52 protein-coding genes and 1 tRNA gene (1 of these 53 running past the window's edge) are annotated in these 57,671 nt (G+C 36.0%); 37 read left to right on the top strand and 16 right to left on the bottom strand.

The window, feature by feature from the left end:
- The 5 genes from B8967_RS21825 to B8967_RS21805 form a co-directional block, all read left to right on the top strand.
- Positions 1 to 698 carry the 3' portion of a hypothetical protein gene (locus B8967_RS21825; protein WP_084087856.1) on the top strand. 349 nt of this gene lie to the left of the window's left edge, so 698 of the gene's 1,047 nt are visible here — the last part of the coding sequence; its start codon lies beyond the left edge, outside the window; its stop codon occupies positions 696 to 698.
- Between the two features lie 213 nt (positions 699 to 911).
- On the top strand, positions 912 to 3,608 hold the full coding sequence (locus B8967_RS21820) for a TonB-dependent receptor plug domain-containing protein (protein WP_228406281.1): 2,697 nt from the start codon (positions 912 to 914) through the stop codon (positions 3,606 to 3,608).
- A gap of 18 nt (positions 3,609 to 3,626) precedes the next feature.
- Entirely contained in the window at positions 3,627 to 4,970 is a 1,344-nt protein-coding gene (locus B8967_RS21815; protein ID WP_084087854.1) for a DUF4876 domain-containing protein, read from the top strand.
- A 34-nt stretch (positions 4,971 to 5,004) separates the two neighbouring features.
- Entirely contained in the window at positions 5,005 to 6,549 is a 1,545-nt protein-coding gene (locus B8967_RS21810) for a DUF6850 family outer membrane beta-barrel protein (protein ID WP_228406280.1), read from the top strand.
- 1 nt (position 6,550) lies between these two features.
- Complete coding sequence (locus B8967_RS21805) at positions 6,551 to 7,693, top strand: cytochrome-c peroxidase (protein ID WP_084087852.1); 1,143 nt, start codon at positions 6,551 to 6,553, stop codon at positions 7,691 to 7,693.
- A gap of 161 nt (positions 7,694 to 7,854) precedes the next feature.
- On the opposite strand, the gene B8967_RS21800 is transcribed toward B8967_RS21805, so the two are convergent.
- The 3 genes from B8967_RS21800 to B8967_RS21790 all read right to left on the bottom strand — a co-directional run bounded on the left by B8967_RS21800 (position 7,855) and on the right by B8967_RS21790 (position 11,129).
- Positions 7,855 to 9,333, bottom strand: a complete 1,479-nt coding sequence (locus B8967_RS21800; RefSeq protein WP_047494472.1) for a lipopolysaccharide biosynthesis protein — start codon at positions 9,331 to 9,333, stop codon at positions 7,855 to 7,857.
- Positions 9,334 to 9,342: 9 nt separating this feature from the next.
- On the bottom strand, positions 9,343 to 10,137 hold the full coding sequence (locus B8967_RS21795; protein ID WP_047494474.1) for an FkbM family methyltransferase: 795 nt from the start codon (positions 10,135 to 10,137) through the stop codon (positions 9,343 to 9,345).
- Between the two features lie 329 nt (positions 10,138 to 10,466).
- Positions 10,467 to 11,129, bottom strand: a complete 663-nt coding sequence (locus B8967_RS21790; protein WP_084087851.1) for a DUF2461 domain-containing protein — start codon at positions 11,127 to 11,129, stop codon at positions 10,467 to 10,469.
- A gap of 168 nt (positions 11,130 to 11,297) precedes the next feature.
- On the opposite strand from B8967_RS21790, the gene B8967_RS21785 reads away from it, so the two are divergent.
- On the top strand, positions 11,298 to 11,480 hold the full coding sequence (locus B8967_RS21785; protein WP_047494478.1) for a bacteriocin-like protein: 183 nt from the start codon (positions 11,298 to 11,300) through the stop codon (positions 11,478 to 11,480).
- Between the two features lie 100 nt (positions 11,481 to 11,580).
- Here the strand turns inward: B8967_RS21785 and B8967_RS21780 are convergent, their stop codons facing one another.
- From B8967_RS21780 to B8967_RS21765, 4 genes are all read right to left on the bottom strand, one after another.
- Positions 11,581 to 12,810: an ABC transporter permease gene (locus B8967_RS21780; protein WP_084087850.1), complete on the bottom strand. Its 1,230-nt coding sequence runs from the start codon at positions 12,808 to 12,810 to the stop codon at positions 11,581 to 11,583.
- Positions 12,811 to 12,833: 23 nt separating this feature from the next.
- Positions 12,834 to 13,583, bottom strand: a complete 750-nt coding sequence (locus tag B8967_RS21775; protein ID WP_084087849.1) for an ABC transporter ATP-binding protein — start codon at positions 13,581 to 13,583, stop codon at positions 12,834 to 12,836.
- Positions 13,584 to 13,720: 137 nt separating this feature from the next.
- Positions 13,721 to 14,986: an efflux RND transporter periplasmic adaptor subunit gene (locus B8967_RS21770; protein WP_084087848.1), complete on the bottom strand. Its 1,266-nt coding sequence runs from the start codon at positions 14,984 to 14,986 to the stop codon at positions 13,721 to 13,723.
- A gap of 3 nt (positions 14,987 to 14,989) precedes the next feature.
- Positions 14,990 to 16,300, bottom strand: coding sequence for a TolC family protein (locus B8967_RS21765; protein ID WP_084087847.1), 1,311 nt, complete (start codon positions 16,298 to 16,300; stop codon positions 14,990 to 14,992).
- A gap of 227 nt (positions 16,301 to 16,527) precedes the next feature.
- Here B8967_RS21765 and B8967_RS21760 point away from each other — a divergent pair, with 227 nt between their 5' ends.
- The 7 genes from B8967_RS21760 (at position 16,528) to B8967_RS21730 (ending at position 23,606) form a co-directional block, all read left to right on the top strand.
- Positions 16,528 to 18,243, top strand: a complete 1,716-nt coding sequence (locus tag B8967_RS21760) for a DEAD/DEAH box helicase (protein ID WP_047494481.1) — start codon at positions 16,528 to 16,530, stop codon at positions 18,241 to 18,243.
- A gap of 152 nt (positions 18,244 to 18,395) precedes the next feature.
- Positions 18,396 to 19,034 (top strand): DUF47 domain-containing protein, encoded by a 639-nt coding sequence (locus tag B8967_RS21755; RefSeq protein ID WP_042723220.1) that lies wholly within the window; start codon positions 18,396 to 18,398, stop codon positions 19,032 to 19,034.
- 22 nt (positions 19,035 to 19,056) lie between these two features.
- Positions 19,057 to 20,199, top strand: a complete 1,143-nt coding sequence (locus B8967_RS21750; protein ID WP_047494485.1) for an inorganic phosphate transporter — start codon at positions 19,057 to 19,059, stop codon at positions 20,197 to 20,199.
- Between the two features lie 102 nt (positions 20,200 to 20,301).
- Entirely contained in the window at positions 20,302 to 21,273 is a 972-nt protein-coding gene (locus B8967_RS21745; RefSeq protein ID WP_047494488.1) for a polyprenyl synthetase family protein, read from the top strand.
- An 87-nt stretch (positions 21,274 to 21,360) separates the two neighbouring features.
- Positions 21,361 to 22,320, top strand: a complete 960-nt coding sequence (locus tag B8967_RS21740; protein WP_084087846.1) for a GSCFA domain-containing protein — start codon at positions 21,361 to 21,363, stop codon at positions 22,318 to 22,320.
- Positions 22,313 to 22,837, top strand: coding sequence for a DUF4269 domain-containing protein (locus B8967_RS21735; protein WP_084087845.1), 525 nt, complete (start codon positions 22,313 to 22,315; stop codon positions 22,835 to 22,837). Before B8967_RS21740 ends, B8967_RS21735 begins: the two co-directional genes overlap by 8 nt.
- 7 nt (positions 22,838 to 22,844) lie before the next feature.
- Complete coding sequence (locus B8967_RS21730; protein ID WP_084087844.1) at positions 22,845 to 23,606, top strand: TatD family hydrolase; 762 nt, start codon at positions 22,845 to 22,847, stop codon at positions 23,604 to 23,606.
- A 67-nt stretch (positions 23,607 to 23,673) separates the two neighbouring features.
- Here the strand turns inward: B8967_RS21730 and B8967_RS21725 are convergent, their stop codons facing one another.
- Positions 23,674 to 24,960 carry a DEAD/DEAH box helicase gene (locus B8967_RS21725; protein WP_047487071.1) on the bottom strand — a complete coding sequence of 429 codons (1,287 nt, stop codon included), beginning with the start codon at positions 24,958 to 24,960 and terminating at the stop codon, positions 23,674 to 23,676.
- A gap of 648 nt (positions 24,961 to 25,608) precedes the next feature.
- On the opposite strand from B8967_RS21725, the gene B8967_RS21720 reads away from it, so the two are divergent.
- Genes B8967_RS21720 through B8967_RS21710 form a run of 3 tightly spaced genes read left to right on the top strand, consistent with a single transcriptional unit; the run spans position 25,609 to position 29,696 of the window.
- Positions 25,609 to 26,808, top strand: coding sequence for a hypothetical protein (locus B8967_RS21720; RefSeq protein WP_084087843.1), 1,200 nt, complete (start codon positions 25,609 to 25,611; stop codon positions 26,806 to 26,808).
- A gap of 2 nt (positions 26,809 to 26,810) precedes the next feature.
- Positions 26,811 to 27,983 carry a hypothetical protein gene (locus tag B8967_RS21715; RefSeq protein WP_084087842.1) on the top strand — a complete coding sequence of 391 codons (1,173 nt, stop codon included), beginning with the start codon at positions 26,811 to 26,813 and terminating at the stop codon, positions 27,981 to 27,983.
- 3 nt (positions 27,984 to 27,986) lie between these two features.
- The gene (locus tag B8967_RS21710; protein WP_084087841.1) at positions 27,987 to 29,696 is read left to right on the top strand and encodes a T9SS type A sorting domain-containing protein; all 1,710 of its coding nucleotides are present in this window, start codon (positions 27,987 to 27,989) and stop codon (positions 29,694 to 29,696) included.
- 72 nt (positions 29,697 to 29,768) lie between these two features.
- On the opposite strand, the gene B8967_RS21705 is transcribed toward B8967_RS21710, so the two are convergent.
- From B8967_RS21705 to B8967_RS21685, 5 genes are all read right to left on the bottom strand, one after another.
- Positions 29,769 to 30,392, bottom strand: a complete 624-nt coding sequence (locus tag B8967_RS21705; protein WP_084087840.1) for a porin family protein — start codon at positions 30,390 to 30,392, stop codon at positions 29,769 to 29,771.
- A gap of 99 nt (positions 30,393 to 30,491) precedes the next feature.
- Positions 30,492 to 30,980, bottom strand: a complete 489-nt coding sequence (locus B8967_RS21700) for a DUF6438 domain-containing protein (RefSeq protein ID WP_047487054.1) — start codon at positions 30,978 to 30,980, stop codon at positions 30,492 to 30,494.
- Positions 30,981 to 31,171: 191 nt separating this feature from the next.
- Positions 31,172 to 32,155, bottom strand: coding sequence for a GTPase ObgE (gene obgE, locus B8967_RS21695; RefSeq protein ID WP_047487047.1), 984 nt, complete (start codon positions 32,153 to 32,155; stop codon positions 31,172 to 31,174).
- Between the two features lie 79 nt (positions 32,156 to 32,234).
- A complete protein-coding gene (locus tag B8967_RS21690; RefSeq protein ID WP_047487043.1) occupies positions 32,235 to 32,813 on the bottom strand; it encodes an adenylate kinase in 579 nt (192 codons plus the stop codon).
- A gap of 136 nt (positions 32,814 to 32,949) precedes the next feature.
- Positions 32,950 to 33,504 carry a phosphoribosyltransferase gene (locus B8967_RS21685; RefSeq protein ID WP_047487041.1) on the bottom strand — a complete coding sequence of 185 codons (555 nt, stop codon included), beginning with the start codon at positions 33,502 to 33,504 and terminating at the stop codon, positions 32,950 to 32,952.
- Between the two features lie 472 nt (positions 33,505 to 33,976).
- On the opposite strand from B8967_RS21685, the gene B8967_RS21680 reads away from it, so the two are divergent.
- Positions 33,977 to 35,566: an ABC-F family ATP-binding cassette domain-containing protein gene (locus tag B8967_RS21680; protein WP_084087839.1), complete on the top strand. Its 1,590-nt coding sequence runs from the start codon at positions 33,977 to 33,979 to the stop codon at positions 35,564 to 35,566.
- Between the two features lie 199 nt (positions 35,567 to 35,765).
- Here the strand turns inward: B8967_RS21680 and B8967_RS21675 are convergent, their stop codons facing one another.
- The 3 genes from B8967_RS21675 to B8967_RS21665 form a co-directional block, all read right to left on the bottom strand.
- Positions 35,766 to 36,284: a hypothetical protein gene (locus B8967_RS21675; protein WP_084087838.1), complete on the bottom strand. Its 519-nt coding sequence runs from the start codon at positions 36,282 to 36,284 to the stop codon at positions 35,766 to 35,768.
- 73 nt (positions 36,285 to 36,357) lie between these two features.
- Complete coding sequence (locus tag B8967_RS21670; RefSeq protein ID WP_084087837.1) at positions 36,358 to 37,287, bottom strand: alpha/beta fold hydrolase; 930 nt, start codon at positions 37,285 to 37,287, stop codon at positions 36,358 to 36,360.
- 103 nt (positions 37,288 to 37,390) lie between these two features.
- Positions 37,391 to 39,985 (bottom strand): GmrSD restriction endonuclease domain-containing protein, encoded by a 2,595-nt coding sequence (locus B8967_RS21665; protein ID WP_084087836.1) that lies wholly within the window; start codon positions 39,983 to 39,985, stop codon positions 37,391 to 37,393.
- Between the two features lie 161 nt (positions 39,986 to 40,146).
- On the opposite strand from B8967_RS21665, the gene B8967_RS21660 reads away from it, so the two are divergent.
- The 20 genes from B8967_RS21660 (at position 40,147) to B8967_RS21565 (ending at position 57,669) form a co-directional block, all read left to right on the top strand.
- Entirely contained in the window at positions 40,147 to 41,433 is a 1,287-nt protein-coding gene (locus tag B8967_RS21660) for an adenylosuccinate synthase (protein WP_084087835.1), read from the top strand.
- 132 nt (positions 41,434 to 41,565) lie between these two features.
- Positions 41,566 to 41,850, top strand: coding sequence for a hypothetical protein (locus B8967_RS21655; RefSeq protein WP_084087834.1), 285 nt, complete (start codon positions 41,566 to 41,568; stop codon positions 41,848 to 41,850).
- A 188-nt stretch (positions 41,851 to 42,038) separates the two neighbouring features.
- Positions 42,039 to 42,878, top strand: coding sequence for a hypothetical protein (locus B8967_RS21650; RefSeq protein WP_084087833.1), 840 nt, complete (start codon positions 42,039 to 42,041; stop codon positions 42,876 to 42,878).
- Positions 42,879 to 43,045: 167 nt separating this feature from the next.
- Positions 43,046 to 43,819 carry a ParA family protein gene (locus B8967_RS21645; RefSeq protein ID WP_047487023.1) on the top strand — a complete coding sequence of 258 codons (774 nt, stop codon included), beginning with the start codon at positions 43,046 to 43,048 and terminating at the stop codon, positions 43,817 to 43,819.
- Between the two features lie 68 nt (positions 43,820 to 43,887).
- Positions 43,888 to 44,778, top strand: a complete 891-nt coding sequence (locus B8967_RS21640; RefSeq protein ID WP_047487021.1) for a ParB/RepB/Spo0J family partition protein — start codon at positions 43,888 to 43,890, stop codon at positions 44,776 to 44,778.
- Complete coding sequence (locus B8967_RS21635; RefSeq protein WP_047487017.1) at positions 44,778 to 45,419, top strand: DUF5683 domain-containing protein; 642 nt, start codon at positions 44,778 to 44,780, stop codon at positions 45,417 to 45,419. The genes B8967_RS21640 and B8967_RS21635 overlap by 1 nt, the downstream gene beginning before the upstream one ends.
- Positions 45,420 to 45,486: 67 nt before the next feature.
- Positions 45,487 to 46,188: a 4-hydroxy-tetrahydrodipicolinate reductase gene (dapB, locus tag B8967_RS21630; protein WP_047487008.1), complete on the top strand. Its 702-nt coding sequence runs from the start codon at positions 45,487 to 45,489 to the stop codon at positions 46,186 to 46,188.
- 132 nt (positions 46,189 to 46,320) lie between these two features.
- A complete protein-coding gene (lepB, locus tag B8967_RS21625) occupies positions 46,321 to 47,970 on the top strand; it encodes a signal peptidase I (protein ID WP_084087832.1) in 1,650 nt (549 codons plus the stop codon).
- Positions 47,971 to 48,027: 57 nt separating this feature from the next.
- Positions 48,028 to 48,651, top strand: a complete 624-nt coding sequence (locus B8967_RS21620) for a WbqC family protein (protein ID WP_373866362.1) — start codon at positions 48,028 to 48,030, stop codon at positions 48,649 to 48,651.
- 99 nt (positions 48,652 to 48,750) lie between these two features.
- A complete protein-coding gene (locus B8967_RS21615) occupies positions 48,751 to 50,433 on the top strand; it encodes a S8 family serine peptidase (protein ID WP_047487198.1) in 1,683 nt (560 codons plus the stop codon).
- Positions 50,434 to 50,558: 125 nt separating this feature from the next.
- Positions 50,559 to 51,050 (top strand): lipocalin family protein, encoded by a 492-nt coding sequence (locus B8967_RS21610; protein ID WP_047487004.1) that lies wholly within the window; start codon positions 50,559 to 50,561, stop codon positions 51,048 to 51,050.
- Positions 51,051 to 51,077: 27 nt separating this feature from the next.
- A complete protein-coding gene (locus tag B8967_RS21605) occupies positions 51,078 to 51,767 on the top strand; it encodes a YiaD family glycine zipper/OmpA-like lipoprotein (protein ID WP_047487000.1) in 690 nt (229 codons plus the stop codon).
- A gap of 107 nt (positions 51,768 to 51,874) precedes the next feature.
- Entirely contained in the window at positions 51,875 to 52,762 is an 888-nt protein-coding gene (locus B8967_RS21600; RefSeq protein ID WP_047486997.1) for a decaprenyl-phosphate phosphoribosyltransferase, read from the top strand.
- The gene (locus B8967_RS21595; RefSeq protein ID WP_047486994.1) at positions 52,759 to 54,078 is read left to right on the top strand and encodes an FAD-binding oxidoreductase; all 1,320 of its coding nucleotides are present in this window, start codon (positions 52,759 to 52,761) and stop codon (positions 54,076 to 54,078) included. The genes B8967_RS21600 and B8967_RS21595 overlap by 4 nt, the downstream gene beginning before the upstream one ends.
- Complete coding sequence (locus tag B8967_RS21590; RefSeq protein ID WP_047486989.1) at positions 54,078 to 54,803, top strand: SDR family NAD(P)-dependent oxidoreductase; 726 nt, start codon at positions 54,078 to 54,080, stop codon at positions 54,801 to 54,803. The genes B8967_RS21595 and B8967_RS21590 overlap by 1 nt, the downstream gene beginning before the upstream one ends.
- A gap of 4 nt (positions 54,804 to 54,807) precedes the next feature.
- A complete protein-coding gene (locus B8967_RS21585; RefSeq protein ID WP_047486987.1) occupies positions 54,808 to 55,395 on the top strand; it encodes an HAD-IB family hydrolase in 588 nt (195 codons plus the stop codon).
- A 24-nt stretch (positions 55,396 to 55,419) separates the two neighbouring features.
- The gene (locus B8967_RS21580; protein ID WP_047486983.1) at positions 55,420 to 55,887 is read left to right on the top strand and encodes a hypothetical protein; all 468 of its coding nucleotides are present in this window, start codon (positions 55,420 to 55,422) and stop codon (positions 55,885 to 55,887) included.
- A 2-nt stretch (positions 55,888 to 55,889) separates the two neighbouring features.
- On the top strand, positions 55,890 to 57,065 hold the full coding sequence (locus tag B8967_RS21575) for a cysteine desulfurase family protein (RefSeq protein ID WP_047486980.1): 1,176 nt from the start codon (positions 55,890 to 55,892) through the stop codon (positions 57,063 to 57,065).
- Positions 57,066 to 57,150: 85 nt separating this feature from the next.
- A complete protein-coding gene (gene trxA, locus B8967_RS21570; RefSeq protein ID WP_047099031.1) occupies positions 57,151 to 57,468 on the top strand; it encodes a thioredoxin in 318 nt (105 codons plus the stop codon).
- Between the two features lie 127 nt (positions 57,469 to 57,595).
- A tRNA-Asp gene (locus B8967_RS21565) sits at positions 57,596 to 57,669 on the top strand.
- Positions 57,670 to 57,671 lie beyond the last annotated feature (2 nt).

Here is a 57,671-nt window from a genome sequence, read left to right as displayed (position 1 = left end):
TGATTTACAGGCTCAAGTTATGGTTGAAAGAAGGATTGTTCTATTCTTCTAAAGTATATCAGACCTCAGGAGCGCTTTTGGTCTTGGATGAGGCTATGAGCTCCGAAAAATATCAGTTTTTACCCCTTTTTTATACAAAGGATTATCGTGCTGCTGAAAACCAGGATAGGGTTGTTGTTATTCCCGGCGGTGTATCGCAGAAAAGAAGAGACTACCATTATATTTTTAAAACAATTCAACATTCTGAAACCAACAAACCCTGCGAATTTGTATTCCTTGGAAAAGCAAAAGACAGTGAATTAAAAGAGTTGGAAAAACTGTCGCAAAAATTGCCGGAAAATATCCGCATTACTTATTTTTCAGAAAGAGTTTCTGCTGAAGATTTTGAAAAATGGATGCAGAAAGCAGATGTCCTTTGGTGTCCTATTCAGGAACATACTGAATTCTTCAGCCTAAAAGAAACCTATGGAGTCACAAAAATGACGGGTAATCTAGGTGATGCTGTAGCCTACGGAAAATGGGCTGTTTTTCCTTCCGGTTATCCCTCAAAACTCGATTTTATTATTCCTGAAAAAGAAAATATTCTGAATCAGCTGAATGAACTTACGCATCTTCATTTTGATTTTCAGAAATATTATAACAAAATAGAAATTCAGAAAAAAACAGAACAAATTTTATTCAGGCTTATTTCTAAATAACCCGATCTGGTAACAATATTTGTATACAAAAAGAAGCTCTCACTTACGGTAGAGCTTCTTTTTTAGTATATAATATGGTTTTTCACGGCGCAGTGTATTAATTGATTAAATCGAATTTTTTTATTATAATTATTGCAGAAATGATAAATTTCAATGTTTAATTATTTTTATTTAGAAAAATTATAAATAACTTCGCGCTCTAATTATAAAAAATTGAAACGAATTGTATTAAGCGCAGCCCTATTTATAGGGTCTGTTACGATTTTATATGGTCAGGAGAGGAAGATTGACCTGAATGCCGGGACTTTTGAAGTTAAGAAATGCGGAATGATCTACGCCAATAAAAATGATATTACCTACACCGGTGGATGTGAAATCATTGTAAAGCAACCTGGGCAAGCTCCTAAAACTATTTTTTTAAAGAAGAATGAAAAACTTGTTGTTAAAGACAAGAAAGCGGCTATAGTATACACAGATGTTGTTTCAGATATTAGAATAGATGGAATAGAACTTACCGCGAAAAAGAAAAACTTCTCTGAAATAGAAATCAAGCAGGAGGCTCTTCAGAATATACAGTCATTTTCTATTGGTGATGTCCTTCAGCAATTGCCGGGACAGTATATACAGCCTTTTGATAATGCAAAATTTAAAAATATTGTCTTTCGTACAGCAAGTGGAGCTTCGATAACATCGAGTTCTACTTCCTTAAGCGGAGATGAGGCCGGAAACAAAGCTTTTGGGGTACAGGTGATGGTGAATGACATTGCATTGTCTAATAATGAAAATATGCAAAGCTATAATTCTGCCTATGGCTCACCATTCGGAATCGGTTTTACCACGACAGCCGGAAAATCAGGTACTTTGACTCCGGCACAACCCAATTTTGGAGTTGACCTGCGTGAAATTCCCACAGAAAATATTGAAAGTATAGAAGTCATCCAGGGAATTCCTGATGCTAAATACGGAGATCTGACTTCCGGACTGATTAAGGTGACCACATTTGCCAAAAGATCTCCTCTGCGTCTGGATGCCTCCATCAGGGAAGGTACCTATCAGCTCGGGCTTACCCGTGGATTTTCTCTGAAAAATGATCAGGCCCTGAATGTGTCAGCAGACTATATGAATTCTATTGTTGATCCCAGGACAAGCCTGGTAGGCTATGATAGATTTAGCAGTAATATTCTTTGGGGAATTAATACATCCAACATAAAAAATAAACTTTCTTTTGCTTTCTCTCAAAATACGAGTAATGGGAAAAAAGATCCTGACGATCTTCAGGGCATTGTACTCAGCAGTAAGAATAAAAGCTTTTCATTAAGTAATAATTTTAAATATGTTTTTAAAGGCAATAAAAAAATATTTAGAAGTATTGGAGCCGATATGGGACTGAGCTATGCCACTCAGCTTACAGAAAGAAAGTATTTCCTGAATCAGGGAGCCCGCCCCTATGGTAATGCCATGGAAAATAGTGTCTACTACGCTCCTTATACTCCGCCAAGTTATGAAAACATGACCTACGTGGATGGAAAACCGATAAATGTTTACCTCAATGCAAGTGCTGATGGCGTATATGCTACGTCTAAAAAATGGGTTCATTCCTATTCTGCGGGATTTAATTTCAGATATGGAGACAACCTTGGAAAAGGAAAATATGGTACCGCCGGACAATTCTCTACGATTGCCTCTGCCGGAGGAACGGCAAACGGAGTAAGAGATTATAATTATCAGGATAATGTATTGGCTACTACTCAATATGCCTTTTATGTGCAGGATAATATTTTTAAAAGATTAAACAACAAACATGGAATAAGGGCTAACCTTGGGTTGCGTTATGATATTCAAAATGGAAAATCAACCCTGTCTCCAAGAGTAAATACCTCATATCAGATGGGGGATCTTACCCTTCGTGCGGGAGTAGGACTGACATCCAAAGCTCCTTCACTGAACCAGCTGTATACAGGACCAAGGTATTTTGATATGCTATTGGGAGATTACCGTATTCCGGGGTATTATACCGTTGGAATTATGCAGACAGTGGTAACTCCGGGAGATAATGTAGATCTTAAACCTTCAAAAAGCTGGAAAACAGAATTTGGAATAGATTACAGACTGCCTTTTGCTACCATAAACCTAACTGGATATTACAATAAACTTTTTGATGGCTTCAGCACTATATCCGTAGCAAAAATGATGGATAAAGCCAAAGTGGAAATAACTGCAGTGGGAACTGATGTCCCTACTTTTGAAATCGTGGGTAAGGATACATTCTATTATTTACAAAACAGGATTACCAACGGTTATGAATCTACTGATAAAGGATTAGAGCTTATGGTATCTTTTAAAAAGATAGAAGCACTGAACCTGATAACAGGCTTTAATGCCTCTTATGTAAAAACGAAGAGTAAAAAGAATGAAGGTATACCGACAATAGCAGCCCTGCCTATTCCGGATCCTGCCTTTCAGTACGGACTGTATAATGATGCATACTCCAACGCCAATATGGCAAGAGCCAGCTTTAGTTTTGATTACCACCTGCCATCTTCCGGATTGATTATAGGGCTCCGCACAGATCACTTTTTAATCGATGAAAGAATAACATCCGGCAGAAGTATTTACCCTATCGGATATATAGATTCGCAGCTTAACACCGTGATGATTCCAGAAGGAGAAAGAAGTGACCAGAAATATCAGACCCTTTTCAGAAAAGCCTCTGAAGAATCTTTATCCGGTTTGGGAAAGAAAACACTACACAATGTGCATCTTCGGGTTACAAAAGATTTCTTAAGCGGTTTCAGAATTTCCATATACGTCAACAATGTTTTCAACCTTAAGGCATACAATGAATACGGAACGCTTTATACCAACTTTAGTCCTGCATCTTTCGGAGCTAATATTTCATATAAATTTTAATAAAAGACTTTTTGTACTATGAAAAATATAATAACTTATTTGTTTTTACCTCTTCTTATACTTACAGGATGTAAAAGGGAAGATGATTTCGGTAGTGGAAGTGATCTTCAGCCAGTACCATTTACCATAGCAGCTAAATATGATGCAAAGCTGTCGGGTAAAGAAGCTGTGAATGCCAATATTATTCTGGAAAATACGTCTACGGGAGATAAAATTATTGGAAAAACCGATGTCAACGGGGAATTGAAATTTAATGCTATTCTTCCCGGAACCTATACCATTACTGCAGACATGACGATGTCTAAAGAGGATTATGAAGATACGTTTGAAATCCCTACGATCAATCCGGAAGTGTATTTCGGTGGTATGCAGGAAAAAGTTATTGTTAATGTCAATGTTTCTGCAGCAGTGATCACCCTTTCTTCAGGCAGGATAGAAGATCTTGTCATCAAGCAGGTGTATTATGCGGGTTCTTCCACCACGGAAGCGGCAAGTTTCAGAGACCATTTCCTGGAAATTTATAATAATTCTAACGAAATGATATATGCTGACGGTTTATATGTGGGACTTCTGGAGGGAAATACAAACAGTAATGTTACTTCGTATACTTTACCTAACGGGCAGTATGACTGGAGTAAATCCACAGGAAACACTATCGGAGGAAGTGCTAATACAGATTTTGTATATGCCAGTACCATCATCAGAGTTCCGGGAAGTGGAAAAGAGCATCCTATTCTTCCGGGAAAAAGCATTGTGATTGCCCAGACAGCACTTAATCATAAGGCTCCGTATGATGATATTAAAGGACAGTCTGTGAGCATAAAAAAACCGGAAGAGACTATAGATCTTAGTGGAGCGGATTTTGAAACCTATCTTGGAGATTATTTTACAGCTAATGGAGGAACTCCTTATTTGTATGACATCCAGAATATAATGGTTCCGGATATGGAAATTGTGCATTGGGCACTGAATTCCAAGGATATGCTGCTGGGAGTTACTTCAAGACCTGCATTTATTGTTTTTAAAGCAACACCGGGTGAGATTGCTTCTTTTACAAAAGTACCGAGTCCTAAAAATTTAAACGGAGCATTGTTCGTAAGAATTCCTAAAGAGATTATTATTGATGGGGTAGATACTACAGATAAAGAGCAGAAAGCTCCGAAAGATCTACCGGTAAGTATCGATGCTACGAGAGCTTTCATAAAAAATGATGCAGGATCACCTTATCCGGATTACAGTTCTTATTCCATCATTCGTAAAACAAAAGAAATTATCAAAGGCAGAGTGGTTCTGATGGACACCAATAACTCACAAAATGACTTTACAACTATAAAAGCGAACCCACGAGGAAATGCACAATAATTATAAAAATAGACTATCACTCAATACATGTCTAGTGGTACTCCTGTTGTTAATAGCGAATCAAAGCTTATTCTCCCAGGATACCAGGCTTGATAGTATCGATATCAGCACAGTAGAAAAAAATATCAGGCTGGAAAATCCATACCTGAGTTTCTTTCACCCATTGGATTTCTCTGCGACATCTTTTAATTATTCGGTTAATAAACAGGGATTTAAAAGAGTTCAGTCCCCTGAGAAATCCGAAGGTTTTAATTTCAATTCACAAGGTGTATTTCAGCTTTCTCCGAAGGTGGCGCTTTCCGGAAGACTTAATGCTGTTCGGGAAAAAGAACACGCCGTTCCTTTTATCTTAACGGAAGAAAGAACCACTAATCAGTCCTTTATCCATAATCCGTCCTATTTTTATGCTCCACGGGCAGCAGATTGGTTGAAACAGGATTATAATATTTATGGAGTATTGGCATACAGACCTGTTAATTTTCTGATTACCCAGTTGGGAGTGGAGGGTAACTTTACAAAAGCGTATAGAGATGCTGATCCCCGCCCGAAAACAGACCATTATGTGTATAATATATTTTCAAAAATTGGTCTGAACTGGAAACAGCATAGCCTTTTTGCAAAAGGAAAATATTTTAATGATTATAGGGCAAACGACATCATGTACGTCAATTTGAATACCAATGTTCCTTCCAGTGACAGTGTGTATATCCGTTATAATGAAGGGTATGGAAACCAGTACAAAGGAACCCTTTATTCTTCCACCGAGTATAAGTCTGACGGTTATATCTGGGGAGGGGAGTATGCATTCAATAACAGAAATATTCATTTCAGTGCCGGATATGATTATCAGTATTTTATTGAGCGGTTTTATAAAGTATATACTTATAAAGATACTGACAATCAGAATTACAGAGTTTATGATAAGTATTCAGGATTAAGAACTGATAAACACAGTGTGTATGCCAACTTTTTAGGGCGGTTTAATGGATATAACTGGGCTTCGAGATTTGATTTCTGGGATCAGCTGGATGATAATTTTAATTATGAACTTAAGTACAGAACTTACAGGCTACATCAATACCAGCTGGGATGGAATAATAGTGTGAGTTGGTTTAATTCAAAAAATGAATCTCAGAAAATTCGTCTGGATCTGTTGTATGGACGGAATGATGTGAAGGATATTTCAGTTGTCCTGAACAGGGAGATTAATTATTTCCAATATCGTGCAGGGTATGAAAAGGAATTCCGAATCAATTCTGATGATAAACTGGCATTAGGAGTGGATCAGTATCTCTACCTTCCTGTTCATAAAAACTTTGTATACACTCCCTATGAAAGTAATAAAGAAAATATATTTGTACAGAAAATTGCCATTCCGGATTATGCTTATGATGCTTCCGAAAAGGTGGGGCTCACCCTTAATCTGAAGTATAAAATGAACAGAGGGAAGATCCGATATGAAATGGAAGGAGTTTTAACACAAAACTGGCTTGCTGCCAATGAATATAAACAAGCGGTACCAGGCTATAATGGGAATGCGAACTTTATTGCTAGTTTTGCACTGAAAGTATTTTATTAAAATGAAGGAAAGATATCTGGCAATACTCGCTATTGCATCAGTGATGATAATGTCTGCCTACACTTCGAATGACCCCACAGGGTATACGGTTACAGAACTGCGCGAAATGTATGGAAGCGGAAATCAGGCTTTATGGCCTAAGCTCTCCCTTTTTGATGAGGCTAAAGAAGGATTTCAGGATATAGGAGCACTCCCTAAAATGGAGTTTCCTGCAGATAATCCCTATTCTGAAGATAAAGCAGAATTGGGGAAAATGCTTTTTTTTGATCCGCGTTTATCTGGATCCGGACAGATTTCCTGTGCCAACTGTCATAATCCGGATCTGGGCTGGGCAGATGGTAGCAGGGTCTCTTTTGGTCATAACAGGCAGATGGGAACCAGAAATGCTCCTACTTTGGTGAATATAGGGTATGCTAAAACCCTATTCTGGGATGGAAGAGCAATGACGCTGGAAGAACAGGTGAAATCTCCGATTGAAAACCCTGTAGAAATGAATCTTCACTATAAGCTGGCGACAAAAAATATACGTAAGATAAAAGGTTATAGAACCTATTTTGAAAAAGCATTCGGAACTAAGGACGTTACTGAAAACAGGATTTCCCAGGCGATTGCTACTTTTGAAAGAACGTTGGTGAGTCCTGCCTCCCGTTTTGATAAATTTATTGGAGGAAAGAAAAATGAACTTACCGATGCTGAGGTCAACGGACTTCATCTATTCCGTACTAAAGCGAATTGTATCAATTGCCACAATACCCCTTACTTTTCAGATCAGAAATTTCATAATCTCGGTCTTACGTATTATGGCAGAAAATATGAAGATCTGGGGAGATATACGGAAACTCTGAAAAATGAAGATGTAGGGAAGTTTAAAACACCTACCCTAAGAGAGGTTACAGACAATAAACCTTATATGCATAACGGTCTGTTTCCGGAACTAGCCAATGTTGTGATGATGTATAATGCTGGAATGGGAAGAGAAATACCTAAAGCCAATCAGGTAAACGATCCGAAATTCCCTCATAAATCAGGGATGATTGTCAAGCTGAACCTTACAGATGATGAGGTTTTTGATATTGTAGCTTTTTTGAAAACACTTAACAGCTATAAATATAAAATGAGGCCCCCTGAACTTCCCGCTCAATAATACGCAGAGATGCTACATTCAGAAATAAATAAAAACGCTCCGGACGGAGCGTTTTTGTTTTATATGATAGTATTGGATTTAATTGAAGCAGAAGATTGACATTCCTGGTACTGTAGCATTGTTTTAAGCTGTGCTGTATCTAAAATTATATCTTAGCCTTTCTATTTAAATTTGAAAACACTCTTAATGAACCTCATGTTCAGATAATCTTCAATAGGGAATATCTTGGTGAAATAGTTTCCTATATAAATCAATATCAATACAACGGTCGGTTTATAAATCAGATTGATAAGATTGCTATTGAAGTTAGGAAGGACAATAGCTACGGTAATTGCCAGAGTACAGATAATGGAAACGAAAATCATCTCAATAGTCAGAGGTGATACCTTAAACACGATATAATTAAAGATGATTTTAATGATATTGTAAACAGATAATGAAATAGCGGTTGATAGGGCAATTCCAATAAGTTTCAGATCTGTATTTTTTATGAAGTAATAATTTAGTCCAATGGTTAATCCTGCTAATAAAAGCATTACCAGAATATTGAATCGGTAATATTTTGAGAGAGAAATAATATTTCCATTGAAACCGGTTGCCAGATCTATTAAAACGGCAGATCCCCAAATCCAGACTACAGGCTCATATTCTCTTAGCATAGTCCCGTTTTTTGGCATAAACTGAGTCAGGTAAGGAAATCCCACCATAATGCATGAGAATAATACTGCACCTAGAAAATATAAAGAGAGCGAAGTTTTTTTGTGAAACCTGTCCAGCTCTTCCATATCTCCGTCAGCAAGTGTTTTGTTGATAATAGGGGCCGAAATATTAAATAATCCCAACTGGGGAATAGAAATCAGTGAAATAAGGGCGTACAGTACAGAATAAATTCCTACCTCTTCCATTCCCATAAATTCACCAATCATAAAACTGTTGATGGCCAGGTAATTTCCGAAAGTCCCCAGAAACCCAAAAAAGCTGTAGTTGAAAAACTTTTTCCATAAATCATCTTTCTTAAAATAATCTGTATTAAAATCGAGATGTATCTTTTCAAGTTTGTTCGTGTAATAGATGTATCCAAAAAGCATTAAAGCAAAGATTCCGAAAAAGAAGGCAAAAGCAACTTTTTGAGAAAGAGCAAAATAATAAAATAAACAAAAAGCCCCCAGATTGGCTATTTTGGGAAATAGATTATCAAAGATATTGGAAACTACAATTCTTTTATAGTTGGAAGTGTACTTATTGAAGATAGCGCAGAACGAAAGAATCAAAATTAATGGAAGAATCATTTCTTTGATCTTCCATGCTTCCGAGTGTCTGAACTTCGGATAAAAGTAAGGCAGTACAAAAAACACTGCCGCAAAAATGAGAAAATTAACAAAAACAGTGAGCAGTGATAATGAAAGCATATTCTGCTTCTTACCGTCTTTTTCTACCGAGTGAAAAAACTTTACATTAGAATAAGAAATACCCAATACTACAAAAGGAACCAACATTTCGGCAGTAGGAAGGATATAGCGAAGTTTTCCGTAAAATTCAAAGTCATTGGGGAAAATGAATATTGCGGAAACCGTGCCCAGCAAAAAACCAATATAACCGATAATGGAATATTTGAAGCCTTGTCTCGCTACTACGCTCATAAAGTTGTTTTAAATGTTTTTAGGTATAAAAATAATATTGTTGATATACTGAGTTTTATTTTTTTCGTCACTTGTATTTTGCAGTAAAATGTCCTCTGTAAGTGTTTGCAGTATAAAGCTGTCTCTGTTAAGATATTGAGCTTCATATCCCCAGCTTTGCACTTCAGAGATTTCATTCCATATAGGCGTTTGGTGGTGTCTTTGTTCCATTTCAACCATTAAGGTCGGTCGGAACTGTCTGATGGTTTCTTTTGCTCCCAGAAGAGTCTTTATCTCATTTCCTTCAACATCTATTTTGATGAAATCCAGTTTGTCAAAATGTTCCAGGGCAGCCCAATCATCCAATTTAATAACCTTCACTTTTTCAGTAAGGCTTTTCTCTTCCCCTTTTTCCTTATAAGAAGTATTTAAGGTTCCCCGGGAAGCAATTGTTTTTCCATTAATGACAGGAACTTTAAATTCAGCTGTCGTATTTTCGTCAGAAAGGGCCAACGGAAGAATCTGCATCGTGGGAAACAGTCTTTTAAGACGCTGGTAAAGCTTTTTATTAGGTTCAAAAGCATAAATATGCTCATGATCCAACTTGTTTTCCAACTGATAAAGGAAAGTTCCTACATTCGCACCAATATCCAGAATTACAGCATTCTTTGGAAGGTATTCCTTGATCCATACCAGTTCCGGTTCTACATTGCGTTCCGAAAAATTATTTTTATTAAGATTGTTTAAGGTCTTAAAATATCTTTTTTTGTAGAAATTCGGACTTATATATTGTAGTTTTTCTGCAATTTTTTGGTATAAAGACATCCTTAGCTTTTTGACGAACAGCAAAGATAAGCAAAAATGTAAAACTTATCTTAAAAAATGTTAAATATAATATATTGATTCTCAGTAGGTAATATTTCCGGATAGTTTTGAGGAAAAATGAGATATAACAGGTTTTTCCTTTGTCCGGGAGACTCCTTCGGCTAATAAACAGCTTGTTTTAAAGATTCTGGAACAGCATAAAATGATAAAGCATGGCTGTTTTTTCTCCCCAATATTACCTATAAGGCATATCAATGGGAGGTAAAGAGAATTTTGCCGTATCAGTAAGAATTTAACTGAACTATTTTATCAAGCAGTTTCCGGATTGGTTAGACAAAAGGAGTATTCAGAAAGTCATTAAAAGGTTTCATGAGGCTAAAGATCTTTGTCAGATTTTGCACCGCTTTTTTATCCAGTATTTCTTCATCTTTTAAATGGTAGAGTACGATAAAGTTTTTAAGTTTCAGATATTCTGCCATAGGATCTTCCTTTTCAAAACCCTGAGGAACTTTCTTAAGTTTATCATCCTGATCAAGTTCAGGAAAATGCTTTTTGAAATCTTTATGATTTAAAATTTTGAGAAAGTCATCACCATACAAAGAAACCTCCTTTCTTACTTCTTTCAAAACAGAAGATTCAGGCATGTAGATTCCGCCGGCTAGAAATGATTTTCCGGGTTCAATATGAAGATAATATCCTCCTTTCTGACTTCCTTTACCCATTCCTAAAGAGGCTCCGAAGTTGGTTTTATATGGAACTTTATCTTTTGAAAACCTGGTGTCCCTGTAAATTCTGAACATGGCTTTTTTGGGATCTATTTTAGCCAGATTCTCATCAAAACCTGACATTTCTTTGATTAAATCTTCAAGGAAAGAAATCACATTCTCCTGTGATTCTGTGTAGAGACTTTTGTTCTCAGTGAACCATTCACGGTTATTGTTGTTGGTTAGCTTTTTTAGAAATGTAAGTGTTTCCGGTTGTATTGTATTCATTTTGTGAGGTTGGATTACTATGGGTTGTAAAGAAAGATGATCTGCCGATTTATTTTTAAACGAAGTTAAAAAATAAACTTGCGTTTACCAAAAATTAAACTGGAGTTCACGAGGTGGGGATTTTTATTTTTTAGCTTTGAGATACCAACTTATTACAACGTACATACTATGAAAAATCTGAAAAAAATCTCAAGAATGGATTTGAAAAAGTTACAGGGAGGAGCGGCTGCATACAGCTGTGGATCTTACTGCAGTAAAGTAGGAGAACAATGTGGAAATTATCTTTACGAGTGCTATTGTCAGGCACTTAATGGAGATCCTACATTTTTAAGATGTGTGCCTAATCATTAATTGTTAGAAAAACCAACGGAAGACTGTCTCAACACTGAGATGGTCTTCTGTTTTCTAATACAATTTTTTTATCCGGATATCTATTTAAAAATTTTTGCAATTATTCATATCTCAATGCTTCAATCGGATCAAGTTTGGAAGCTTTTAATGCAGGATAATATCCAAAGAAGACTCCTGTGACAGCACAGACGATAAATGAAACGATAATAGATGATTCTGTGATAAAAGTAGGCCAAGATAAGAAATAAGTGACCAGATTTGAGGTTAAAATACCTAAAATTACGCCAATAATTCCACCGGTAATACTAATCAGTACTGCTTCGATAAGAAACTGATATAAAATATCCTTTCCCCTGGCTCCGATAGACATTCTAAGACCGATCTCTTTGGTTCTTTCAGTAACGGAAACATACATAATGTTCATGATCCCGATTCCTCCTACTATCAGGGAGATTCCCGCTATTGCTGATAAAAGAACTGTCAAAAGCTGGCTGGTAGAGCTCATGGTTGAAATAAGTTCAGCCTGGGTTCTTACACTAAAGTCATCATTATTCCCGTCAGCAGGCAGTTTATGTTGCTTTCTTAATATCTCCGAAACCTGGTCTGTAGCCTGTTGGGACGTGTTTTCATTACTTGAAGCTGCATAAATAGTCTGAACATAAGTGATTCCTAAAAACCTTCTTTGAACCGTATTAAAGGGTGCAATAATCACATCATCCTGATCCTGTCCGAAAGCATTGGAACCCTTGGGTGCCAATATACCTATTACTTTCATCGGAACTTTATTAAATCTGATGGTTGCCCCTATCGGATTTTCACCATTAGGAAACAGATTGGTGTATACCGTTTGTCCTAAAAGACAGACCTTATTGGATGAGGTGACGTCTTTTTTAGTGAAAAGGCTTCCGTTTGCAATGCTCCAGTCTCTGATACTGAAATAATCTTCATTGACTCCCTGTAGCTGCGTAGGCCAATTATTAGGACCGTTAATAGACTGGCCGTTGGTTTGTACTGCCGGTGATACAAAAGAGACATCAGGAGCGCCTTTTGAAATAGCTTCGGCATCCTGTGGTTTCAGAGTCTGTAATCCGGAAGCTCCGATTCTGGCCCCTCCGGAAACATTGATATTGCTTGAAGGTCTGATCGTAATCATATTTGAACCCATGGAAGAAAGCTGATCACTGATGCTTTTCTTTGAACCTTCCCCAATAGCAGTCATCGCAATAACCGACGCGACACCAATAATGATTCCGAGCATTGTTAAAAATGCCCGAAGTTTGTTCCGTAGAAGAGCTTTCCAGGCAATTCTGAAGAGATTTGAAAGGTTCATTGCATGTATTTTTTATTGTAAAACTATCTGTAATCATCGTTGACCGGAAGATTTTCCAGGGCTTCTCTGGCAGATTTTATATTTTCATTTTTTATGTCTTTAATTACTTTTCCATCCCTTAAAGTAACTGTTCTGCTACTGAAAGTGGCAATGTCAGGTTCATGGGTAACAAAAACAATTGTTCGTCCCTGTGTATTTAATTCCTGCATCAATGCCATAATTTCATAGGATGTTCTTGTATCAAGGTTTCCCGTAGCCTCATCCGCCAGGATCATTACCGGCTCATTGACCAATGCACGGGCAATGGCAACCCTTTGTTGCTGCCCACCAGACATTTGGTTAGGAAGATGGTCCACTCTGCTTTCCAGTTTTACAGCAGCCAGTGCCTGTAATGAACGCTGATAGCGTTCTTCCGTAGAAACTTTTGAGTTGTAAAGAAGGGGAAGCTCCACGTTTTCCCTGGCTGTAGTCCTGGGAAGAAGATTGTAAGACTGAAAGACAAATCCTATTTTTTGATTCCTGAGAACGGCAAGTTTATCGCGGTCCAGCTCTTTGATATTCACATTATCCAATATATAATCTCCGGCCGAAGGTTTGTCAAGACATCCCAGAATATTGAGCAGAGTGGATTTGCCAGATCCACTGCTTCCCATAATCGTTAAAAACTCTCCTCTCTCTACAGAAAAAGTGACTCCTTTCAGCGCATGGACAATTTCTTCGCCCATTCTGAATTCCCTTTTCAGATCCATGATCTCCAGAATTTTCTCTGCCATGACTTTAGTGTTAGTTTTGCTACTTGCTACTTGCTACTTGCTACTTGCTACTTGCTACTTGCTACTTGCTACTTGCTACTTGCTACTTGCTACTTGCTGTTTAAAATAACGAATCCAAAATTAGGAATTCATTATTGCTATGGTCTAGGTCCACCGCCGCCGCTGTTCTTATTGTTGCCACCACTTCTTCTTTGAGGCATAAATGGGCTTTTTGCCTGACCGCCGGAAGATTTTTTAGAAAGAACTTTGTAACCGGTAATAATATTGTCGTTTGTATTCAGCCCTGAAATTACCTGTATTTCCGTATCGTTATCCATTCCGGTTTTTACCTTTTTACGGGATATTGTACTGTCTTTAGCGATGACCCAAACTGTGGCTTCATCCTTTTTATCTGTTCCTTTGTTTTGTTTTTTTCTTTGTCCTTTTTCATGGGTTTTATCATTGGCGAAAGGAGAACTGATTTTATATTTCTGGATGATCAGACTGTCCGGCCTAAAGCTGGTTGCCGCAGCAGGGATTTTCATGATATTTTCTACAATCTGGGTGTAAATATTGATATTGGCGGTCATGCCGGGTTTAAGTTTTAAACCGGAGTTATCTGCATTGATGATGGTGGTATAATTCACTACATTGGACGATACGGTTGGATGAAGACGAACTTCTGCAACCTGCCCCTCAAATATTTCATCAGGAAAAGCATCCACGGTAAAGGTTGCTTTTTGTCCTACCTTTACATTTCCGATATCAGCTTCATCTACTGAAGCACGAACCCGCATCTTGGTAAGGTCTTTTGCGATACTGAAAAGGGTAGGAGTGCTGAAACTTGAAGCTACGGTCTGACCTTCGCTTACATTCCTGTTGAGAATTGTTCCGTCTATAGGTGAATAAATATTGGTAAGAGACAGGTTTTTATTAGCTGTGGACAGCTGGGCTGTAACGGATCCTACCTGTGCTTTTGCAATATTATACTGATTCGTGGCATTGTCAAAGTCGGCTTGGCTGATAGCTCCTACTTTATAAAGCTGAGACTGCCGGTTGATGTTGATCTCATTATAGGCAAGATTACTCCTTGCATTCTGGAGGTTAGCTTTATACTGTTCTGACTGAAATTGTAATAAATCCGGATCTAAGGTAGCCAGGAGCTGGCCTTTTTTTACTGTAGAGTTAAAATCCACATAAATATTTTTAATAATTCCTGATACCTGTGTACCCACGGCAACGGTATCTACAGGCTGTATTGTTCCTGTCGCCGTGATTGAGTTTGAAATTTCTCCCATTTCAGGCTTTACGGTTTCGAGCTGGATTTTTATTTCTTTCTCTCTAATGAAGAAAAACCAGACTGCACCAAGAATAATGATGCCGCCAACAATCCAGTATAACCATTTTTTATTTTTTGTTTTCATCGTTTATTTTAGATTTATAGGATTACCTGCGTAAAATTCATAGATCTGTTTATTGAGAACTGCAGTGTATTTGGCCTGCAGATAATTTTGGATAGCCTGTACATAAGTCAGTCTTTGCTGCTGGAGTTGTACATAATCAATGCTGCCTATCTTCATCTGTGCATTTACGATATCATAGCTTTGTTTGCTGATATCCATTTGCTTTGATGCAGAATCATACTGAGACAGAGAATTCTGAAGGTTGATATATGATTGTTCAACCTGTTGGCTGAGAATAGTCTTCGTATTCAGTAAATCCAGATTCGCTTGCTCTATGGCAATTTTGGACTTCTCAATCTGGGTTTTGTAGATTCTGTTATTGTAAATGGGGATCCCTAAACTTAGTCCTATCGGTAAATAAAAATTATTGCCTAGCTGATTAAAATAATTTCCATTGCCATAAGAATAATTGGTTGAAATATTTCCGGTAAGACTTAGAGTAGGCTGTATAGAAGCTTGGGCCATTTTAAGATTGGTATTGGAATTTTCCACACTCAGTTCTCCATATTTTACTTCCGGACGTTGATTTAGAGCAAGATGCTGAACATCTGCAAGTGCTTTTAGCTGGTCATCCACTACAATACTGTCCGGTTTTACAATTTGAAAATCATAGGTGAAAGGCAATTGTAGAATTTGTTTTAAATTGACAGTATTGGTTCTGAGATTATTCTGAGCCGATATTAAATTATATTCATCTTGGGCAACCTGTGACTGAATCTGAAGATAATTTAATTTTGAAATATTTCCGGCTCTGTAAAACTGATCTCCCTGTTTTAACTGAGTTTGAGTAGTTTTCAGAACATTTTCCAGAGAAATGATGTTTTCCTGATTCATCAGAATAGTAAGGTAAGCCTGTGTAATACCGAGTGCGATATTATTCTCAGATTCCTGTACGGATAAATCTGCCATCTGAACCAGCAGATTTTTGGAAGTTTCATTATTTTTAATATAATTGGCGTGATAAAGGGTCATGGAAGAATTAGCTCCAATACTCTGTGACTGAGTGCCCGTAAGCTGTAAACCATTGCCGCCGTTTAATGCAAAAAGTCCTTGGGATACTGTTCCGCTTACAGTAGGATATTTGGCATCTTTTGCCTGAAGAAGATCCTGTTCTGCGGAATTTTTTGAAAGCCTTAGCGAATTGATAGAAATATTGTTCTCTTTTGCATATTCAATACAATTTTCTAGAGTCCAGCTGGCTGGATAATGGTGTGTTTGAGCGGATACTTCAAAGGCTGCACATGAGAATATCAAAAAGAAAAATTTACTTTTCATGGTTTTATTTTTGAAAATTCATAAATAACACAGAAAAAATCAATCCAATTTAATAAAAAAAAATAATGTTTAACAAGTCTTTAACTTGAAGCTTGTTTTTTTAGATTTAATTTTCAAAAAATTAAAAAAATATTAAAGGATTCTGAATTTAAGATTGTATATTTAAAACTTTATTCAAAAACAAGTCAAATATTTATTGTATCTTTGCAAAAATTTTAAAATAGTTAATGAATTTATTTACGGAAACCAATTTAAGTCCTGATATTCTTAAGGCAATTGGCGAACTGGGCTACGAAAGCCCAACAGAAATCCAAAAACAGACTATCCCTTTTATTCTTTCAGATATTCGCGACTTGATCGCACTTGCGCAAACAGGGACAGGCAAGACAGCAGCGTTTTCGCTTCCGATTTTGGATATGATTGACGATACGAGTCGCAAAATCCAATTATTGGTGCTTTGTCCGACACGGGAATTATGTCTTCAGATTTCTAAAGACATAAAGAATTACTCTAAGTACATGAAAGACATCAAAACCACAGCGGTGTATGGTGGAAGTAGTATTGTAGAGCAGATGAGATCTTTGAGGGATAAACCACAGATTATCGTGGGAACTCCGGGAAGAGTAATTGATCTTATCAACAGAAAAGCATTAGACTTTTCTGCTATTCATTGGTTGGTATTAGATGAAGCTGATGAAATGCTTTCTATGGGATTCAAAGACGAATTGGAAACCATCTTAAGCGAAACTCCGGAAACTAAACAGACTTTCTTATTCTCGGCGACGATGAATAAAGAGGTGGAAAGAATTTCCAAAAATTACCTTACAAAACCACACCGTATTTCAGTAGGTTCTATCAACGAAGTGAAGAAGAACATTACGCACGAATATTACGTGGTAGGTTACCGTCAGAAAAAAGAAGCATTGAAAAGATTGATCGATGCAAACCCTAATCAGTATTCCATTATCTTCTGTAGAACGAGAATGGAAACTCAGGAGGTTGCTGATTTCTTGATGCAGAATGGATATGCAGCAGATGCACTTCATGGAGACCTTTCTCAGGCGCAGAGAGATACGGTAATGAAGAAATTCAGATTGAAAAACATCGATATTCTTGTCGCTACAGACGTTGCAGCAAGAGGATTGGATGTAAACTCTCTGACTCACGTTATTCACTTCTCTTTACCTGATGATCCTGAAGTATTTGTTCACAGAAGTGGAAGAACAGGTAGAGCAGGAAAAGACGGTATTTCTATGGCCTTAATAAAGCCTGAAGAAAGCAGAAAGCTGAAGCAGATCAAATCTGCAACAAAGATTGAGATCAACGAAAAATTCATTCCTACAGGTGAGCAGATTATCAAAGCTCAGGTAGGTGGTGTTTTCGAAAAACTATTAACAGAACACGAAGATCTTTTTGCGTTTGATGATAGTCTGATTCCTGATCTAAGCAACTTTACAAAAGAAGAATTGGTGCACCAGTTGCTACAGTTCCAATTGAAAGATCTTGCTTTATATTACAAAGACAAACACGATCTTGTTGAGCAGAAATTGAGCAGCAGAGATGACGATTACTCAAGAAGAGACCGTGGTCGTGATAGAGACAGGGATCGTGGAAGAGACAGAGATAGCAGAGATAGCAGAGACAGAGATCGCGGAAGAGATAGAGACCGTGGTGGAAAGCCAAGAAGAAAAGATGAGAATATGGTAAGATTCTTCTTTAATCTTGGAAAGAAAGATCACTTGAAGAAGCTTGATGTTTTAGATATTATTAATCAGGCTACTGCTGGAGGAAAGACCAAGAAAAGAGCTGAAATTGGTGATATTGAAATCTTGGAAAAGTTCTCTTTCTTCGAAGTTGAGAAATCATTCAAAGACAATGTCCTTAGCAATATTCAGTCAATGAAGTTCAAAGGAAAAGATATGAGGGCTGAAGTGGCAAACTAAACCCTTATTGACACTATATAAAACCGGCAGTAATGCCGGTTTTTTTATTTGATTATCAAATGGTAAGCGAATGTTAACAAAACTTAATGTTAGATAGTTTCAGGTCAAATCCTTTTTTAGGAAATTTGCACTCGAATTATAAATACTAAAAAATGGGAATTGGTAATATTTTCCACGCTTTTCAACCAAAGGATAAAATCTTTTTCGTGCTTTTTGAAAAAGTAACCGAAAATCTAGTTGCAATGTCTGAAGACTTCAACACAGGAATCAAAGATTTCGATCTTAATGATGACTCTATGTTGAAAAAAATGAGCGACTTCGAGCATAAAAATGATGAACTTACTCACGAGATCTTCGTAGAACTGGGGAAAAACTTCATTACTCCTTTTGACCGTGAAGATATTCACACTTTGGCAACAGGATTAGATGACATCGCCGATTACATCTACGCTTCTACAAAATATATCTTTTTGTACAAATCACCTGAGATGAAGGCTTATTCAGACTTCTCTTTGTTGATCCACAAAGCATGTCTTGAAATCCAGAATGCTATGAAAAACCTTAAAGGTTTCAAGAATATGGAGCAGGTAAAAGAAGCTTGTATCAAAGTAAACTCTATTGAGAATATTGCAGATGATTTACTGTCTAACTCAATGGTAGAATTGTTTGAAACCAATGATGCTATCAATATCATCAAAGTTTCATCTGTATTGAACTATCTTGAAATAGTAACTGATAAAGCAGAAGATGTTGCCAACACGATTGAGAACATCATGATTAAATACGCCTAAACAATACATAACATAGCAAAAAATGGAATTTCCTATTTTACTTACGGTTATTATTGCTTTAGCCTTAATTTTCGATTATATTAATGGTTTTCATGATGCAGCCAACTCAATTGCAACCATTGTTTCTACAAAAGTTTTAACTCCATTCCAGGCTGTACTTTGGGCAGCACTTTGGAACTTTGCCGCTTTTTTTATTGCTGCTTATATTATTGGAGAGTTTAAAATTGGTAATACAATTGCGAAAACGGTCAATGAGAATTTCATCAACCTTGAAGTTATATTTTCAGGTCTTGTAGCGGCTATTGCCTGGAACCTTTTGACATGGTGGTTTGGGATTCCTTCCTCATCATCACATACCTTAATTGGTGGGTTTCTGGGAGCTGCTTTAATGCATGCTTTTATGATGGATTATCACGATGTGGCAGCAGCTCAACCAGCTTTAGGCTTCTTTGAAACCTGTAAACATGCCTTACATCAGGTAACGACACAAAGTGTTGTGAAATTTGATAAAGTAATTCCTATCTTCCTGTTCATCTTCATGGCACCGATTATAGGGATGATTATCTCCATTATCATCACATTAATTATTGTTCATCTTTATAAAAAATCAAATCCACACAAAGCAGACCAATCTTTTAAAAGATTACAGTTGGCTTCTTCAGCTTTATTTAGCTTAGGACATGGTTTGAATGATGCACAGAAAGTAATGGGGATTATAGGAGCAGCATTGATTTATTATCATGTGGAGATGCTGCATGATCCTATTTATCTGAATATTCCTTCCGCAGGACGTTTTGATTACTTTGCACAACATTATCTTTGGGTTCCTTTGGTTTCCTTCCTGGCAATCGGTTTAGGTACTATGAGTGGTGGTTGGAAAATTATCAAAACAATGGGGACTAAAATTACAAAAGTAACCTCATTGGAAGGAGTAAGTGCAGAAACTGCAGGAGCAATCACGCTATTCATTACTGACCACTTTGGTATTCCTGTATCTACAACCCATACAATTACAGGTTCTATCATCGGGGTAGGATTAACGAAAAGAATTTCTGCGGTAAGATGGGGGATTACAGTAAGCTTACTTTGGGCTTGGGTACTTACAATTCCTATTTCAGCTATTGTAGCAGGAATTACCTATCTTTTAGTAAGTTTCTTATCTTAAGATAAAAATTAAAAAAATCATATAAACTTTGTCCATAAGGGCAAAGTTTTTTGTTTTATAAAGCCCCGAAAAATCGTATTTTTGTTCAAATTATAAGAATTTATGGAATTTTTAGACAGATACCAGCAGATCGTTGGTGACGCCATCAATAAGTATACTTTTAAAGATAAGCCCAGAGAACTCTATGATCCGATGAATTACATCATTTCTCATGGAGGAAAACGTCTTCGTCCTATTATGGTACTGATGGCATGTGATCTGTTTGGAGGAGACCTGAAGGAGGCTATAAAGCCTGCTTTGGCTATAGAGTTTTTCCATAATTTCACACTGATCCATGATGATATTATGGATGAGGCTCCTTTAAGAAGAAATAAGCCCACTATCCATACGCTACATGGAATCAATGTAGGTATTCTTTCCGGAGACGGACTGATGCTTAAAGCCTATAAATTCTTTGAAGACCTGGAGCCTGAAATTTTCAAAGCCTGTATCAGGATTTTTACCCATACAGGGCTTTTATTATGTGAAGGGCAACAGTATGATATCAACTTTGAGACTCAGAAAGATGTGACTTTTGATGACTATATCAGAATGATTACTTATAAAACAGGAGTTCTGAGTGCTTCTTCTTTTGAGATCGGTGCACTGATTGCAAGAGCGGATTTTAAAGATGCCAAAGCTATTTTCAATTTCGGGAAACATATTGGGATTGCTTTCCAGATTATGGATGATTATCTTGATGTGTTCGGAGACCAGGCTCAGTTTGGTAAGAAACATGCAGGAGATATCTATGAAAATAAGAAGACGGTTCTTTATTTACTGGCAAAAGAACATGCCACGGAAGAAGAAAGAAAGGAACTGGATTACTGGTATTCTAAGAAGACAGATAACGTAGATAAAATCTATGGAGTTGAAAAGATCTTCAGAAGAACAAAAGTAGATGATAGAGCGCTTCGTTTAATTGAGAAACACAATGAAATAGGGCAGAGCTATCTTCAGAAAATTGATATCCCTGAAGAAAAGAAGAAGCCGTTTATAGAACTGGCCAATTATTTGTTGAGAAGAGAAAGCTAAATAAGATTTTAGATAAGAGCTGGCAGGTAGCAGGTTTCGTTAATAAGAACTTATTACCTGCTACCTAATTTCTACTCCCTGGAAAAAATGAAATTCAGAACTGAGGTTGATATTAAAAAATCAGAAAAGAAAATTGAGATTGAAGATAAAATATTTTCAATAGGTTCGTGCTTTGCTTCAGAAATGACTGATCTATTGCAGCAGGGACAGCTGCAGACCCTTAATAATCCTTTTGGAACCATTTTTAACCCCTTTTCTATTCGTAATGAAGTAAAGATACTCCATGATTCATTATTTTATGAAGAAGAGGATCTGATCACGTATAATGAAGAATATATTTCACTGGATCATCATACAAGTTTTGATACACGGTATATTCATCAGACTTTGGATAAAATCAATGGGGCGATTGAAGAAGGCAATGCTTTTCTTCAGGAGACAGACTGGATTATTATTACCTATGGAACTTCATTTATCTATGAATTTATTCCAAAGAAAAAACTCGTTGCCAATTGTCATAAGATTCCCCAGAAGTTTTTCGAAAAAAAATTGCTTTCCCATCAGGAACTGACACATTCTATTTACAATACAATTTTAGATCTTAAGGATATTTGTAAAGAAGATGTACAGATTTTATTTACCGTTTCACCGGTAAGACATACCAAAGACGGAATGATTGAGAACCAGCTGAGTAAATCCAAACTCATTACCGCTATTCATGAATCTATATCCGTGTTCGAAGATTGTCATTATTTGCCTGTTTATGAAATTTTAATGGATGACCTCCGGGATTACCGTTTTTATAAGGAAGATATGATTCATCCCAGTACCCAGGCTGTAAACTATATTTTTGACAAATTTGGGGATGCTTATTTTTCTGAGGATACAAAAGATTTTATTAAAGAAAATTTTAAAATTACCAAAGCCTTAGAACATAAAACAAGCGATAAAAAAGATCCGAAGTTTATTGAATTCCGGGAAAAACTGGATCAGAGAATTGAAAATCAACGAACGAAAGTAAAACATAAGATATTTTCAAATGACTGATTTTACGCAGATTGATTATTTGAAAAATGGAAATGAAAGACAAAAGAGGGCTTTTGAAGTACTCACAAAATATAAGGTCTTTGAAAAGCTAAGTAATTATTCACCTTTATTGGCCGGAACCATTCCCATTGAAATCGATATTGCAGGTAGCGATCTGGACATTATTTGTGAAGTAGACCTTAGATCTAAAGAGGATTTTTTGGAAGAGCTAAGCTTATATGAACTAATTCCTCGGGAAGCCGATGTTAAGGTTGAAAATATAATGGTGAATGGTGAAGCAAGTATCGTTTTAAACTTTATGCTGGAAGAATTTCCCATTGAGATTTTTGGTCAGAACAAACCCGCCAGAGAACAGAATGCTTACAGGCATATGATTACCGAATACAGGATACTACAGGAAAAAGGAGAAGAATTTAAAAAGAAGATAATAGAACTGAAAAAACAGGGAATAAAGACAGAACCGGCATTTGGAATGCTGATGAATCTGGAAAATCCTTATGAAGATCTGTTAAAATGATAAGAAAATGATTGATACACATACACATTTATACGCAGAAGAATTTGATGAAGATAGAAAAGAAGCTATTCAAAGAGCTATAGATAAAGGGATTACAGAGTTTTATCTTCCTGCTATTGATTCTGAGTCTCATGAAAAGATGCTTCAGCTGGAAACCGAATACCCCGGACAGATTTTTTCAATGATGGGTTTACATCCCTGTTATGTAAAGCCTGAATCCTGGGAAAAAGAACTTGAAATCGTAAAAGACTATCTTGATCAAAGAAATTTTCCGGCGATAGGAGAGATAGGAATCGACCTGTATTGGGATAAAACTACTCTTGATATTCAGGTGAAAGCTTTTGAACAGCAGATTGACTGGGCCATAGAAAAAGATCTTCCTATTGTGATCCATACAAGAGAAAGCTTTGACGAAACATTTGAAGTACTTGAAAGAAAAAAACACCCGAAGCTCAGAGGGATCTTCCATTGCTTTTCGGGTAATCTGGAGCAGGCGAAGCATGCTATAGACCTTAACTTTATTTTGGGTGTCGGTGGGGTAGTTACTTTTAAAAATGGTAAAATAGACCAGTTTCTGAAAGAAATCCCTTTAGAGAAGATTGTTCTGGAAACAGATTCTCCATATCTGGCACCGGTTCCTCACAGAGGAAAAAGAAATGAAAGCTCATACCTTGATTTAGTTGCCGGGAAACTGGTAGATATCTATGGGAAAGATTTTTCAGAGATTGATAGGATTACCAGTGAAAATGCAAAGAAATTATTTAAGTAGACTACTTTTTACTGGATATAAGATAAAATAAAAAGCCTTTTCAATTTTTGAAAAGGCTTTTTTATTTTTATTTCTTTCTGGTGAAATTTTTATTCTTAGGCTTTTTAAATCCTGTGGATGCAGCCGGTTTTTTATTATTGGGAGTCCTTGCTGGTCTCGGGCCTTGTCTTTCGCCTCCTCCAGACATCGGTTTATTGTTTGAATCTCTTTTTTGAGCAACCAAATCATCTGTATGGAATGGATGGTCCTTTACGATCGGAATTTTCTTTCCGATAAGTTTTTCTGTATTTTTTAGATTAAGAAGATCAAGTCCGTCTACAAAAGATATTGAATTTCCTTCTGCACCAGCTCTTCCTGTTCTTCCAATTCTGTGTACATATGTTTCAGAAACATCAGACAGCTCAAAATTGATTACGAATTTTAATTCATCAATATCAATCCCTCTCGCTGCAATATCTGTAGCTACAAGCACTCTTGTTTTTCCGGATTTGAAATTATTCAGTGCGTTTTGTCTCGCATTTTGAGATTTATTACCATGAATGGCTTCTGCAGAGATATTATCTTTTTGAAGCTTTCTGGCAATCTTATCAGCACCATGTTTTGTTCTGGCAAATACCAATACAGAATCTGAGATGTCATTCTGAAGAATATGTGATAACAGGTTTAGTTTGTTATCTTTTTCTACAAAATAAACAGACTGTTTGATAGTATCTGCTGTAGAAGAAACAGGTGTTACCTCTACTTTTACAGGATTATTCAGTATGGAATTAGCCAATTTCTGAATCTCTCCGGGCATTGTTGCGGAAAAGAATAATGTCTGTCTCTTCTGAGGCAAAAGCTTAATTACTCTTTTAACGTCATGTACAAAACCCATATCAAGCATTCTGTCCGCTTCATCAAGCACAAAGATCTCAATGTTTTTAAGGCTGATAATGCCTTGAGCAATGAAGTCAAGAAGTCTTCCCGGTGTAGCCACCAGAATATCAATACCTCTTCTCAGTGCAGCTTCCTGGTTGCCCTGTTTTACCCCGCCAAAAATAACAAGCTGTTTTAATGGAAGATATTTACCATAAGCATTGATATTTTCTTCTATTTGGATCGCCAGTTCTCTGGTTGGAGTAAGGATTAAGGCTTTTATATGATTGTTAGAAATTTTCTTTTTAGATAGGTTCTGTAAAATAGGAATAGAAAAGGCCGCTGTTTTTCCTGTTCCGGTTTGCGCACATCCTAAAAAATCTCTGCCATTCAAGATTTCAGGAATAGATCTTTCCTGAATGGGAGTAGGATTAGTATACCCTTGTTCCTGGATTGCTTTTGCAATAGGTTCTATTAATTGTAAGTCTGTAAAATTCAAATGAATTATTTTAAAATTTAAATAAAAATTCCTTCAGCCTGAAAGAATTACATTCTGCAAAGGTAATCTAAATATTTTTAAGAATTAGTTTTGCTCTCCTGATCCGCTATTAGGTTTATCATATTCCAGTTTTACCCCTGTTTTATGGCGTGGTTATTAATTTGTTTTCGTATTATTTTATTTTTAGTTTATATTTTTAATTATATTTATATTATTTTTGAAAAATATAACATTTCATTGAAGCGGCATAATATCTTTTTAGTGCTTGTGATATCCATTTGAAATGATAATAAAAACTAACCATGAGAAAAATAATCCTCCTCCCTGTATTTATTGCAGGATTAAATGCATATACTCAATCTTGGAGGCATACCGAGAATACAACAACCCTATGTTTCAGATATTCTTACCGTTGATATAGCTGCTGACATTCATTCCATATGACAGGTATACAATTTAATCTACGCCTTAACGGAAATACAAGAGATCGTAAAAATAAATTTCTAAGAACTTAGCTTTTATAAATAAGAGCTAAAGAAGGAATAATTTCTATACCATTTATCAAAAAAATATTAACTCACGAGGGCAGATGAAGACTCATTTTTCCTTCTCTTAAAAAAATGTAAAGTCAAAAAATAACTTTTAATCATGAAAAAAACAATCATTTTACTTGCTGCTGTTTTCAGTTTAACAGCCAATGCCCAATGGAGCCTAACCGGAAATGCCGGAACAACTTCAGGGACCAACTTTATAGGGACCACGGACGGCCAGCCTTTAGTCTTCAAAACAAATAATACAGAAAAGATGAAAATAGGCACGGATGGAAGATTTGTATTTTTTAATGTGACGACACCGGGCCAGGTATGGGATAAAAATCTGTTTTTCGGAGGTGGGGTAAACGATGCAACTGTTTTCGGAAGTGTGGCTTTTGGAATGGGAGCACTTACTCAAAATAAAATAGGAGGCGGAAATACAGCGGTCGGGAATAATGCCATGTCCTTGATGACCAGTGGAGAGCTCAATGTAGCGGTAGGGCTTAATTCAATGAGAAATACAGTGTCAGGTAATTTTAATACGGCAGTAGGAATGAATGCTTTAGAGTATTTTCAGACAGGGGTTGGAAATGTGGGAGTTGGAAATTCAACATTAGGCTCCGGCAGTCTGGTAGGAGATTTTAATGTAGCGGTAGGTACCAGTGCTCTAAGATATATCCAGGTGGGAAGTTATAATACAATTCTTGGAGGAGAATCTTTCAGGTCTCTTGCCAAAGGCTCTAACAATATTAATGTAGGGCATTCCAATGCCAGACTAATCACTTCAGGAAACAACAATATCTTTATTGGAAGCTTTATCACTCCTTATAATACAACGGCTCCTGAAAATGAATTGAATATTGGAAACTGGATTGTAGGAAATAATGGAACTATTGGTATAGGACAGTTTACGACTCAGCTTCCTGCCGATGGCATTGCTCCTGACGGACAAAAATATAAACTTTTTGTAAAAGACGGAATCCGAACAGAGAGAGTGAAAGTAGATATTGCAGCCAATAACGGATGGGCAGACTATGTTTTTGAAAAAAATTATAAGCTGATGCCTTTGAATGATCTGGCTCAATTTATTGATGAAAATGGGCATCTACCGGAAGTTCCTACTACAGAAGAAGCCATTAAAAATGGAATTGAACTTAAAGAAATGAACATTCTTTTGCTTAAAAAAGTGGAAGAATTGACCCTACATTTAATAGATCAGAATAAACAATTGCTTGATCAGAAAAATCAGCTGAAAAAACAAAATGAAGACATAGAAAAGCTTAAAAATCAAATAAATAGCCAAAATAATTTTTAATCATGAAAAAAACAATCGTTTTACTTGCTGCTGTTTTCAGTTTTACAGCCAATGCACAATGGAACCTTACCGGAAATGCAGGAACCACTCCAGGAACTAATTTTATTGGAACCACGGATAACCAATCCTTAGTCTTTAAAACAAACAACGCAGAGAAAATGAAGATTACTCCTAATGGGAGGTTTATATTTTTTAATGTTACATCGCCAGGTATGGTTTGGGATAAAAACCTTTTTTTTGGAGGTGGAACGGATAATGCATCGGGGTCATCTAATACAGCTTTTGGAATGGGATCTCTAACCCAAAATACAACAGGTAATGGTAATACGGCTTTGGGAAATAATGCGATGTCATCAATCAGCAGTGGAGATAATAATGTATCTGTAGGGCAGAATAGTATGAGACATACCATAGATGCTACAATGAATGTTGCGGTGGGAATGAATTCATTGGAATATTTTAAACAAGGGACAGGAAATGTGGGTATAGGAAATAGCGCGATGGGATCAGGATCTTTAGCCGGGGATTATAACGTAGGGATTGGCTGGGATGCATTAAGATATTTAACTGCTGGAAAGAATAATACGGTAGTGGGCACAAGCTCTTTGGTAAGCCTGGCAGGAGGAACTAATAATATAGCAGTTGGTTCTTCCAATGCCAAAGCCATTCTTTCAGGGGATAATAATATTTTTATCGGAAATTTTATTACACCCTATATGTCTTCGCCTCAAAATGAACTGAACATCGGAAACTGGATTGTAGGAAATAATGGAACTATTGGTATAGGACAGTTTACGACTCAGCTTCCTGCCGATGGCATTGCTCCTGATGGTCAGAAATATAAACTGTTTGTAAAAGAAGGAATCCGAACAGAAAGAGTAAAAGTAGATATTGCTGCCAATAACGGATGGGCAGACTATGTTTTTGAAAAAGACTATAAGCTGATGCCTTTGAATGATCTGGCACAGTTTATCGATAAAAATGGGCATTTACCGGAAGTTCCTACTACTGAAGAAGCCATAAAAAATGGGATTGAGCTTAAAGAAATGAATATTCTTTTGCTGAAAAAAGTAGAAGAACTTACGCTGCATTTAATAGATCAGAATAAAGAATTAAAAGCTCAAAAAATGGAAATTGAAACGTTAAAAAAACAGGTTAATTCTTCTAAACAATAGCCTATGAAAACGAAATTTTTTCTCTTATTACTACTAGGTTTTGGAGTCAATATGGTATTTGCCCAAGGCGAAAATGATAACTGGTATTTTGGAAATAACGCGGCACTCAACTTTTCATCTTCTACTCCTGTTGCTGTAAATAACAGTAATATGGAAGCTCTTGAAGGATGTGGTACCGCAAGTGATGCAAGCGGAAAGCTTCTTTTTTATATGAATGGTCAAAGGATTTGGAACAGGCAGCATCAGGTGATGCCTAATGGTACTTTGATCACGCAGCAAAATAACAGTGCCCAGCAGCTTGCTATAGTAAAAAATCCGGCAAATGATAATCAGTACTATGTTTTTACAACAGGGGAAAATGCTGGAAGCTCATTTTATATAAGCTACTCAATTGTTGACATGACTTTGGGGAGTATAGGAACTAATGGGCTTCCCCTTGGTGATGTGCTGCCGGGAGCTAAAGATATTGCAGTATTGGATAATGTAGGGAATCATTTTGATTCAGAAGCGGTAACTATCATTCCCAATAGTACGGATCAGTCTTTTTGGGTTTTAATTCCGAACGGAACAAAGCTTTACAGTTATAAGCTGAGTAATCAGGGATTTGCTAATGGAGCACCAATTGTAAGTAATCTCAATTTTCCGGTAACTTTTGGCAATTATAAATATTTTAGTGTGAGACAGTCTCCAAGACTTAATAATGGTATCTACTCTCATTATATCTGCATTTCTTTTTGGGCTGATTCACTAAACCCATATCCATCGCCGGATTATTATGTTAATAAAGTTTATTCATTCAATTCCTCTACAGGGCAGCTTACAAATGATTTTTCCTTGCAGATAAACGGATTGAGAGCATATGTTCCTGAATTTAATAAGGATGCCTCTGTATTATTCCTGGGCTATGAAAACATCCATGCTGTTGATCTGGTAAATTCTACATCTTCCAATGTGCTGCATACGGAAATTTATACTGAAACCAACGCACCGCTTCACACAGGTATGACTCTTCAGAGAAATAAATATGGAGAGGTGTATGTAAGTAAATCATTTAGCTCATTTTTAGGTAAAGTGATAAATCCTGACGTATACGGTCCCAATATGAATGTGGATTTCAATGCTGTACATTTAGGAAACGGACAAACTCAGTATGGGCTGCCCCAATTACTTCCTATGAAAGAAAGCTCTGAAGGCTCCCCATGTATAGAGAATCTGGTACTGACTACTGAGCCTAATATGTCTCATTATTATGAAATTGGTAAGAAGATCACCACTAAGGATAGATATATTTTGGGTCCTAAACATGATATTACCATGCAATCCGGCGGAAGTATTAATCTTTTACCGGGAACATCTATGGAAATGGGATCCAGGTATCATGCCTTTATTGCTCCTTGCAGAAAACCTGAAATGATACAAAGAAGCGGGCAGGCTCAACATGAGCCGAAGGTAATGCTTTTAGAACTGGATAAGAAGGAAAGAATGGAGAAGAAAACTAATGTTGAATTGTTCCCTAATCCGGCTACAGATATTCTAAGCATTAAAACATCTGTAAAGATTGACGAAGCTGAAATATTTGATATTTCAGGTAAAAAAGTAAATGTTACTTTAAACCGTAATACAGTGGATGTAAGAAGTCTTCCGTCCGGATCATATATGATCAGAATCAAAACCGAAACCGGAGTGATCACGAAACAGTTTATTAAAAAATAAATTGAGATTTCCTTTATCAAAAATAATGGCTGCCCATATCCGGGCAGCCATTTGTATGGTAATCAATAAAGATTATTTAAATCTATACCCAACACCAGCCTGTAAAAAACCAACTTTCGTAGGGACGTGCTGACTTTTATTGGTTTCTATAAAATCAAAATGATAACGGGCATCTACAAAAAACTGATCATTAATTTTATATTCAGCTCCTAAGAAAGGAAAGAGATTGATCGTTTTTGTTCCGGCATAATTATCTTTAGCCATATCATTGAAAAGGCTGCTTGTTTTTATCTTTGTTGAAACATTGATTCCAATGTTCATTCCTACAGAAGCCGAAAGATTAGGAATAAAATAATACTTTGCAGAAATTGGAACCTGTATCTGATTCATCTGGTATTCAAAATTCATATCTCCCATATTTACTACTTCATTCCCTACTAATTGGGTCCATGGGTATGATTCCTTACCTCCCAGTTGGGTATACAGAACTTCAGCCTGTACTGCAAATTTTGGAGATAGTGCCTGCTCTGCCACAGCGCCTACATAGAAATAGGATTTTGAATCTAATTTAGCGTCAAAAAACTTCATACTGGATAACGTATACCCACCTTTTACACCAAAACTCATACTTGAGCTTTGGGCACATACCACAGTAGATATTGCAAATAATATTGCAGATAAAATGTTCTTCTTCATTTTTTTGAATTAAATGATTAATGTTTTTATAAAAAAAATAATTCCTCCCAGATGAAGGAATTATTTATGCAAAAATAATTTAAATATTGTTACCCGAAACTATTTTACTTTAGTCCAGTGTTGATTTTTTCTGAGGTCTTCAAAAAAATGATAAACTTTAGACAGTTTCTCATTTCCCCTTTTTCCGTAATCCTGTATATTTTTAGAAGTTCCATCACTAAAATTAATCCTTAAATAAGAAGTGGAGAGATCTGTAATATTTTTTTCACCATATTTATCTTTTAGATTTTTTACCTCTAAACCATCCAGTAACTTGAGTAATGTATGGTAATCTTCCTCTTTAATGGTTCCTGTAAAAGTTCCCTCTCTCGGATTGGAAAACTCATCTTTTGAAGGCTTTTCACTGAAATTAAAGTGTTCTGCTTCAAAAACTGCGGTTCTATCCGGCTGGATTGTCATTTTAAAAACAGGACAAAAGCCGAAACAGGGAGTGGCTTCATATTCAACGGTTGAGTACTTCGAATTTACTTTTTGAGAAGTACATGAAAATATGAGTACTAGGGCACAAAAACTCAGGATATATTTCATAGTTTAAATTTCTGAATATCTCTCAATAATTGTTCCAAAAGGGTTTTTTTTTCTCCGGTTCCTGTGGAATCTTACTTCCAACAACAGAATGGAAATTGAGACCAAAACAAAACCCCGGAAAAAATTCCGGGGTTATTTATTTTGTTGTAATCTACTTTTTAAAAGTAAGACCGATGAATTCAAACAGTATTTTATCCATGTAGTTTCTTCCAGATAGCATCTTTCAGCTCTACCAGACCTTCTCCTGTAACACCGGAGAAAAATAACGGTTGTCTGTTTTCAGGAAATTCTGCCGCAATTTCTTTTTTCAGCTCATCATCCAAAAGATCGGATTTAGAAACGGAAATAATGAAATCTTTATCCAATAGTTCAGGATTATATTCTACCAGCTCATTTTCCAGAATTTTAAACTCCTGGTAGTGATCTTCAGAATCTGCAGGAATTAAAAATAAAAGAATTGAATTTCTTTCAATATGTCTCAGGAATCTGTGTCCTAATCCTTTTCCTTCAGCTGCTCCTTCAATAATCCCAGGAATATCAGCCATTACAAATGATTTGTAATTTCTGTAGTCTACAATTCCTAAGTTGGGAGTTAAAGTGGTAAAAGCATAGTTTGCAATTTTAGGCTTTGCTGCAGAAACAGATGCTAAAAGGGTAGATTTTCCAGCATTTGGAAATCCAACTAAACCTACATCTGCCAAAATTTTAAGCTCGAAAACAACATAGCCTTCCTCACCATCCATTCCAGGTTGAGCATATCTTGGAGTTTGATTGGTCGATGATTTGAAATGTTCGTTTCCTTTTCCACCTTTTCCACCCAGCATCAAAATAATCTCCTGCTTATCTTCAAGAATTTCCCCGATGATCTCTCCTTCTTCATTTTTAGCGATAGTTCCAATGGGAACATCAATATAAATATCAGAACCATCAGCTCCGGTAAGCTGGTTTTTTGCTCCATTTTCACCACGCTCTGCTTTTATATGACGCGTGTATCGAAGTGGAAGTAAAGTCCATTCCTGTGCATTCCCTCTCATGATGACATGTCCGCCGCGACCTCCGTCACCACCGTCAGGACCTCCTTTAGGAATATATTTTTCACGTCTTAGGTGGGCAGAACCTGCTCCTCCATGTCCGCTTTTACAATGAATCTTTACGTAATCTACAAAGTTTGACATAATTTTTAGGGTTTAGGCCTTAGGGGTTAGGGAACAGATATTTAACGATGCTAAATCCTAATCCCTAAATCCTAAATCCTTATTTAATTTTCTCTACCTCAGCAAAAAGCTTTTGTGAAATCTCATCAATTTCTCCTACACCATTTACTTCCACATATTTTCCCTGCTGCTTGTAAAGTTCGGCTACTTCTGCCGTTTTAGAATAATATTCTTTAATTCTGTTTTCGATGATCTCTACATTGCTGTCGTCTGATCTACCGCTGGTTTCTCCTCTTTTCAGAAGTCTTTCAACCAAAATTTTATCTTCTACCACCAATGCAAGACAGATGTCAATCTTGTCATTCAGTTCTTCTTTAACTATTTTTTCCAAAGCTTCCGTCTGAGCAGTAGTTCTTGGATAACCATCAAAAATAAAACCGCTGGTATCGGTAGGTTTTCTGATCTCATCAATCAGCATATCTGTTGTTACCTGATCCGGAACCAATTCTCCTTTATCGATGTAAGACTTTGCCAGCTTTCCAAGATCAGTATCATTTTTCATATTGTATCTGAAAAGATCACCTGTTGAAACTTGCTTTAAATTGAATTTCTCGATTAAGTTTTGAGCTTGTGTTCCTTTTCCACTTCCTGGAGGGCCGAACAGAACAATGTTTATCATAATTTTGATTCGCTTCCGGCAATTGGCATTTTGCGTCTGGCTTGCTTTCTTGCTTTTAGCTTTATTTAGTTAATATTTTACTTTTATTTCGATTTAATATTTAAAGCTAAAAGCCAGTAGCTAATAGCTATAGGCATTAATGGTTGATTTGACCGTCTTCCAACTGATACAAATTAGGAAGGTTTCTTCCTAGTTCATCATAATCCAATCCATAACCAAGAACGAATTTATTTGGAATCTCCTTTCCAATATAATCCAATTTGAAATCTTTTTTGTAAATCTCAGGTTTCAGTAAGAAGCTTGACAGTTTTACAGATTTAGGGCGCTGTGTTTCCTTAAAGTATTTGAAAAGACTTTCCACTGTATTTCCTGTATCCACAATATCTTCAACAAGAATAATGTGACGGTCTCTTACATCTTTAGTCAATTCCATTTTTTGGTAAACAATCCCTGTAGACTCAGTTCCCACATAAGAACTCATTTGAATGAAAGCAATTTCGCATTCACCTGGGTAATACCTTAATAGATCTGAGAAGAACATGATTACTCCGTTCAATACGCCAATGAAAACAGGAACTTCATCCTTGTAATCTTCATAAATTCTTAACGCTGTCTCTTTTACAATTTCCTGAATCTCGGCGTCCTTCAAATAAGGAACGAAAGTTTTGTCGTGAACTTTAATGCTTTCCATAAAAATTTTTAGTAGTTGGCAAAGTTACGGATTTTTGATTAAAATACTTTCCTGTTTTTATGAGTTTGAGAGTTTTGAAGATTTGAAAGCTATAGAGTTCATATGATCATGGAGCCTGTTTAAACGATAACCAATAAAGTTCTTAAGTATATAGCAAGTCATAGCATTGAGAAAATGCATTTTACCCATATGAAAAAATAGACTGTTTAATGTATGGAAGAAAAGTAAATAATAAGCCAGCAGATGATTCTTATCAGTTTAAGATGGATAAAGAATAGATTGTATTTTAGAGTGGATCCGAAAGTTTATACCTGATTCTTTAGGCAGCAAAATAAAGAAATGGCGGGAAATCACTATATTTGTTCTTTCAAAACCCAATATACGGACATGTAGGATATAATTTCTTTCAGACTTGATCAGGCAGTAACCAAAGAGTTGCTGTTGTTTACCTAATTATTTTAAGAAAGAAATCATGATTTTACTACATCATATATCCTTTGGGTTTCCGGGAGGAGACTTGCTATTTAATCATATCAATATAACGATACCATCTCAAACAAAATCTGCTTTAGTGGGAAGTAACGGCATGGGGAAATCTACCTTACTGAAGCTTATTGCTGAGGAATTACAGCCATTAAACGGAAATATAAATATCCAGAGTGATATTTTCTATGTCCCACAAATGTTTGGAAATTGTAATGACCTTACTATTGCAGAATGCCTCAAGATAGATCAAAAACTAAATGCTCTTCAGAAAATAACAGAGGGAGACGTTGACGAAAGGTATTTTGAAATCCTGAATGACGACTGGGACCTCGAGGAACGGAGCCAAAATGCTTTACACTACTGGGGACTTGAGGATTTTGGACTCAACCAAAAGCTTGAAAGTTTAAGCGGAGGACAAAAGACCAAAGTTTTCCTTGCCGGAATTCAGATCAATCAGCCGGAGATCATCGTATTGGACGAACCTACCAACCATTTGGATCTGGAAGGCCGAAAATTATTGTACGATATGATTGATAAGACAAATGCTACCGTTATTATGGTAAGCCATGACAGGGCACTCCTGAATCTGGTGGACACTATTTTTGAATTAAGCAATCAGGGGGTTGCCACCTATGGAGGAAACTATGACTTTTATATCCAGCAAAAAGAAATTGAAGAGGAGGCTTTACACAATGATATTCATGCCAAAGAGCGCGCTTTAAAAAAAGCCAAAGAGAAAGAACGGGAAACACTGGAACGAAAACAGAAGCTTGATGCCAGAGGAAAACAGAAGCAGGAAAAGTCCGGTGTCGCCAGAATTATGATGAATACCCTTCGGAATAACGCCGAGAAAAATACCTCAAAACTGAAAAATATTCACGCTGAAAAAATCAGTGGTATTTCCGGGAACCTGAGAGATTTGCGTTCATCATTAAAGAATTCTGATCAGATGAAAGTAACTTTCAATGACTCCAGCCTACATTCCGGTAAAGTTTTAATTACATTGGAAGACGTGAATTTCAGCTATGGAGGTGAAAAACTGTGGCAAGAAAATCTAAACCTTGAGATCCGAAGTGGAGAAAGAATTTCACTGAAAGGGCAGAACGGGTCTGGAAAAACGAGCCTGATAAAGCTTTTGCTTGGAAATGCAGAACCTTATCAGGGTAAGATTTTTAAAGCCGAATTTAACAGTATTTATGTGGATCAGGAATACTCTCTTATTGAAGGTGATTTGAGTATCTATGATTTTGTCCAAAAATTCAATGATACGGCACTTCAGGAATCTGAGGTGAAAACTTTATTATCCAGATTTTTGTTTGGAAAGGAAACCTGGGATAAAAAATGTGGAGTGTTAAGCGGGGGAGAACGTCTGAGAGTTTTATTATGTGGACTTTCGATCAGTAACAAAACACCGGATATGATCGTTCTTGATGAACCCACCAATAATCTGGATCTTCAGAATGTAGACATTTTAACGAATACCATTAAAGACTATCATGGAACACTGGTGGTGGTTTCTCATGATGAGGTTTTCCTGAAGGAAATTGGAATGGATAGGGAAGTGGTATTGATTTGATTATTTTAATTTCCGACAGATCACGCAGATTTTTATTCATCGATAAAAAAGGTGATATTTTATTCTAATGACAAAGAGAATATTCAATAGGAATGGGCTTTAGCCCATTCATCATTAAGATAATAAATCCAATTGGCTTTAGCCAAAACCTAAAGAAAAATCCTGGAAAATATATCCAGGATTTTTTATATTCAAAATATTATTTTTTTGTCTTTTTAATAGCATCCAGATATATCTTTTTGATGCTGTTTTTCTCTTCTTTCTCACTGATATTTTCGAGAGTAGGGAGAAGAGTGGTGTTGTGTTGGGTTTTCATTTTCAAAATTTCACCGAGGGCAAATGCAGCACTCCATCGGACAACAGTTCCTTCATGTTCTGTATTGACAAGCAGATTAGTGATGGATTGGTCTAATTGATCGGAGAACAGATGAGCGGTATTGCCTATTACTTTGGCACTTTCCCATTTTATTCTGGGAGCTTTTTCGGTAAGGGTAGTGGTGACAAATGCAAATGCTGTTTCATCTGCCATATCAGGATTCTGCTTGGTTGCATATTCTATGGCCTCTATGCAGGTTGCCTTTACTGGATCTTTTGCTTTTTCGGCAAAAGCAATTAATTCATCAAGAGGTAAAGACTTGTCAAGAATCCATTGACTGATAAGGCCTGTTTTTTCTTTTGCTTTTATCGTTTTATCTTTAATAAGTTCTTCTATCGTCATGTTTTTAATTTTGTTTTTTCAGCGTTCTAATTTAGGAATTCTGCTGAATCTGCATTATCAGCGAGAATAGCATCTATGAATGCTTGAAAATCCAGCCACAGACAGTGCTCAGAACTTCCTCTCTGATTTCCTCATTCAGAATTTCATGGCGCATACCGGAATAGATCTCCTGACTCACATCCTGAAAACCATCAGACTTTAAATGATCAACAGTATACCTCACTCCTTTACTGAAATCCCCGATTGGATCATCCTGCCCGCTTACAAATAAAAAAGGAAAAGACCTGGAAATTGAATCAGCCCAGTTTCTTGCGGTAGCCTTTTTGTAAACACTAAATAAAGTGTAAAAGGCATTATTCGTGAATGGAATTCCACAAAGTTCATCCTGTTCAAAAGCTTTTCGGTTTTTAGAATTTACACTGAGCCAGCTGGTGTCGCTGAAATCTTTATCCTTTTTAAAATGCTTGTTATTGACACTCGTAAAAACAGAATTTAAGAAAGTACGGTGATGAGGCGCGATGGTATTAGCTAATGATAAATAAGCTCTCAGCAAATCTATTCCGGGCAAAGGTCCACCAGTTCCTGTAATGATAGCTCCGGAAAATTTACTGCTTGCCTTTTGAAGAAGACAGCGTGTTATAAAAGATCCCATAGAATGTCCCAAAATAAAATGTGGAACATCCGGATATTGTTCAACAAGATAATCTGCCATCATCTCTGCATCGGCTACTAATCTTTCATCCGGTTTCTCAAGCTGAAAAAATCCGATATCTTTTTTCTCTTTTATAGATTTTCCATGTCCCAGATGGTCATAGGTCAGTACAGCAATTCCATGAGCCGCAAAGTATTCTGCAATCTCAGCATATCTTCCGCTGTGTTCCTGCATTCCATGAACAATAAGTAGCGTGCCCTTTGCTGTTTCCGGAGAGAATAGAGTGTAGAAAAGTTGTGAGCTGCTGTTTATTTTTGATGGGAGGTAGGCTGAGGTTTGGGATATTGGCATAAGAACTTGTTTAGATGCTAATCAAAGATAGGGAATAAAATGAAAATCACTTATTCAATTTTATTTATACAAGGAATCTTATTATTAAATAAAAAATGGTATTTTAAATACCATTTTTTTTAAGCTTAGTTCCTTTAGCTCTGTTCTCGTCTTTGTGTGCAATTCCTAGGTTTTCAATATTATCTATACCCCCAATGGCTAAGGGGATTATATGATCCACTTCAATTTCATCCCCTAAAAAAATGGGGGCACTAGATAAAGAGCTAGTATTGTTTTGTTTTGAAATTAACTCTAATTTTTGAGCTTCACTTAGCTTCACTTTTCTATCATCGGTTTTGTATTTTGAGTTAAAGTTATTGAGTAATGTGGCATAATATTTTATTCCATCATTGTTGAAGTAATGATATTCAGGGATGTTTTTAATATTTCGAAATAGATCAGTTAGATCTTTTTTTATTTCAATCCTATTATGTTTAATCATTTCTAAATTTAAATCCTTAAGAATATGCCATAAAAAATAAAAATCTTGCATTGTTCGTCTAAAATGCTTGGATTCTTTTCCTGCTTTAAATATTAAATCTAATTCATCACGTAAATAATAATCCAACTCATCTTTAGTTTTATTACAATCAAGTAATATATACCTTGTCTTTAATATAAAAGTTTTTATATTTTTTAGTGAATTAAAAAAAGATGTTTTATTTGATGGATTATTTTCATTGATTTCTGTTAGAAATAAAGAAATTAAATTTTTATCAGATACACGAGAATTTAACCTATCTGTTTTTTGATATATATCTAAAACTTTTTTAGTTGGATTATTTAAAGATGAATAATCAAGAAATATGAGAGAAGTCATTAATTCTTCATTTTCCATACGATCTCTATCATTAATATTATTTAATTTTTTTACATAAAACCATTCTTTAATTTTTTCTTTAAAATCTCTAATAGAATTAATAGCATCTACATCTGCCCATGAATTCCACATTTCAAAAGAATTTTCTCTAATTGGATATGGTTTATCATTTAGTCTAATGAATAAATCGATTGGATCAAACTGAGGATTGGTTTGTTGATCAATTTCAACTACATACAAAGGAAAATCATAAATTTTGTTTTGAAGATCTTCAGTTAATTTTTCAAATTTGCAAGTATTCAAATCATCTAAGATTCTAAGTCCACGAAGTGAGAATTTATAATTTTTAGAATTTTGAGATTTTCCTTTTTCATCTATATATTCAGATCCAATAAAGCCTAATAATGTAAGTAATCTTTGCTGCCCATCTATTACTTCACTAGTACCGTCTTCACGTTTAAATATAAAAATAGCTGGAAGAGCAATCCCTAAAATTATACTCTCAATAATAGAGGAAGCTTTTTTGGGATTGATAACTTCTTTCCTTTGATAAGAAGGTCGGACTAGAAACCTTCTTTTATTCATTAATCTAACGACGTCATCAATAGATATTCTTGATGGTTCGGGTTTATTTAATCTAAGAGATTCTAATTCTCCTAATTTTGTTGTTGTATCTGTAGGTTTTGTAAGTTTTTTAATTTCATTTCTTTTTTCATCATTAGGTCTAATATATAAAGACGTATCGATGTTGAAATTTACTAATAAGAATTCTCCTGTTTGAGAATACCTATCATAAACTTGTTTATTAAATCCATAATCTATCTCAGAATATGCTTCAATATTTAAATCAATGAATTTCGAGATATTATTTTTTAATTCATCATCTAGGCCATATTCTTTTTCTTCAAGATCGAGAATTCCTAACATCCATAGAAAAGTTTCTAACGCTAATCTGTTTATTTTTAGATTGTTTTGTGTGCTATTTAAATAAACTTGATTTAAAAATAAAGTTTTAGAGATAAAAGAATCAAGTACACTTTTTTCAGAATTAATATTATCATCAGATAGTTTTTCAAAAAGTTTTGAAAGTAAATCTGTTCTACCTGTACCTCTTGCATAATAAGATATTGGAGTCATTGGAAGTACTAAGTTTTTTCGAACAAAAGTCATAACTTGTTCAATAGGAATTTCTTTATCAATACTTGTGGGGATAAAAAAGGTTTTATATAAGGTCTCTAAAATTTTTTGATTATCAATAAAGAAGAGCTTAAAAGCGGAAGATAGTGTGTTCTCATCATAAATAGCATTATCTATTTCTGACTTTTTTAGAGGTGTAATGCCTGAATTGTATCTTGAAAAGATTTCTTTTTTTACTCTATCTTCTAGATGTTTGTCTAGTGGAGGGTGGTTTACAAGTTTAAATTCAATGATTCGTAATTTTGCATCTAAAAATTTATCTATTATTTCACGATCTTTTAGGGCTAAATCATCATATGAATGATTTTTAAGCTGAGTAAGGACTTGTAATCCTTTAGCTTTTAAAGGAAATTTATTTTCCATAAATCTCAAAATAGTTTCAAATCTTTGACGCCCATCAATTACTTCTATTTCAGAGTTATTGTCAAAGAAAATGAGAGGTGGAATTTCTGTACCTAATAAAATACTTTCAATAAAATACGTAGCTTTATTATAATCCCACACATAATTACGTTGATAATATGGTTTGTAATCTATTTTATTTCTCAATCTTGGACTAAATAAGCTATCAATTGATTTCGAATATGTTTCAATTTTTAAATGCTCTTTGAATATTTTCTCAAAAGTGTAATGTGTTATCATTGTTAAGGTTTATTAATGTTTAAATCTATGTAATAAAACCTAAGCTTAATTACGGGAAATCATAATGATTTTCACCCCACCTAAAAATAAAATTCATTCATAATTTGCTCACCCAATTTTTTAAAAGTAATTTTGCACGAATCTAAAAACAAAAGTAAAATATGTCAACTTATGTAGTTGTAGGTCTTCAGTACGGAGATGAAGGCAAAGGAAAAATCACGGATGTTTTATCAGCAAAATCGGACTATGTAGTACGTTTCCAGGGTGGAGACAACGCTGGTCACACGGTTTATGTGGGTGATGAAAAGTTCGTTCTACACCTTCTTCCTTCAGGAGTTCTTCAATGCAAAGGGAAATGTATCATTGCGAATGGTGTAGTGGTAAACCCTAAGTCTTTCATTAAAGAAGTTGGTCAGATTGAGAGCAAAGGCTTAAGATCAGATCATATCTTTATCAGCAGAAGAGCGCATGTAATCATGCCTTACCACATCCTTTTGGATACTTACCGTGAAGAGGAGCACGGAGGAACTCAGATCGGAACTACCAAAAAAGGAATCGGACCTTGCTACGAAGATAAAATTGCAAGAGTCGGGATCAGAATGGTAGACCTTTTAAATCCTGAAATCTTAAGAGATAAAATTGAGAAGAACTTAAAAGTAAAGAACTCTCTATTTGAAAAATATTACGGAAAACCAACTTTAGACGTTGAAGAAATCTACAACGAATATTTGGAAATCGGAAAGCAGCTTCAGGACAGAATCGTTGATACTGAATTAGAGCTGAACGAAGCGATCAGAGATGGTAAAAATGTACTGTTTGAAGGAGCTCAGGCGTTAATGCTTGATATCGACTTCGGAACATATCCATACGTTACTTCATCTTCTCCATCTACAGGAGGTGTTTGTACAGGAGCTGGTGTTCCACCAACTTCACTTCAGAACTTGATCGGTGTAGCAAAAGCTTACTGTACAAGAGTAGGAAACGGACCTTTCCCTTCTGAGCTGGATAACGAGCTGGGAGAAAAAATCAGACAGATTGGAGGTGAGTTTGGTGCTACAACAGGTAGACCAAGAAGAACAGGTTGGTTAGACTTGGTTTCTTTAAAGCACGCTTGTATGATTAACGGGATCAATAACCTGGTAATTACGAAATTAGACGTTCTTACAGGAATTGAAAACCTTAAAATCGTTACACATTATAAAACTGAAGACGGAAAAATCATTGATTATTTCACTTCATCAACAGAGAAATTGTATAACTACGAACCGATCTACCAGGATTTACCAGGTTGGGGAGAAGATATTACAAAAGCGAGAAGTTATGATGAACTTCCGGACAATGCTCAGAAATACATCGAGTTTATCGAGAAGTATTTAGGAATCAATGTGTATTTGGTTTCTGTAGGTCCTGAAAGAAGTCAGAACATTATCAGAAAAGAATTATTCTAATATATTTTTAGAAAATATAATAAGAAAGAGACTGCTATTGGCAGTCTCTTTTTTTGTTGGATAGGTTGTAAACCATGCTGATCACGGGTCAGTATAAGTAAGAAATCTCTATATTTAAAAATAATTTTATATATGCACGATCACGATATATCCGGTCAGTTTCAGAAAAATATTTTTATCAGCCTGCTTTTTACGGTGTCTTATATTATTTTACTGATCACTTACAATGGTATTGAATTGAAAAAGATCAGTAACTCACTACTCATTTTATTTATGGTAGCTAGTGTTGTATTCAATATGGGGGCATTATTTTTTGCTTTTAAGCACTATAGAAAAATCATGGCAATTATTTTCATCATCATCAATTCTCTGGGCTTGCTATCGACATTCATTCTTCTCCTGATGATTCTTTCTTAAATAGAATATGTTTGACGGTCGTTTTTAAATATTTACAATAGTTGAAAATGTTAAAATTAAAGATTATCATAATTTTTTTTAAAATTGTGATGTTTTGATAATTTTTTGGCAGATATTTTGATATCGAATTAATGCTTATCGATAAGAATTAATGAATTAATAATGATTAACAGTTTAAATAGATTGTGATGAAACACCTGAACCAAAACCAGGAATTTCGCTTCAACGAAGTTCTTTTTGAGCACCGCAACAAAGAATACGGCGCTTACGCATTAAGAAACGAATCAGATAGAATATTAACCAAAGCACTTTTTGTAGGAGTAAGCCTGTTGGCCGCCGTGTCAATTACTCCGTTTGTGATTTCAGCACTACAAGGTCCTGAAGTTATTCAACAAACATGGGAGCTTCCACCACCAATGATTATTCCAGAAGAACCGATACAAAAAGACCCTCCAGCACAAATTGTAAAACCTACTCCTACTGAGAAAGTAAAAACATATGATGCTACTGTACCGGAACCTAAAGCAGTTGTAAGAAATGAGAAAGCAACTGTAATAGACAAGGTGAATGCAGTAGCAAGTGTACAGACTTCACAGGGTAAGGAAACGGAAACGACATCGTATGTTGCTCCGATTACTCCTCAGGTTATTGGAGGAGGAACCGGACCTTCTATCAAAACAGATCCGATAGTAGAAAAAACAGATCCTAAAAAAATTGAAACAGAGCTGAGTGTAGAGGCAAACTTTATGGGTGGGATAGATTCATTCCGAAATAAGGTCATGAACAACTTTGACAGCTCAGGATTTGACGCAGAAGATGTCATGAAGACTACAATTACCTTTATTGTAGAAATGGATGGAAGTATTTCAGGGATAAAAGCTAATGGAACCAACGCAGATTTTAACAATGAAGCGATAAGAACAATTAAATCAATTTCTAAAAATGGAAAATGGATTCCTGCAAAAAATAAAAAAGGAGAATCCGTAAGAAGTTATTTCAAATTTCCTATCTCAATGAAGTTCGATTAATCGCCACAGAAAACGAATTTTAAATAGTTATCCACAAAGATTTTTTTTTGTGGATAATTTTTTTAATCGTTAAAATACTTATTAACAGTATTTTAACTCAATTTTGATTTTAGTCATTCATCGAGAGCAAAGAAAAAAGTGTATTTTTGAAACTTAAAGTTCTAATAATGGCAAAAATCATAGGTATTGCTAATCAAAAAGGGGGAGTTGGAAAAACGACCACCGCTGTAAACTTAGCAGCAGCATTAGGAGTATTGGAGAAAAAAATATTAATCATCGACGCTGACCCTCAGGCAAATGCAACGTCTGGGCTGGGAGTAGAAGATGTTCAGTATTCTACCTACAATCTACTGGAGCATAGTGCAGATACAAGAGCCTGTATCAAAAGAACAGCAACTCCAAATCTGGATATTGTTCCGTCACATATTGACCTGGTAGCAGCAGAAATTGAATTGGTAGACAAAGAAGATCGTGAGTACATGCTGAAAAAAGCATTGGCAAGTGTGAGAGATGATTATGACTATATCATCATCGATTGTGCGCCAAGTTTAGGTCTGATCACCGTGAATGCCCTTACCGCTGCAGATTCAGTGATTATCCCTATCCAATGTGAGTATTTTGCATTAGAAGGATTGGGAAAACTTCTGAATACCGTTAAAAATGTTCAGAAGATCCACAATAAAGATCTTGATATAGAAGGTCTTCTTCTGACAATGTACGACAGCAGATTAAGATTATCCAACCAGGTTGTTGAAGAAGTGAATTTACACTTCCCGGAAATGGTTTTTGAAACAATTATCAGCAGAAATGTAAGATTGAGTGAAGCTCCAAGTTTCGGAGAAAGTATCCTTAATTATGATGCTGAAAGTAAAGGAGCCGTTCAGTACATTCAGTTGGCTGAAGAAGTTCTTTTGAAGAACGAGAATTTAATAAAAAATTAAATTAATAATAAATGGACCATAAGTAATGCTGGTCATCACTTATCAAACATCATTTATCAATTATATCTATGAAGGACAAAAAAAGAGCTATGGGACGTGGTTTAGGAGCCATTTTAAGTGCTGAATCCAAAGCGAGTGTCAATTCTGCGACTGATGAGGGAGCAGATAAGTTTGTTGGAAATATTGTAGAAGTAGCACTTGAGGATATCTATCCGAATCCGACACAGCCAAGAACTTATTTTGATGAAAAAGCATTAAATGAACTTGCCCAGTCTATCAAAAACTTAGGAGTAATTCAACCGATTACTTTAAGAAAAGACGGGGAAAAGTTTGAGATCATATCCGGGGAAAGACGTTATAGAGCAACTAAAATTGCAGGCTTAACAACTATTCCGGCCTATATCCGTTTAGTTAATGATCAGGAGCTTCTTGAGATGGCTCTTGTTGAAAATATCCAGAGAGAAGACCTTGATGCTATCGAAATAGCCTTAACATATCAAAGGCTTTTAGAAGAAATTGGTCTTACTCAGGAAAACCTTAGCCAGAGAATCGGGAAGGACAGAAGTACCATTACCAATTCAATCAGATTGTTGAGGTTGAATCCGGATATTCAAAATGCCATTAGAAGTGGTGAGATTTCTGCAGGACATGGCAGAGCGATCATCAGTCTTGAAAATGAAGAAAATCAGCAGATCCTGTTTGATTTGATCATCAAAGAAAAATTAAATGTTCGTCAGGCTGAACAGGCTGCAACAGCATTGAAGAATCCAAAATCTCCGGCAGCCAAAAAAGTAACTGCAGAGCTTTCGAATAATTATAAAAGAGCCCAGAAGACCATTGCTGATATTCTTGACGTAAAAGTAGAAATCAAAGCTTCTGGAAATGGTAAAAAAGGTAAAATTGTTCTGGACTTCAAGAATGAAGAAGAATTGGAATATATTTTGTCCCATATTAAATAATGAAGAAAATATTTTTCACATTTTTCCTGAATCTTACAGTGCTGGCTTATTCACAAGTCAGCCCTATTGATACTGTTCAGATACAAAGTCCTCCGAAAGTAGAAACGCCCCCTGTTTTAAAACCAGGGAAAACCGAAGCTAAGATCATTGCTGATCTGGAGAAAGCCAATGGACCTACCAAAAAGACATTAAAACTGAACCCTACCAGAGCCGGGCTGTATTCAGCTGTATTTCCGGGATTAGGTCAGTATTACAATAAAAAGTACTGGAAAATTCCCATTGTATGGGGAGCTGTAGGAGCCGGAGTAGGTATTGCGGTATGGAATGACAACCAGTATAAAAAGTACCGTGAATATTATATTGCTAAACTTAACGGTACGCCTAACGAATTTGTAGATACCCATCCGTGGCTGGATAAAAAAGCGTTGGGAAATGTACAGGATAGAGCAAAAAGACAAAGGGACTATGCTATTGCTATTACAGGATTAATTTATATCCTTAATATTGTAGATGCCGTAGTAGATGCCCATCTTTATGAAAGCAGACATGATCCGGATTTATCCTTTAAACCGGCTGTTATCCAGGACCAGTATGGTTATGATCAACCGAAAACAGGATTAAGTTTAAGCTACAGATTTTAATACAGAAAAAGTACACCCATAAAGCCGATATGGCTATTATGGTAAATTATAAAATAAAAATAACAGTATGAGAATAGCATTAGTTGGCTATGGCAAAATGGGAAAGATCATTGATGAGATCGCACAAAAAAGAGGTCATGAAGTAGTGGCCCGCCTTAAGGAAACTCCAACTGCTGAAAATCTTAATCATCCTGATGTTGTCATTGAGTTTTCCCTTCCGGAAGTTGCTTTTGATAACATTAAAGCTTGTCTTGAAAATAAAATTCCTGTGATCTGCGGAACAACAGGATGGCTGGAGAAAAAAGATGAAATAGAAAAATTAGCTGTTGATAACGGAACAGCATTCTTATACGGATCCAACTTTAGTTTAGGAGTGAACCTGTTCTTTGCTTTGAACGAAAAGCTTGCCGATCTTATGAAAAACGTTGATGAATACTCTTGCCAGCTTGAGGAAATTCATCATATCCATAAAAAAGATGCCCCTAGTGGAACAGCTATTTCCATTGCAGAAGGTATTATTAAAAACAATCCGAAATTTGAAGCCTGGAAACTGGAAGAAACTCAGGGAGATCAGCTTGGGATTTTTGCGGTACGTGAAGATGAAGTACCGGGAACCCATAGTGTGTTCTACAGAAGCGAAGTAGATGAAATTGAGATTAAGCATACAGCTTTTAACAGAAACGGTTTTGCATTAGGCGCAGTAGTAGCTGCAGAGTGGATTAAAGACAAGAAAGGGAATTTTGGAATGAAAGACGTTTTAGGGCTTTAATTTGTAACAAATTCTTTAAATTGCGACAAATAACAGAAATGATGAATAGTGAATTGTAAATAGCGGAAAAGCTGTGATCATTTATTACTCATCATTTTATCATTTATATTATCAGAATAGGCAAAAAATTTTATGAATTATTTTTTAACTTATACAGTATATGTTCTCGTTTTATCCATATTAATGGGAATTTCAACATGGAAGCTGTTTAAAAAAATGGGGTACAGTCCCTTATTTGCATTTATACCCTTCTATAATTATTTCATTATCCTTAAAGAAACAAAACATCCGAAATGGTGGGCAATTCTGTCTTATATGCCAATTGTAGGACCCATCATGATGTCTGTTTTTCATCTTTATTTAATGAAAAAGTTTGGGAAAACTCTTTTCAAGGACCAGATCCTTACAGTGATCCTGCCATTTATCTATATGGCTACGGTGAACTATTCTAAAGATACAGAGCTTGAAGATGAAAATGCCAATGATCTGTTTCTTACAGACGAAGAAAAAAGCGATAAGAAGAAAGATACATTTTTGGGATCGATTACTTTCGCCGTGGTTTTTGCAACCATTATCCACGTTTTTGTAACCCAGCCTTTTGGGATTCCTACAGGTTCCATGGAAAGAACACTATTGGTAGGAGACTTCCTTTTCGTAAATAAATGGAGCTATGGGTACAGACTTCCAATGCGTCCGTTAGCAATACCTTTCCTTCAGGGAACCATTACAGATACAGGAGAGAAAGGGAATCCGAAAGATGATCCAAAATCATACGTAGATAGGGTAAAATTACCTTATACTAGAATTCTGCAGTTCAATAAGCCACAAAAAAATGATGTAGTAGTATTCAACTACCCTCGTGACTCTGTGCATACTGCAATAGACAGAAAAGATCCTTATGTAAAGAGATGTGTGGCTACAGCGGGTGATACTTTCGAAATGAGAGCCGGAAGACTTTTTGTCAATGGAAAACCGGAAGTTGTTCTAGGAGACCAGGAAGTACAGCACAGATATATTGTCACTACTGGAAGCCAATTGGATATTCCAGCTTTATACAAAGCATACGGTTTCTTGCCAGTTCAGGAATTACAGCAGAGTAACGGAGGATATCTTTACGCATTCCAGGGTCTTACCGATAAGACGGCTAAAGAAATCAAAGAACTTCCTCAGGTAATTGACATGAAGGAAGATGTTTCTGCAAAAGGAGAAGCAGCAGTATATTATAAGGATGAGCTTAAAACAAAAATTGATACTACACAGTCTATTTTCCCAATCAACAAACCTTGGAATGCAGATTGGTATGGACCGGTAAGAATTCCTAAAAAAGGAGATGTCGTAGCGATCAATAACGAAACACTTCCTATGTTCCAATGGATCATTTCAGAATATGAGCACAACAGCTTAGAAAAAAAGAACGGAAAAATCTTTATCAACGGAAAGGAAACCAACCAATATACTATTCAGCAGGATTATTATATGATGGTAGGGGATAACAGAGATGCTTCGTTAGACGCAAGATTCTTTGGTTTCGTTCCGGAAGAAAATATTGTTGGAAAACCAATGTTTACATGGATGAGCCTTCAGGGAGCTTTCTCAGACAGCAGCTCTACCTATCAGGCGCCATTCAAGGTTCGTTGGGATAGAATGTTTAAAGCAACTAATACAGGAGAAGCCAATAAAACTTCATACTGGTGGATTGCAGCAATGATTTTAATATTATTCTTCGGTTGGGAATATTTCGTGAAATTATTCAGAAAGAACAAAACTGAAGACGAGTTATAAATAAAATTAAACTTAAAATAGAATGAAGTATTTGAAAAAATACTTCATTTTTGCATTATGAATATGAAGAATGTTTTATTGCCGGTATTTTATCTGCCACCGGTGTCATGGTTTTCAGTATTGTTAAACACTGAAAATGAAATTGTATTTGAACAGTTTGAAAATTTTCCAAAGCAAACGTATAGAAACAGAGCCAATATTTATGGGGCTAATGGAAAACTTTCACTGATTATCCCAATGAACCATAATGGGAAAAGAGAAATGAAAGATATGGAGATCTCCTACAGGGAGGATTTTAGAAGTCTTCACTGGAAGTCCATCAAAACGGCATATCAAAGTTCTCCCTATTTTGAATACTATGAAGATAAACTGAGGAAAATATTTGATCTGAAAGAAAAGTTCCTTCTTGATTTTAACCTTAAAGGGTTAGAAGTGATCCAACAGATACTTAAAACAGAAAAGGCATACTCTTTGAATGAAGAATATATCAAAAATCCTGAAAGTATTAATTTCAGAGAAAAGTTTTCGGCAAAACATCCTTCTGAATTTGAAATGGAGGAATATTACCAAACCTTTTCAGATAAATTCGGGTTTTTGGAAGATTTATCGATTCTGGATCTTATTTGTAACAAAGGACCGGAATCTCTTACCTATATAAAGAACATTAAACAATCGTATTAAGTTGTATTTAATATGAATTCCTATTAAGGAAATTTCGTGGCAAATAAGCTAAATGAAGATGACGATTGTATGATTTTAGAAAAAAATAAATATCAACATATGAAAAAGGTATTATTAGCTGCTGTTTTTTTAGCAGGTTTTAGTTTCTCTTATGCACAGGAGTCTAGCGCTAAAAGCATCGACCCGAAAGAAGATAAAGATCTGATGACATGGTATCATAAAGATTTTTCCACTTCAAAAGTATATGGTGTCAATACGGCAAACGCCTATCAATATTTAGAGTCTAAAGGTTTGAAACCCAAAACTGTTGTAGTGGGGGTTTTAGACAGTGGGGTACAGGTTGATCACCCGGGATTGGTAAAAAACCTATGGTCAAACCCTAATGAAGTTCCTGGTAACGGGAAAGATGATGACGGAAACGGATATATTGACGATGTACACGGATGGAACTTTATCGGTGGCAAGAATGGTGATGTAGATATTGACAATATGGAAGTAACAAGAGTTGTTGCCAAATATAAGCCGCTTTTTGAAGGGGATGATTCTACAAAAAATAAAGCCAATCAGGCTAAGATGCCGGAAGACTTTGCTATGTATATGAAAGCTAAAGAGCTTTTCACTAAAAAAAGCATAGAGGCAAAACAGAATTTCCAGACATATTCTATGATCAATGAGCTGGTCCCGAATATGGTTAAATTACTGGGTGGAAAAGCCGTGACAGCAGAAACTATTTCAGCGATCAAAGCACCTACTGAACAGAAAGATGCAATCGCATTTCAGGTTTTAGGCCAGGTGTCTCAAAGCCCTGAATTCAAAGGGAAATCTTCTGCAGAATTTGAGAAACTGATCAAAGAACAGATGAAAGAAGCTATTGATTATTATGCTCCACAATCCAAGCAATATGATCTTAGCTATGATACAAGAAAAGAAATCGTAGGAGACAACTATGATGACTATTCAGAAAAAAAATATGGTAACAACCATTATGAAGGTCCTGACGCAGAGCATGGAACTCACGTAGCGGGAATTATTGCCGGTCTTCCACAGGGGAATGTCATTCAGTATGGTGTTGCTTCCAAAGTAGCAAAGATCATGTCTGTAAGAACCGTTCCAAATGGAGACGAAAGAGATAAAGACGTTGCCAATGCCATAAGATATGCTGTAGATAATGGGGCTAAAGTTTTAAATATGAGCTTTGGAAAACCTGTTTCTCCAGGTAAAAATGTAGTTTGGGATGCCTTTAAATATGCTGAAGATAAAGGCGTACTCCTGGTAAAAGCTGCCGGTAACGAAAATGAAGATGTAGCAGAACACCTGGCTTTTCCTACCAATTTTAAAAATGTTGCTGATGAAAAACCATTCGTAAGCAATGTTCTTGTAGTGGGAGCGAGTACCAATAAGAATAGTGCATTGAGAGCAAGCTTCTCAAACTATAATAAAAAAATGGTCAATGTTTTTGCTCCGGGAGAAGAAATCTATTCTACCGTTCCTAAAAACGAATATAAGTATCTTCAGGGAACTTCTATGGCTTCACCGGTTGTAGCGGGAGCTGCAGCTATTTTATTAGCTTATATGCCAGACCTTAAACCTTATCAGGTTATTGAAGCACTTGTAAAAAGCAGTAACCCCAATACAGAAAACGGGTTTGCTGATTATTCTCAGGCAGGAGGTGTTATTGATGTGAAGAAAGCAGCAGAATATGCCTACACCAACTTCTATAACGGTAAGTCTTCAACTAAAATTAAGCCTTCGAAATCCGTAAAAAAGACTGTTAAAAAATAGTTTATCTACCTGTATTTAAGGCTAAACCATAAAAGGTCCGAAATTTTCGGACTTTTTTTATTTTTTATTTTCAATTTTGGCACGGTTTTTTGTAACTTTATACTAACAAAATAATAAACAACAAAATGAAAAAGTTACTACTTGCAGGGATGTTAGGAACATCCATTTTTGCAGTGTCTTGTTCCTCAGTGAATAAAGCAGCTACAGCTCAGAATCAAAAGGGAGATTTCCTTAAGATGAAAGGAGATTGGCAGATTGTTAGCGTAAATTACGATAAAGGATACAAAATTAAGCCTTTCGATGAAGGAGCAGATGCTCAGTGTTTCGTAGGAAGTCACTGGAGACTGATTCCTAATAACTGGACGGGAGCTTACACCCTAAATGGTGGTGGAAATTGCCCGGCTGTGACACAACCTATCAAGTTTGAAGTGAAAAACGGTAACACGTTTATGTTTAAAAAAATTGCTGCAGGTACCAAAGCAAAACAAAATACAGCTGGATATACGCTGACATTAGTAAGCCAGACTACAGATCAGTTTTCTCTTGAACAGGATGTTCCGTTTGACGGAGAAAATGTAAAAGTTGTTTACAACTTCGAAAGAGCTGGAATGAAATAATTTATCAACATAAAAGATCAAAAAAAAATGAAATTTAATAAAACATACGTAGGAGCCCTTTTTTTATCATCAGCTTTGTTATTGACAAGTTGTGAAGCGGTTCAGAATTCAAACCACCAACAGAGAGGTACAGCAGTAGGTGTTGCATCAGGAGCTGTATTGGGAGGTATCTTAGGTAACAATGTAGGTAAAGGAGGAAATGGAGCGATTGGTGCCGTATTAGGTGGTATTATCGGTGGAGTTGCAGGTAACGTTATCGGTAACAAAATGGATAAGCAGGCTAAAGATATTAAAGAAACTTTACCGGGAGCTCAGGTTGAAAGAGTAGGAGATGGTATTAAAGTAACGATGAACGAAAGTATCGTAAACTTTGCTTTCGACTCTTCAAATCTTACTTCTGTAGCACAAACCAACCTGGATAAACTAGCTAAAGTATTAGCGGATAACCCGGATACAAACATCAATATCTACGGACATACAGACAGCGTAGGTAAAGATGCATACAACGTGGCACTTTCTCAAAGAAGAGCTGATGCTGTAAAAGCTTATTTATCTGGAAAAGGAATTGCAAACAGCAGAATGTTCACAAAAGGTGAAGGTAAAAATATGCCTGTTGCCAGCAATGATACTGACGAAGGAAGAGCTAAAAACAGAAGAGTGGAATTTGCCATTACTGCCAATGAAAAAATGATTAATGATGCCAAACAAGGGCAATAATTAATTTAACATATAAATATTTTCGTAAAAGACCGCCCCGGCGGTTTTTTTTGTATTTTTATGCTGTCAATTTTGAATTTGCTATTTTTGTATTTGAAACAACATAAATGAAGAAATATCTTAAACTGCTCCGTGTGGAGCAATGGGTGAAAAACCTTTTTGTATTTGTCCCTCTGTTTTTCTCAGGTAATATTACTAATATAGACCTGCTCTCTAAAAGTATCTTTGCCTTTGTTATTTTCTCATTAGCAGCCAGCGTTGTTTATATTCTGAATGATTATAATGATATTGAAGCAGACAGAAAGCATCCTGAAAAGAGAAGAAGACCGCTGGCAAGTGGAGCGATCTCAAAATCAAAAGCTATAGGAATTCTTATAGGGCTGGTGATTATAGATATCGCCCTTGTATTCTTTGCGCAGTTTTATTTTCATGAGCATTTATGGAAATTTGGAGCTATCATCAGTTTTTATGTAGTGATGAACCTTGCGTATACATTCAGACTGAAACATGTTCCTATCATTGATATTTTTATTATTGCAATAGGATTTGTACTGCGGGTTTTAGCCGGTGGTTATATTACAGGAATCAGTATTTCACAATGGGCTATTTTATTAACGTTTGTACTGGCATTGGTATTAGCAATCGGAAAGAGAAGAGGAGAGCTTATCAATGCTCAGGTTTCCGGAAAGACAAGAAAAGCGTTGGATGGATATAACGTCCAGTTTGCAGATATTGCACTGTCTATTTCCATTACATTGGCCATTGTATGTTATCTGATGTTTACCCTTTCACCGGAAGTGCAGGCAAGGTTTCATGAAAGAGTATTTTATACGGTTATTTTTGTCGTATTTGCCCTTTTGAGATACCTTCAGCAAACACTGGTGTACAACAGAACAGAATCTCCTACCAAAATTGTCTATAGAGACCGTTATATACAGGTAACCTTATTACTTTGGGTTGCTACATTTTTAATTCAAATTTACTTTAAGAAATGAAGCCGAATTTCACACAGAAGGTTACAAACTGGGGAAATTTCCCGGTAGTAGAAAAAGAGATGAGATCTGAGGACAGCTTCAAGAAAATAAAGAAGTTTGTTCTTGATCATAATGAGGTTATCGCAAGAGGTAATGGAAGATGCTATGGAGATGCTTCATTGGGGGAAACCATTTTTTCTACCAAAAAACTAAATAAATTCATCAGTTTTGACCGTTTAAACGGAGTGATAGAATGCGAATCCGGGGTATTGCTTTCAGATGTACTTGAAATAGCAGTGCCACAGGGATATTTCCTTTATGTCACACCGGGAACAAAATTTATTTCAGTAGGAGGAGCCATCGCTTCCGATGTTCATGGTAAGAATCACCATGCAGAAGGTTGTTTTTCAGAATATGTCATAGAGTTTAAACTGATGACTGAAAATGGAGAAATTATTACCTGTTCCAGAGAAGAGAATTCAGAGAAATTTTGGGCAACGATTGGAGGAATGGGACTTACCGGAATTATTCTCACTGCAAAATTTAAGCTTAAAAATATAGAATCCGCCTACATCCGTCAGGAAAGCATTAAAGCCGATAATCTGGATGAAATTTTCAGACTGTTTGAGGAAAGTGAAAACTGGACGTATACGGTAGCATGGATCGACTGCCTTCAAAAGGGAAAAAATATCGGCAGAAGTATTCTCATGAGAGGAGAACATGCTTTTCAGCATGAGCTTCCCCAGAATTTGGCGAAAACACCCCTCAGATTAAAGAAAAAACTACAGCCTACCGTTCCTTTTTACTTTCCGGGATTTGTATTGAATGCCCTGACAGTGAAAATTTTCAATTGGCTATATTATAAAAAACAATCCAAGAAGGAGGTCAAAAATTTTATTGATTACGAGACGTTTTTTTATCCGTTAGATGCCATTAATGATTGGAATAAAATCTATGGAAAATCCGGCTTCATTCAGTATCAGATGGTCATTCCTAAGGAAGCAGGAAAAGAAGGGATGAAAAGAATCCTTGAAACGATTGCTAAAAGTGGCAACGGATCATTTCTGGCTGTATTAAAGCTTTTCGGAAAGAACAATCCGGAAGCTTATAATTCATTTCCTGTAGAAGGCTATACACTGGCTCTGGATTTCAAAGTGAATTCAAAACTGAAAAAACTGGTAGATCAGCTGGACAGCATCGTTCAGGAGTTTGGAGGAAGAATTTACCTTACCAAAGACAGTATGAGCAGATCATCACTGACCAACTACCTGAAAAATATTAGAAACTCTAAATTTGTGTCTTTACAGCACAAAAGAATCTTAAATAACAACTCATAATGATAGTTCTGGGAAGTACATCTGAGGTGGCACAGGCTTTTGTGGAAAAAGCACTTCAGGAAGGCGAAAAGTTTGAAAAAATATATCTTTTTACCTCAAATAAAGAAACTACAGAAAGATTTGCAAGACATATAGATGTCAAATTTCTGCAACAGTCTGAAGTTGTTGAATTGGATCTGATGAAAGAAATTGATTATAATAGATTTGATAATATCAATTCAAATGTATTATTTTGTGCTGTGGGATATTTGGGGGAAGGAACAGAAGAAGGGCTTTATGATAACAAAAATACAGAACGTATTATCGGGATCAATTATTCTAAGCTTATTCCTGTAATGAATTATTTTGCTCATAAATTTGAAAACAGAAGATCGGGAACCATTATCGGGCTTTCATCCGTAGCCGGAGACAGAGGAAGGCAGAGTAATTTTATCTACGGAAGCGCAAAAGCTGCTTTTACAGCTTATTTAAGCGGTCTGAGGAATTACCTTTTTGATAAAAAAGTACATGTCCTGACGGTAAAACCCGGATTTATGGCTACCAAAATGACAGAAGGCCTGCCTTTAAACCCTAAGCTGACAGCAAGTCCCAAGCAAGCTGCCGCCTGTATTTATAAAGCATTCAAAAAGCAAAATAACGTGGCATATGTTTTGCCGATTTGGAGTATTATCATGATGATTATCAGGAATATCCCTGAATTTATATTTAAAAAATTAAAGCTTTAAAAAAATGAAAAAATTGTATTGTTTTGATTTTGACGGAACTTTGACGTATAAGGATACCATGTTTATGTATCTCAAGTTTTACGATTCTACAAAGTACAGAATACAATTTTTAAAGCATGTTCCTCTTTTTATTTTACTGAAACTGAAACTTGCTGAAACCGAAAAGGTGAAAAAAAGTTTTATAGGATCTATTCTGAAAGGACAGACCCAGGAAAAAATAGAGATGAAGTCTAAGCAGTTTTTTGAGCACCATTACCCTCAGATTGTTAGGGAAAATGCCCTCGACTTTATAAAAAATATCGATAGGAATAATATACAGAGTTTATTGGTCACAGCTTCTTTGGATATCTGGGTAAAACCTTTTGCTGAAGAATTGAAAATGCAGCTTGTTTCTACACGGGCAGAGTTTAAAAACGGAGTTTTCACAGGAAATTTTATCGGTAAAAACTGTAATGGAAAAGAAAAACTGGTAAGAATAAAAGAAGAAATAAACGATTCCAGATACGATAAAATTATTGCATTTGGTGATACTTCCGGAGATCGGCCAATGTTGAAATGGGCAAATGAGGGACATTACCAATTTTTTCATTAATTTTGGATGATAAAAGTGTAAAAAATGAAAAGGCTGTTAACTGTATGTGCTGCAATGCTCGTGAGCTGCGCAAATACACCATCCCAAAAGGCTTCAGGTATGCAGAAAAGCGTAGAAATTCTCGTTTCTGAGTCTCAGGGAGGCACAGACCAGGCTGGTTTCAGAATAATTAAAGACGAAAAAGATTTTCAGAACAGCATCAAAGAAAGCTTGGGTGTTGCAGATATGGAAAAAGAATCCGCTATTAATTACCCAAAATTTCCAAAAAATAAGAAAATTGTTCTCTATAACCTGGGAAGCTTCAGGTCAGGAAGTCACAGAATTACAGAAATTAAATCGGTGTCTGTAAGCAACAATATCCTTTATGTAGAAGTTCCTGCCGGAGAACCTTCCGGTGGAATGGAAATTCAGGTGATTTCTAGCCCATGGTTTGTTTTTGCAGTTCCTTCAGATTACCAATTTAACTCCGTAGAATTAAAATATTCAAAATAATAATGGATAAAATATATTTAGATAATGCCGCAACCACTCCTCTTGCAGAAGAAGTAATAGATGCAATGGTTGGTACGATGAAGATGAATTTCGGAAATCCATCTTCCACTCACAGCTTTGGCCAGGAAGCAAAAATACTTATTGAAAATGTAAGAAGGCAGGTTGCAGACTATCTTCATGTAAGTCCTGCTGAGATCATTTTCACGTCATGTGGAACGGAATCAAACAATATGATCATTAAATCCAGCGTAGAACACCTTGGAGTAGAAAGGATCATCAGTTCTCCTTTGGAACACAAATGTGTTTCTGAAAGCATTCTGGATATGAAAAGCAGAAAAGGAGTAGAAGTAAACTATATCCGTCCCAATGAGAAAGGAGATATTGACCTTTCTAAATTAGAAGAATTATTAAAATCCTCAGACAAAAAAACGTTGGTAAGCTTAATGCATGCCAACAACGAAATAGGAAATATCATCAACCTTAAAAAGGTGGCGCAGCTATGCAAAGAATATAATGCGCTGTTCCATTCAGATACGGTACAGACCATGGCTCATATGAACCTTGATCTTTCTGATATTCCGGTAGACTTTGCTTCATGCAGTGCCCATAAGTTTCATGGACCTAAAGGTTCAGGTTTTGCCTTTATCAGAAAAGCAACAGGACTAAAAGGAATCATTACCGGAGGACCTCAGGAAAGAAGTCTTAGAGCAGGGACAGAAAATGTGTGCGGTATTGTAGGTCTTGGTAAGGCATTAGAGCTTTCTCTGAATCATATGGAAGAATATACAAGCCATATGCAGGAAATAAAAGATTATGCTATAGAAAGACTTTCAGCAGAAATAGAAGGGATTAAATTCAACGGAAGAAGTGCTGAAAAAGAAAATAGCCTTTACACGGTATTAAGTGCATTATTGCCTTATAAAAATCCATTGATAGGTCTTCAGCTGGATATGAAAGGAATTGCCATTTCTCAGGGTAGTGCGTGCTCTTCCGGAGCATCCAAGCCATCAATGGTAATGATGATGGTGCTTTCTGAGGATGAAATGGATCATTGTACACCATTACGTATCTCTTTCAGCCATATGACAACAAAAGCAGAGATCGATGCTTTAGTAATGGCCTTAAAGGAAATTTCAAGTGACTACGCTATAGAAAAAACTAATGTTGAGCATAGATAGTCTTATGATGTAAAAATCGTAATTTTGAACATTCAATAGAAGAATTGAACTAGAATATAATATTAATTAAAATAAAAGAAACAAAATGGCTTTAGAAATTACGGACAGCTCATTTCAGGATACGGTTTTAAAATCTGATAAACCAGTATTAGTAGACTTCTGGGCAGTATGGTGTGGACCATGCAGAACGTTGGGACCAATCATCGAAGAAGTAGCATCAGACTTTGAAGGAAAAGCAGTAGTAGGAAAAGTGGATGTAGACAACAACCAGGAGATTTCAATGCAATATGGAATCAGAAATATCCCTACAGTTCTTATTTTTAAGAACGGTGAAGTAGTAGACAAATTAGTAGGTGTTACTCCAAAAGAGGTAATCGCTGAGAAATTAAGCGCACACTTATAAAAAAAATAAGTTTGATAATGAATGCCTTCCAGTATTGGAAGGTATTTTTTTGAAAATAATTTGCAGTTAACAAAAAAAGGTGTAATTTTGCAACCACGAAAAAGAAACGACGTTCTTACACAAAAATGATCCGGTAGTTCAGCTGGTTAGAATGCCGCCCTGTCACGGCGGAGGTCGCGGGTTCGAATCCCGTCCGGATCGCA

The sequence above is a fragment of the Chryseobacterium sp. YR221 genome (assembly GCF_900176315.1).
Classification (GTDB): Bacteria; Bacteroidota; Bacteroidia; order Flavobacteriales; family Weeksellaceae; genus Chryseobacterium; species Chryseobacterium rhizosphaerae.
This window is presented reverse-complemented; position numbering and strand designations above follow the sequence as displayed.

What these genes read in the sequence shown, in the direction of transcription:
- B8967_RS21815 (WP_084087854.1), top strand. Translation starts at nt 3,627, where the DNA reads ATGAAAAATATAATAACTTATTTGTTTTTACCTCTTCTTATACTTACA.
- B8967_RS21805 (WP_084087852.1), top strand. Translation starts at nt 6,551, where the DNA reads ATGAAGGAAAGATATCTGGCAATACTCGCTATTGCATCAGTGATGATA.
- B8967_RS21800 (WP_047494472.1), bottom strand. Translation starts at nt 9,333, where the DNA reads ATGAGCGTAGTAGCGAGACAAGGCTTCAAATATTCCATTATCGGTTAT.
- B8967_RS21795 (WP_047494474.1), bottom strand. Translation starts at nt 10,137, where the DNA reads ATGTCTTTATACCAAAAAATTGCAGAAAAACTACAATATATAAGTCCG.
- B8967_RS21790 (WP_084087851.1), bottom strand. Translation starts at nt 11,129, where the DNA reads ATGAATACAATACAACCGGAAACACTTACATTTCTAAAAAAGCTAACC.
- B8967_RS21785 (WP_047494478.1), top strand. Translation starts at nt 11,298, where the DNA reads ATGAAAAATCTGAAAAAAATCTCAAGAATGGATTTGAAAAAGTTACAG.
- B8967_RS21780 (WP_084087850.1), bottom strand. Translation starts at nt 12,810, where the DNA reads ATGAACCTTTCAAATCTCTTCAGAATTGCCTGGAAAGCTCTTCTACGG.
- B8967_RS21775 (WP_084087849.1), bottom strand. Translation starts at nt 13,583, where the DNA reads ATGGCAGAGAAAATTCTGGAGATCATGGATCTGAAAAGGGAATTCAGA.
- B8967_RS21770 (WP_084087848.1), bottom strand. Translation starts at nt 14,986, where the DNA reads ATGAAAACAAAAAATAAAAAATGGTTATACTGGATTGTTGGCGGCATC.
- B8967_RS21765 (WP_084087847.1), bottom strand. Translation starts at nt 16,300, where the DNA reads ATGAAAAGTAAATTTTTCTTTTTGATATTCTCATGTGCAGCCTTTGAA.
- B8967_RS21760 (WP_047494481.1), top strand. Translation starts at nt 16,528, where the DNA reads ATGAATTTATTTACGGAAACCAATTTAAGTCCTGATATTCTTAAGGCA.
- B8967_RS21755 (WP_042723220.1), top strand. Translation starts at nt 18,396, where the DNA reads ATGGGAATTGGTAATATTTTCCACGCTTTTCAACCAAAGGATAAAATC.
- B8967_RS21750 (WP_047494485.1), top strand. Translation starts at nt 19,057, where the DNA reads ATGGAATTTCCTATTTTACTTACGGTTATTATTGCTTTAGCCTTAATT.
- B8967_RS21745 (WP_047494488.1), top strand. Translation starts at nt 20,302, where the DNA reads ATGGAATTTTTAGACAGATACCAGCAGATCGTTGGTGACGCCATCAAT.
- B8967_RS21740 (WP_084087846.1), top strand. Translation starts at nt 21,361, where the DNA reads ATGAAATTCAGAACTGAGGTTGATATTAAAAAATCAGAAAAGAAAATT.
- B8967_RS21735 (WP_084087845.1), top strand. Translation starts at nt 22,313, where the DNA reads ATGACTGATTTTACGCAGATTGATTATTTGAAAAATGGAAATGAAAGA.
- B8967_RS21730 (WP_084087844.1), top strand. Translation starts at nt 22,845, where the DNA reads ATGATTGATACACATACACATTTATACGCAGAAGAATTTGATGAAGAT.
- B8967_RS21720 (WP_084087843.1), top strand. Translation starts at nt 25,609, where the DNA reads ATGAAAAAAACAATCATTTTACTTGCTGCTGTTTTCAGTTTAACAGCC.
- B8967_RS21715 (WP_084087842.1), top strand. Translation starts at nt 26,811, where the DNA reads ATGAAAAAAACAATCGTTTTACTTGCTGCTGTTTTCAGTTTTACAGCC.
- B8967_RS21710 (WP_084087841.1), top strand. Translation starts at nt 27,987, where the DNA reads ATGAAAACGAAATTTTTTCTCTTATTACTACTAGGTTTTGGAGTCAAT.
- B8967_RS21705 (WP_084087840.1), bottom strand. Translation starts at nt 30,392, where the DNA reads ATGAAGAAGAACATTTTATCTGCAATATTATTTGCAATATCTACTGTG.
- B8967_RS21700 (WP_047487054.1), bottom strand. Translation starts at nt 30,980, where the DNA reads ATGAAATATATCCTGAGTTTTTGTGCCCTAGTACTCATATTTTCATGT.
- obgE (WP_047487047.1), bottom strand. Translation starts at nt 32,155, where the DNA reads ATGTCAAACTTTGTAGATTACGTAAAGATTCATTGTAAAAGCGGACAT.
- B8967_RS21690 (WP_047487043.1), bottom strand. Translation starts at nt 32,813, where the DNA reads ATGATAAACATTGTTCTGTTCGGCCCTCCAGGAAGTGGAAAAGGAACA.
- B8967_RS21685 (WP_047487041.1), bottom strand. Translation starts at nt 33,504, where the DNA reads ATGGAAAGCATTAAAGTTCACGACAAAACTTTCGTTCCTTATTTGAAG.
- B8967_RS21680 (WP_084087839.1), top strand. Translation starts at nt 33,977, where the DNA reads ATGATTTTACTACATCATATATCCTTTGGGTTTCCGGGAGGAGACTTG.
- B8967_RS21675 (WP_084087838.1), bottom strand. Translation starts at nt 36,284, where the DNA reads ATGACGATAGAAGAACTTATTAAAGATAAAACGATAAAAGCAAAAGAA.
- B8967_RS21670 (WP_084087837.1), bottom strand. Translation starts at nt 37,287, where the DNA reads ATGCCAATATCCCAAACCTCAGCCTACCTCCCATCAAAAATAAACAGC.
- B8967_RS21665 (WP_084087836.1), bottom strand. Translation starts at nt 39,985, where the DNA reads ATGATAACACATTACACTTTTGAGAAAATATTCAAAGAGCATTTAAAA.
- B8967_RS21660 (WP_084087835.1), top strand. Translation starts at nt 40,147, where the DNA reads ATGTCAACTTATGTAGTTGTAGGTCTTCAGTACGGAGATGAAGGCAAA.
- B8967_RS21655 (WP_084087834.1), top strand. Translation starts at nt 41,566, where the DNA reads ATGCACGATCACGATATATCCGGTCAGTTTCAGAAAAATATTTTTATC.
- B8967_RS21650 (WP_084087833.1), top strand. Translation starts at nt 42,039, where the DNA reads ATGAAACACCTGAACCAAAACCAGGAATTTCGCTTCAACGAAGTTCTT.
- B8967_RS21645 (WP_047487023.1), top strand. Translation starts at nt 43,046, where the DNA reads ATGGCAAAAATCATAGGTATTGCTAATCAAAAAGGGGGAGTTGGAAAA.
- B8967_RS21640 (WP_047487021.1), top strand. Translation starts at nt 43,888, where the DNA reads ATGAAGGACAAAAAAAGAGCTATGGGACGTGGTTTAGGAGCCATTTTA.
- B8967_RS21635 (WP_047487017.1), top strand. Translation starts at nt 44,778, where the DNA reads ATGAAGAAAATATTTTTCACATTTTTCCTGAATCTTACAGTGCTGGCT.
- dapB (WP_047487008.1), top strand. Translation starts at nt 45,487, where the DNA reads ATGAGAATAGCATTAGTTGGCTATGGCAAAATGGGAAAGATCATTGAT.
- lepB (WP_084087832.1), top strand. Translation starts at nt 46,321, where the DNA reads ATGAATTATTTTTTAACTTATACAGTATATGTTCTCGTTTTATCCATA.
- B8967_RS21620 (WP_373866362.1), top strand. Translation starts at nt 48,028, where the DNA reads ATGAATATGAAGAATGTTTTATTGCCGGTATTTTATCTGCCACCGGTG.
- B8967_RS21615 (WP_047487198.1), top strand. Translation starts at nt 48,751, where the DNA reads ATGAAAAAGGTATTATTAGCTGCTGTTTTTTTAGCAGGTTTTAGTTTC.
- B8967_RS21610 (WP_047487004.1), top strand. Translation starts at nt 50,559, where the DNA reads ATGAAAAAGTTACTACTTGCAGGGATGTTAGGAACATCCATTTTTGCA.
- B8967_RS21605 (WP_047487000.1), top strand. Translation starts at nt 51,078, where the DNA reads ATGAAATTTAATAAAACATACGTAGGAGCCCTTTTTTTATCATCAGCT.
- B8967_RS21600 (WP_047486997.1), top strand. Translation starts at nt 51,875, where the DNA reads ATGAAGAAATATCTTAAACTGCTCCGTGTGGAGCAATGGGTGAAAAAC.
- B8967_RS21595 (WP_047486994.1), top strand. Translation starts at nt 52,759, where the DNA reads ATGAAGCCGAATTTCACACAGAAGGTTACAAACTGGGGAAATTTCCCG.
- B8967_RS21590 (WP_047486989.1), top strand. Translation starts at nt 54,078, where the DNA reads ATGATAGTTCTGGGAAGTACATCTGAGGTGGCACAGGCTTTTGTGGAA.
- B8967_RS21585 (WP_047486987.1), top strand. Translation starts at nt 54,808, where the DNA reads ATGAAAAAATTGTATTGTTTTGATTTTGACGGAACTTTGACGTATAAG.
- B8967_RS21580 (WP_047486983.1), top strand. Translation starts at nt 55,420, where the DNA reads ATGAAAAGGCTGTTAACTGTATGTGCTGCAATGCTCGTGAGCTGCGCA.
- B8967_RS21575 (WP_047486980.1), top strand. Translation starts at nt 55,890, where the DNA reads ATGGATAAAATATATTTAGATAATGCCGCAACCACTCCTCTTGCAGAA.
- trxA (WP_047099031.1), top strand. Translation starts at nt 57,151, where the DNA reads ATGGCTTTAGAAATTACGGACAGCTCATTTCAGGATACGGTTTTAAAA.